The 56212-nt window shown below is 68.0% G+C and carries 48 protein-coding genes and 1 pseudogene; 25 read left to right on the forward strand and 24 right to left on the reverse strand.

The window, feature by feature from the left end; translation table 11 throughout:
- Positions 1 to 133 precede the first annotated feature (133 nt).
- Both GQ56_RS42255 and glmS read right to left on the reverse strand, forming a co-directional pair.
- Positions 134 to 2911: a P-loop NTPase fold protein gene (locus GQ56_RS42255; protein ID WP_081895002.1), complete on the reverse strand. Its 2778-nt coding sequence runs from the start codon at positions 2909 to 2911 to the stop codon at positions 134 to 136.
- 384 nt (positions 2912 to 3295) lie between these two features.
- Positions 3296 to 5125, reverse strand: coding sequence for a glutamine--fructose-6-phosphate transaminase (isomerizing) (gene glmS, locus GQ56_RS0131855; RefSeq protein ID WP_031402510.1), 1830 nt, complete (start codon positions 5123 to 5125; stop codon positions 3296 to 3298).
- A 156-nt stretch (positions 5126 to 5281) separates the two neighbouring features.
- Here glmS and GQ56_RS0131860 point away from each other — a divergent pair, with 156 nt between their 5' ends.
- Entirely contained in the window at positions 5282 to 5773 is a 492-nt protein-coding gene (locus GQ56_RS0131860) for an Lrp/AsnC family transcriptional regulator (protein ID WP_031402511.1), read from the forward strand.
- Between the two features lie 31 nt (positions 5774 to 5804).
- Here the strand turns inward: GQ56_RS0131860 and panB are convergent, their stop codons facing one another.
- Positions 5805 to 6671, reverse strand: a complete 867-nt coding sequence (gene panB / locus GQ56_RS0131865) for a 3-methyl-2-oxobutanoate hydroxymethyltransferase (RefSeq protein WP_031402512.1) — start codon at positions 6669 to 6671, stop codon at positions 5805 to 5807.
- A 77-nt stretch (positions 6672 to 6748) separates the two neighbouring features.
- On the opposite strand from panB, the gene GQ56_RS0131870 reads away from it, so the two are divergent.
- Positions 6749 to 7567: an AraC family transcriptional regulator gene (locus tag GQ56_RS0131870; RefSeq protein WP_031402513.1), complete on the forward strand. Its 819-nt coding sequence runs from the start codon at positions 6749 to 6751 to the stop codon at positions 7565 to 7567.
- Positions 7568 to 7586: 19 nt separating this feature from the next.
- Here GQ56_RS0131870 and GQ56_RS0131875 read toward each other — a convergent pair whose 3' ends face one another.
- Positions 7587 to 8120, reverse strand: coding sequence for a methylated-DNA--[protein]-cysteine S-methyltransferase (locus GQ56_RS0131875; protein ID WP_031402514.1), 534 nt, complete (start codon positions 8118 to 8120; stop codon positions 7587 to 7589).
- A gap of 460 nt (positions 8121 to 8580) precedes the next feature.
- Here GQ56_RS0131875 and GQ56_RS0131880 point away from each other — a divergent pair, with 460 nt between their 5' ends.
- Positions 8581 to 9873: an MFS transporter gene (locus GQ56_RS0131880; protein ID WP_031402515.1), complete on the forward strand. Its 1293-nt coding sequence runs from the start codon at positions 8581 to 8583 to the stop codon at positions 9871 to 9873.
- Positions 9874 to 9953: 80 nt separating this feature from the next.
- Here the strand turns inward: GQ56_RS0131880 and GQ56_RS0131885 are convergent.
- Positions 9954 to 11056 (reverse strand): annotated as a pseudogene (locus GQ56_RS0131885) (LacI family DNA-binding transcriptional regulator).
- Positions 11057 to 11138: 82 nt separating this feature from the next.
- On the opposite strand from GQ56_RS0131885, the gene GQ56_RS0131890 reads away from it, so the two are divergent.
- The 4 genes from GQ56_RS0131890 to GQ56_RS0131910 all read left to right on the forward strand — a co-directional run bounded on the left by GQ56_RS0131890 (position 11139) and on the right by GQ56_RS0131910 (position 16488).
- Positions 11139 to 11972 carry an NAD-dependent epimerase/dehydratase family protein gene (locus GQ56_RS0131890; RefSeq protein ID WP_031402517.1) on the forward strand — a complete coding sequence of 278 codons (834 nt, stop codon included), beginning with the start codon at positions 11139 to 11141 and terminating at the stop codon, positions 11970 to 11972.
- A 359-nt stretch (positions 11973 to 12331) separates the two neighbouring features.
- Positions 12332 to 14059 carry a sensor histidine kinase gene (locus tag GQ56_RS0131900; RefSeq protein ID WP_031402518.1) on the forward strand — a complete coding sequence of 576 codons (1728 nt, stop codon included), beginning with the start codon at positions 12332 to 12334 and terminating at the stop codon, positions 14057 to 14059.
- 3 nt (positions 14060 to 14062) lie between these two features.
- A complete protein-coding gene (locus GQ56_RS0131905; RefSeq protein WP_031402519.1) occupies positions 14063 to 14713 on the forward strand; it encodes a response regulator in 651 nt (216 codons plus the stop codon).
- A 335-nt stretch (positions 14714 to 15048) separates the two neighbouring features.
- Positions 15049 to 16488 (forward strand): carboxypeptidase-like regulatory domain-containing protein, encoded by a 1440-nt coding sequence (locus tag GQ56_RS0131910; RefSeq protein WP_031402520.1) that lies wholly within the window; start codon positions 15049 to 15051, stop codon positions 16486 to 16488.
- An 84-nt stretch (positions 16489 to 16572) separates the two neighbouring features.
- On the opposite strand, the gene GQ56_RS0131915 is transcribed toward GQ56_RS0131910, so the two are convergent.
- Positions 16573 to 17037 (reverse strand): MerR family transcriptional regulator, encoded by a 465-nt coding sequence (locus GQ56_RS0131915; RefSeq protein ID WP_031402521.1) that lies wholly within the window; start codon positions 17035 to 17037, stop codon positions 16573 to 16575.
- Positions 17038 to 17114: 77 nt separating this feature from the next.
- On the opposite strand from GQ56_RS0131915, the gene GQ56_RS0131920 reads away from it, so the two are divergent.
- From GQ56_RS0131920 to GQ56_RS0131960, 9 genes are all read left to right on the forward strand, one after another.
- Positions 17115 to 18359 carry an NADH:flavin oxidoreductase/NADH oxidase family protein gene (locus GQ56_RS0131920; protein ID WP_031402522.1) on the forward strand — a complete coding sequence of 415 codons (1245 nt, stop codon included), beginning with the start codon at positions 17115 to 17117 and terminating at the stop codon, positions 18357 to 18359.
- A 194-nt stretch (positions 18360 to 18553) separates the two neighbouring features.
- A complete protein-coding gene (locus GQ56_RS0131925) occupies positions 18554 to 18946 on the forward strand; it encodes a DUF2946 domain-containing protein (protein WP_031402523.1) in 393 nt (130 codons plus the stop codon).
- Between the two features lie 97 nt (positions 18947 to 19043).
- Complete coding sequence (locus tag GQ56_RS0131930) at positions 19044 to 19958, forward strand: hypothetical protein (protein ID WP_031402524.1); 915 nt, start codon at positions 19044 to 19046, stop codon at positions 19956 to 19958.
- A gap of 16 nt (positions 19959 to 19974) precedes the next feature.
- The gene (locus tag GQ56_RS0131935) at positions 19975 to 20343 is read left to right on the forward strand and encodes a copper resistance CopC family protein (protein ID WP_031402525.1); all 369 of its coding nucleotides are present in this window, start codon (positions 19975 to 19977) and stop codon (positions 20341 to 20343) included.
- 2 nt (positions 20344 to 20345) lie between these two features.
- On the forward strand, positions 20346 to 21257 hold the full coding sequence (locus tag GQ56_RS0131940; protein ID WP_052007376.1) for a CopD family protein: 912 nt from the start codon (positions 20346 to 20348) through the stop codon (positions 21255 to 21257).
- A 79-nt stretch (positions 21258 to 21336) separates the two neighbouring features.
- Positions 21337 to 21795, forward strand: a complete 459-nt coding sequence (locus GQ56_RS0131945; RefSeq protein WP_031402527.1) for a copper chaperone PCu(A)C — start codon at positions 21337 to 21339, stop codon at positions 21793 to 21795.
- Between the two features lie 273 nt (positions 21796 to 22068).
- Positions 22069 to 22320, forward strand: coding sequence for a FeoA family protein (locus tag GQ56_RS0131950; RefSeq protein WP_031402528.1), 252 nt, complete (start codon positions 22069 to 22071; stop codon positions 22318 to 22320).
- A complete protein-coding gene (feoB, locus tag GQ56_RS0131955; RefSeq protein ID WP_031402529.1) occupies positions 22317 to 24173 on the forward strand; it encodes a ferrous iron transporter B in 1857 nt (618 codons plus the stop codon). The genes GQ56_RS0131950 and feoB overlap by 4 nt, the downstream gene beginning before the upstream one ends.
- Positions 24170 to 24475, forward strand: a complete 306-nt coding sequence (locus tag GQ56_RS0131960; protein WP_031402530.1) for a DUF6587 family protein — start codon at positions 24170 to 24172, stop codon at positions 24473 to 24475. The genes feoB and GQ56_RS0131960 overlap by 4 nt, the downstream gene beginning before the upstream one ends.
- Positions 24476 to 24572: 97 nt before the next feature.
- Here the strand turns inward: GQ56_RS0131960 and GQ56_RS0131965 are convergent, their stop codons facing one another.
- The 9 genes from GQ56_RS0131965 to GQ56_RS0132010 form a co-directional block, all read right to left on the reverse strand.
- Entirely contained in the window at positions 24573 to 24968 is a 396-nt protein-coding gene (locus tag GQ56_RS0131965) for a hypothetical protein (RefSeq protein WP_152601923.1), read from the reverse strand.
- 282 nt (positions 24969 to 25250) lie between these two features.
- A complete protein-coding gene (locus GQ56_RS0131970) occupies positions 25251 to 25721 on the reverse strand; it encodes a hypothetical protein (RefSeq protein ID WP_031402532.1) in 471 nt (156 codons plus the stop codon).
- A gap of 93 nt (positions 25722 to 25814) precedes the next feature.
- Positions 25815 to 27932, reverse strand: coding sequence for a TonB-dependent receptor (locus tag GQ56_RS0131975; protein ID WP_031402533.1), 2118 nt, complete (start codon positions 27930 to 27932; stop codon positions 25815 to 25817).
- An 80-nt stretch (positions 27933 to 28012) separates the two neighbouring features.
- Positions 28013 to 30136, reverse strand: coding sequence for a TonB-dependent receptor family protein (locus tag GQ56_RS0131980; protein WP_031402534.1), 2124 nt, complete (start codon positions 30134 to 30136; stop codon positions 28013 to 28015).
- A gap of 162 nt (positions 30137 to 30298) precedes the next feature.
- The gene (locus tag GQ56_RS40260) at positions 30299 to 30718 is read right to left on the reverse strand and encodes a DUF2946 family protein (protein ID WP_052007377.1); all 420 of its coding nucleotides are present in this window, start codon (positions 30716 to 30718) and stop codon (positions 30299 to 30301) included.
- Positions 30696 to 32159 carry a PepSY-associated TM helix domain-containing protein gene (locus tag GQ56_RS0131990; protein ID WP_031402536.1) on the reverse strand — a complete coding sequence of 488 codons (1464 nt, stop codon included), beginning with the start codon at positions 32157 to 32159 and terminating at the stop codon, positions 30696 to 30698. Before GQ56_RS0131990 ends, GQ56_RS40260 begins: the two co-directional genes overlap by 23 nt.
- 243 nt (positions 32160 to 32402) lie before the next feature.
- Positions 32403 to 32888, reverse strand: a complete 486-nt coding sequence (locus GQ56_RS0131995; protein ID WP_031402537.1) for a hypothetical protein — start codon at positions 32886 to 32888, stop codon at positions 32403 to 32405.
- A gap of 105 nt (positions 32889 to 32993) precedes the next feature.
- The gene (locus tag GQ56_RS0132000; protein ID WP_152601924.1) at positions 32994 to 33539 is read right to left on the reverse strand and encodes a hypothetical protein; all 546 of its coding nucleotides are present in this window, start codon (positions 33537 to 33539) and stop codon (positions 32994 to 32996) included.
- 264 nt (positions 33540 to 33803) lie between these two features.
- Positions 33804 to 34127 (reverse strand): hypothetical protein, encoded by a 324-nt coding sequence (locus tag GQ56_RS0132010; protein WP_031402539.1) that lies wholly within the window; start codon positions 34125 to 34127, stop codon positions 33804 to 33806.
- 600 nt (positions 34128 to 34727) lie between these two features.
- Between GQ56_RS0132010 and GQ56_RS0132020 the strand changes: the two genes are divergently transcribed.
- Positions 34728 to 35360 (forward strand): LysE family translocator, encoded by a 633-nt coding sequence (locus GQ56_RS0132020; protein ID WP_031402540.1) that lies wholly within the window; start codon positions 34728 to 34730, stop codon positions 35358 to 35360.
- 35 nt (positions 35361 to 35395) lie between these two features.
- Here GQ56_RS0132020 and GQ56_RS0132025 read toward each other — a convergent pair whose 3' ends face one another.
- Positions 35396 to 36364: a LysR family transcriptional regulator gene (locus GQ56_RS0132025; protein WP_034198502.1), complete on the reverse strand. Its 969-nt coding sequence runs from the start codon at positions 36362 to 36364 to the stop codon at positions 35396 to 35398.
- 266 nt (positions 36365 to 36630) lie between these two features.
- On the opposite strand from GQ56_RS0132025, the gene GQ56_RS0132030 reads away from it, so the two are divergent.
- Positions 36631 to 37959: an MFS transporter gene (locus GQ56_RS0132030; protein ID WP_052007378.1), complete on the forward strand. Its 1329-nt coding sequence runs from the start codon at positions 36631 to 36633 to the stop codon at positions 37957 to 37959.
- Positions 37960 to 38091: 132 nt separating this feature from the next.
- Complete coding sequence (locus tag GQ56_RS0132035; RefSeq protein ID WP_031402543.1) at positions 38092 to 39258, forward strand: M24 family metallopeptidase; 1167 nt, start codon at positions 38092 to 38094, stop codon at positions 39256 to 39258.
- A 67-nt stretch (positions 39259 to 39325) separates the two neighbouring features.
- Here GQ56_RS0132035 and GQ56_RS0132040 read toward each other — a convergent pair whose 3' ends face one another.
- Positions 39326 to 40954, reverse strand: a complete 1629-nt coding sequence (locus GQ56_RS0132040) for an NADP-dependent glyceraldehyde-3-phosphate dehydrogenase (RefSeq protein ID WP_031402544.1) — start codon at positions 40952 to 40954, stop codon at positions 39326 to 39328.
- A 932-nt stretch (positions 40955 to 41886) separates the two neighbouring features.
- On the opposite strand from GQ56_RS0132040, the gene GQ56_RS0132045 reads away from it, so the two are divergent.
- Positions 41887 to 44016: a TonB-dependent receptor gene (locus GQ56_RS0132045; protein ID WP_043301711.1), complete on the forward strand. Its 2130-nt coding sequence runs from the start codon at positions 41887 to 41889 to the stop codon at positions 44014 to 44016.
- 302 nt (positions 44017 to 44318) lie between these two features.
- Here the strand turns inward: GQ56_RS0132045 and GQ56_RS0132055 are convergent, their stop codons facing one another.
- On the reverse strand, positions 44319 to 45266 hold the full coding sequence (locus tag GQ56_RS0132055) for a LysR family transcriptional regulator (RefSeq protein ID WP_031402546.1): 948 nt from the start codon (positions 45264 to 45266) through the stop codon (positions 44319 to 44321).
- A gap of 224 nt (positions 45267 to 45490) precedes the next feature.
- Here GQ56_RS0132055 and GQ56_RS0132060 point away from each other — a divergent pair, with 224 nt between their 5' ends.
- Positions 45491 to 46519 (forward strand): DUF1338 domain-containing protein, encoded by a 1029-nt coding sequence (locus tag GQ56_RS0132060; protein ID WP_031402547.1) that lies wholly within the window; start codon positions 45491 to 45493, stop codon positions 46517 to 46519.
- Positions 46520 to 46828: 309 nt separating this feature from the next.
- Here the strand turns inward: GQ56_RS0132060 and GQ56_RS0132070 are convergent, their stop codons facing one another.
- From GQ56_RS0132070 to GQ56_RS46130, 3 genes are all read right to left on the reverse strand, one after another.
- On the reverse strand, positions 46829 to 47026 hold the full coding sequence (locus GQ56_RS0132070; RefSeq protein WP_031402548.1) for a CsbD family protein: 198 nt from the start codon (positions 47024 to 47026) through the stop codon (positions 46829 to 46831).
- Between the two features lie 55 nt (positions 47027 to 47081).
- Positions 47082 to 47432, reverse strand: coding sequence for a BON domain-containing protein (locus GQ56_RS0132075; RefSeq protein WP_031402549.1), 351 nt, complete (start codon positions 47430 to 47432; stop codon positions 47082 to 47084).
- 67 nt (positions 47433 to 47499) lie between these two features.
- The gene (locus GQ56_RS46130; RefSeq protein ID WP_162836113.1) at positions 47500 to 47664 is read right to left on the reverse strand and encodes a hypothetical protein; all 165 of its coding nucleotides are present in this window, start codon (positions 47662 to 47664) and stop codon (positions 47500 to 47502) included.
- Between the two features lie 351 nt (positions 47665 to 48015).
- Between GQ56_RS46130 and GQ56_RS0132085 the strand changes: the two genes are divergently transcribed.
- Both GQ56_RS0132085 and GQ56_RS0132090 read left to right on the forward strand, forming a co-directional pair.
- Positions 48016 to 49548: a helix-turn-helix transcriptional regulator gene (locus GQ56_RS0132085; RefSeq protein ID WP_031402550.1), complete on the forward strand. Its 1533-nt coding sequence runs from the start codon at positions 48016 to 48018 to the stop codon at positions 49546 to 49548.
- Positions 49549 to 49688: 140 nt separating this feature from the next.
- Entirely contained in the window at positions 49689 to 49874 is a 186-nt protein-coding gene (locus GQ56_RS0132090; RefSeq protein WP_031402551.1) for a CsbD family protein, read from the forward strand.
- A 121-nt stretch (positions 49875 to 49995) separates the two neighbouring features.
- Here GQ56_RS0132090 and GQ56_RS0132095 read toward each other — a convergent pair whose 3' ends face one another.
- From GQ56_RS0132095 to GQ56_RS0132105, 3 genes are read right to left on the reverse strand one after another with little or no spacing between them, the layout of a single operon-like run.
- Complete coding sequence (locus tag GQ56_RS0132095) at positions 49996 to 52437, reverse strand: CHASE2 domain-containing protein (RefSeq protein ID WP_031402552.1); 2442 nt, start codon at positions 52435 to 52437, stop codon at positions 49996 to 49998.
- Positions 52438 to 52440: 3 nt separating this feature from the next.
- On the reverse strand, positions 52441 to 53847 hold the full coding sequence (locus GQ56_RS0132100) for a FecR domain-containing protein (RefSeq protein WP_031402553.1): 1407 nt from the start codon (positions 53845 to 53847) through the stop codon (positions 52441 to 52443).
- The gene (locus tag GQ56_RS0132105; protein ID WP_031402554.1) at positions 53844 to 54569 is read right to left on the reverse strand and encodes a response regulator transcription factor; all 726 of its coding nucleotides are present in this window, start codon (positions 54567 to 54569) and stop codon (positions 53844 to 53846) included. Before GQ56_RS0132105 ends, GQ56_RS0132100 begins: the two co-directional genes overlap by 4 nt.
- A gap of 431 nt (positions 54570 to 55000) precedes the next feature.
- Between GQ56_RS0132105 and GQ56_RS0132110 the strand changes: the two genes are divergently transcribed.
- Both GQ56_RS0132110 and GQ56_RS45945 read left to right on the forward strand, forming a co-directional pair.
- A complete protein-coding gene (locus GQ56_RS0132110) occupies positions 55001 to 55801 on the forward strand; it encodes an OmpA family protein (protein ID WP_031402555.1) in 801 nt (266 codons plus the stop codon).
- 151 nt (positions 55802 to 55952) lie between these two features.
- On the forward strand, positions 55953 to 56212 hold a 260-nt coding region (locus tag GQ56_RS45945), incomplete at its 3' end, for an ESPR domain-containing protein (RefSeq protein ID WP_031402556.1).

The following is a 56212-nucleotide window of genomic DNA, read 5'->3' on the forward strand; positions in this document are numbered from 1 at the left end:
CCTCCCACCCTCCCTCACGGTTAGCGGCACTGCGATTGCGGAGCACCGACTATCTACGGCAGCATAGGTTTCGGCGGAGCAAGTCTGTATCGCAATACTTGCTTGTTGCAAGAGCAGTGCGCTGACGAGTGCTTTAAAAAAATGGAATTGACGTATTCTGTAATCGTTCGATCAAGCTAGGGCGCTCGGCAAACGGGTCATTTGCGCTCATTGCTGCTTCTGTACGCAGTGCAACATCAACAAACTGCTCTTTCAACGCTAGGTCAAAAATTTGCTCGCTGGCAAAAGCTATCAAACTGGTTTTAAAGTCGCCGCGTGCACGAACGAAAGAAAGAAACCACTTGCTCTCCGCCAGCGCGAGCGCGGTCGAGCGCACCAACCCCTTGCTACCCCATCGATTTGCGATCAATCGCAACACTTCAAATACTTCGAGGTCTGCGAGGACCTCTGCATACATTTTGGCTTGCTGAGAATTTAACTCTATTTTGCCATTTGCCATCATGGTTAAGGCTTGAAGCCCCGACTTGGTCGCCTCGTCAAAAAACACGTTAGGAAGCTCGCCGTCCGTTGCGAAGATAATTAAATAGGTTAGGGTTGCGGATTTCCAATCATTTCTTGATCTGGAGGAGCTTATAAGCTTCGCTATCTCTTCGCTAATTAATGGTTTTTGGAGGAATGGTTTTAGTCTGGCTCGATCGAGCTTGAATAGGATCGTCAGAGACGGCAGCAAGCGGTCAAGGTTGGATAGAGTCGATATTGAAGGTGAGGCGGCCGCTCCGTTGCTGACTTTTTCCGCGATGACGTCGAAGAAGTCTTGATGGCCAGTTGTGAACTCATGTTTTAACAATGTGATTGCGTTATTTTCGGGGGAGCCCGACGAAAATTGTTCAATAAGCCATCCGAGCTTTGCATCGTCTCCATCTCTGCATGTGCATGAAGTCAATACCGTTGAGCGATCGGTTTCGGGTAAATCAAAAAATAATCTGGCCCAAAGCTCGGGTCCAATTGGCAGCACCACTTGCTCGAATCCCTGAGCGTTGATGACCGATCGCACTTCATCGAGTGAAAATACGCTCGCGAGAGCAGATGCCCAAGACTGCCATTCCTCGGAAATTTGCCTGTCCAACGCATCGGACTGGTCCACCGCTGACCGTGCAACATTTCTCAGTAATTCGATAATCAGTGTTGCCGTCTTGTCGCGTGTAACAGAGACGTCGAGCAACGCCTGTAATCCCGGCGTCAAATTTGCGTTTAAAAGCCGCAAGTTTTTGGTCGCTGTCATAGTGTCTAGCACCACTCGGCGGAAGTGTGACACTGTTCCCGGTGGTACTAGGTTTTGCTCGACTACAAGCGGTCGTAGAGCTCTCACCGCTTGCAGTAGGCGTTCCTGCTGTCCATCGAGGCCTGCGAGGTCTTGCCGAATGTATTTGTCGAGAACGTATGGGAAAGCAGGACTTTCTTTGAAGAGTTTACTTATGGCATCGCTATTGGCACGGTCCAGCGCATCTTCAAGCCGGGGCCGTACCGAAATGTAGGATGCTTCCTCCTTGCTTGATGCGCGATGGTGCAACATCGCAAACGTATCGGCCAAGGAGTCATCATGCAGAATGCTACTCACTGCTCTCGACGGCGAACAATTATCGTCAATGAGATCATGCTTCGAAAGAGTGTAGGCCGCTAACGTTGGGAGCCCCACTTTATCGCCCCATTCAAGCTTGAGTACCACGAGTTCGTTTACAAAGGATACGATTCTTCGTGGCGTCAGGTTGCCATGCGTGCCTAGCCCTCCATCTTCGTAGAGGCGCAAAATATCATCGTAGTCACCCAGCAGGTCTTCTCCGAACGCGGCGGTCAGCTTGGCATTAAAGTATTTTTTCCACGAATGCAGCATTGGTGGCGGTAAGGTGAAGTGGAGTTGGAAAAATTTTTCAAAAAATGACGATCGTACGTCTTTTTCATCTCCGTCAGCTGGCTTGCCCGGTATTGATGACTGTAGTACTTTGTGTTCGTCTGCTACAGGAACAATAACCCACAATCGACTAAACCAGTTTCGTGACTTGAATTGTGTGTTGTCCAGGAATGAACGCAGGAGTGCCCACACTGCTTTTGTGTCTGCCGAGTCGATACGGTCCAGATTATCCACGACGATGACAAGACGACGAGCATCGTTAATAAGTGCCGCTTGCAGTAGTTCGCCGAACGCGTCCTGGAATTCGATAGATGTCGGCTCGGGTTCGTCTCTGACTTCGACCATTTCCTCGTCGGAATTGCGCCTGACAATGAAGCCCATCGCTTCATTGGAGAGCAAGTGAATCAGCACGAAAGCTACGAGCCCTACGGTTACCATCAAGGCGAAAAGTGGGGCAGTGCCGAGAGAGCCGAGAAGGCGCTTCTCAAGATCAAAAATCAGCGGTGCTGTAATGCTCAGTGCGGCGAGGGCTGACAAAATAACCTTCGCTGAAGTAGAGAAAAAAGGTGTCGTTTTGCGAGATGTCGTTTTTAACCGTCGACTTAGCCCGTCCAGCTTTTTTTTCCAGAAGGGCGCACTCATCTGTCCATCGGATTCTCCGAGCCAGCCTTTATCAGAAACCTTTCCAACAAGTGCGGAGAGAAACGCGCGGCGAAGGGGATCTCCGACATGCACCCATGCGTCGTACTGAAATACAGCGACATCCGTCGGGCCAGATATGGTGTTGTCCTCTCGGGGCGGCAGGGGGGTGTCAAAGTGGTCTGCGACCATCTTTACGACCGTCGATTTTCCGGCTCCCCATGTGCCGTCAAGCCTTATAGTCTGACCTCCCGGCGAGGTTCGAATTAGGCTGATTATAGTTTCCGCAATCTTTGCGTGTGCTCCGCCCAACTCGTCAACATTTGACGGTTCGTCGGTAAGTAGTATCGGCATTGGACGCATCGCAAGTTCTCTCGCTCATGCTATTGTTGGCGGCAGAATTGACCAATTTTTATTGGTCCAAATTATGAACTCACGAATGTGTTCCCATTCTGCCTAGCTCTCCTCGCTGCTCCGTTTGAGCATGCGACCCGTTTGTCCAATATAACTGCGAGCACATTCTAACGTCTACCACCTCTGTGTATAGACTAATGACCGTGTACATTTCTAATTACAAAGAGCTGACGCCGCCAATCGCGCCAGCTCGAAGGCTCCACGCCGTTCATAACGAGCCAACGAGGGGCCGGATAGCGCCGCCATTCCTTGTTGTGTTCGTCGAATGGGTTAGATGTCGTCCGTCAACGTGCGCACTATCCCTCGGGGATTACTGCAAAGACAGACTTCCCCTCACTCCACCGTCACCGACTTAGCCAGATTCCTCGGCTTATCAATATCCGTCCCTCTGGCCAGTGCCGCGTGATAAGCCAGCAATTGCATCGGCACCGTATGCAGGATCGGCGAAAGCGGCCCGTAGTATTCATTGAGCCGAATCACCTCGATCCCTTCACCCGGCGCCAACCCGCAGTCCACATCCGCGAACACGAACAGCCTGCCGTTCCGCGCACTGACCTCATGCATGTTCGACCGGAGCTTTTCGAGCAGCATGTCGTTCGGCGCAACCGCGATCACCGGCATTTCATTGCTGACGAGCGCCAGCGGCCCATGCTTCAACTCCCCGGCCGGATACGCTTCCGCGTGAATATAGGAAATCTCCTTCATCTTCAGCGCCCCTTCCAGCGCGATCGGATAATGCATTCCGCGCCCGAGAAACAGCATGTTGTCGCGCCGTGCGAGCAGCTCCGACCAGGCCATGATCTGCGGCTCGAGCGCGAGGACCTTGGCCATCGCATCGGGCAGGTGCCGCAGCGCACGCAGATGTTCCTTCTCCGCATCGTCGCTCAACCGTCCGCGCACCTGCGCAAGCGATAGCGCCAGCAGAAACAGCGCAACGAGCTGCGTCGTAAACGCCTTGGTCGACGCCACTCCGATCTCGATCCCCGCCCGCGTGACGAACTGCAGCGCACACTCGCGCATCAACGCACTCGTCGCGACGTTGCAGATCGCGAGCGTATGCATCATCCCGCTTTGCTTGGCGACATGCACCGCACCGAGTACGTCCGCCGTCTCGCCGCTTTGCGACACCGCGACAACCAGCGTGCGCGGATTCGGCACGCTGTCGCGATACCGGAACTCGCTGGCAATCTCCACGCTGGCCGGCAGCTTCGCGATGCTCTCGATCCAGTACTTCGCGGTCAGCGCCGCGTGATAGCTGCCCCCGCACGCGAGCAGCAACACCGAATCGACGTCGTTGAACACCCGCCACGCACCGTCGCCGAACAGCTCGGGCATGATCGAGGAAACGTCGAGCAGCGTATCGGCCACCGCCTGCGGCTGCTCGAAGATCTCCTTCTGCATGTAGTAGCGGTACGACCCGAGTTCGGCCGCGCCGCCGTGCGCGGCGACCCGCTGCACCGTGCGCTCGACGCGCTGGCCGGCCGCGTCGACGATCCAGTAGCGATGCAGCTGGATATCGGCGACGTCGCCGTTCTCCAGATAGGCGATGCGATCGGTGATGCCCGACAACGCGATCGCATCCGACGCCAGAAAATTCTCGCCGTCGCCCACGCCGACCACGAGCGGCATGCCGTCGCGCGCGCCGACGATGCGGTGCGGCTCGTCGCGGCACATCACCGCGATCGCGTAGCTGCCGCGCAGTCGCGCAACCGCGCGCCGGACCGCATCGAACAGGTCGCCGTCGTACAGGTGGTCGATCAGGTGGGCGATCGCCTCGCTGTCGGTCTGGCTCGCGAACACGTAGCCGTGCGCCTGCAGCTCCGCACGCAACTGGTCGCAGTTCTCGATGATCCCGTTGTGCGACAGCGCGATGCGCGCATTGGCGTCGCTCGGCGAGAAGTGGGGATGCGCGTTGAGCGTGACGGGCGCGCCATGCGTGGCCCAGCGCGTGTGCGCGATGCCGGTGTAGCCGGACAGCGCCGCGTCGGCGATCTCGCGCTGAAGGTTCGCGACGCGATCGACGCTGCGGGCGCGCGCCAGCGCCCGGTCGCGGTAGACCACGACGCCGCACGAATCGTAGCCGCGGTATTCGAGCCGCTTCAGTCCGTCGACCAGGTTCGGCAGGATGTCCCGCTGGGCGACCGCTCCAACAATTCCACACATATCGCGCTCCGTAAATGTCCCGTCTGGACCAGTGAGAGCGATGGTAGGGCGCACTGAATGGAATTAAATTTCAAAATAAGACGATGAATGAAATGGATGGGATATCGTCTATCATGTTGAAATTAAATTTCACTTGCTGACCGGAAGGAGCCGCCGATGGCCGGCATCACCCTCGACGATCTCGATCTGCGCATCCTCGCAATCCTGCAGGACGACGCGTCGGTGTCGAATCTGCAACTGGCGGAGCGCGCGCTGTCGTCGCCGCCCACCTGCATGCGCCGGGTGCGCCGGCTGACGGAGGCCGGCGTGATACGCCGGCAGGTCGCGGTGCTCGATCCGGCGGCGATCGGCACGACGGTCACGGCGCTGATCGAGATCAGCCTCGACCGGCAGACCGCCGAAGACTACGACGCGTTCGAAGCGTACGTGTGCGCGGAGCCGGCCGTCACGCAGTGCTACCGCGTGTCGCCGGGGCCGGATTTCGTGGTGGTGGCCGATCTGGCCGACGTCGCCGAATACGACGAATTCGCGCGGCGGCTGTTCACCGGCGCGTCGAACGTCCGCAACGTGCGGACGTTCTTCTCGACGCATCGCGCGAAGTTCGAGGCGAACGCGCGGGTCGCGCATGCGATGCGCAAGCGCGCGTGAGCACGATGTCCGCGTCGGCTGCGCGGCGGCGTCACGCAGTGGCGGCGCCCGTCTCCGCGTTCGCCGCGAGTTGCAGCGGCTTGCCGTATCCGAAGCAATGCGCGGGTTCCGGAAACGCGCGTTGTCGCACGTCGTGCGCGTATTGCCGGATCGCGTCGCGCATCACCGCGTTGGCGTCGGCGTAGCGCTTCACGAAACGCGGCGTGTAGGCGTCGAAGGCGCCGATCATGTCCTCGGTCACGAGCACCTGGCCGTCGCACGCGGGCGATGCGCCGATGCCGATCGTCGGGATCGTGAGCGTTTCGGTCAGGTGGCGCGCGAGCGCTTCGGCGGTGCCTTCGACGACGACGCTGAACGCGCCGGCGCGTTCGGCCGAGCAGGCGGCGTCGAATACCTGGGCGGCCGAGCGCGGGTCCATGCCCTGGGCGCGGAAGCCGCCGGTCGCGTTGGCCTGCTGCGGCATGAGGCCGATGTGCGCCATCACCGGGATGCCGCGCTCGGTCAGGAAGCGGATCGTGTCGGCCATCTCGCTGCCGCCTTCGAGCTTCACGGCCTGCGCGCCGGTTTCGGCGAGCAGGCGCGCGGCGGAACGATACGCCTGGGCGGGCGATTCCTGGTACGTGGAGAACGGCAGGTCGACGACGACGCACGCCTGCGCGGCGCCGCGTACGACGGCCGCACCGTGTGCAATCATCATGTCGAGCGTGACGCGCAGCGTGTCGGGCATCCCGTACAGCACCATGCCGACGGAGTCGCCGACGATGATCACGTCGGCGACCTCGTCGACCAGTTTCGCCATCGGCGCGGAGTAGGCGGTCAGCGACACGAGGCTGCCGATGCCTTTGGTCGAACGGATCGCGGTGACGGTCTTGCGGGTGGTGCGGGTATGAGCGCTCATGGGCGGAAGCCGTGTGAAAGAAGAGCCGCCACGGTAGCATCGCGCTCGTGCATGCAATGACCTTCGGAGGACGTCTTATGTTGCTGGCGGGACAATCGAGTGACCCTTACGCGGTGCCGCCGATGGCGCGCCTGCCGAGGCCGCTGTACGTGCGCGCATTCGAGATTCCCGGCAACGCGAGCGTCGACGCGCACAGCCATCCGTGGGCGCAGCTGATGTACGCGACGAGCGGGGTGCTGGAGGTGTCGACGCCGTCGGGCCGGCACCTGCTGCCGCCGCACTATGCGATGTGGATTCCGCCGCGGGTGCCGCATGCGGTGTCGACGCGCGATTGCGTGGCGTTTCACAGCCTGTATCTCGACGCGGCGATTGCGCGGGACGACGCGCACGACGATTGCGCGATCCTCTGCATGACGCCGTTGCTGCGCGAGCTGGTGATCGCCACGGCGGAGTTGCCGGTGAACTACGACGAGACGGGGCCGGACGGCGCGCTCGTGTGCCTGATCGCCGACCGGATCGCGCGGATGCGGCGCGCGCCGTTGACGGTGCCGCTGCCGCGCGATCCGCGCCTGCTGAAAATCGCGCGCGCGTTGCATGCGGACCCGGGCGACCCGCGCGGGCTCGATGAATGGGGCCATCAGGTCGGTGCGACGCGGCGCACGCTGTCGCGGCTGTTCCGGCAGGATACGGGGCTGTCGTTTACGGAATGGCGGCAGGCCGTGCGGCTGCTGGCGGCGTTGCCGCTGCTCGACGCGGGCGAGCCGATCGGCACGGTGGCCGCGCGACTGGGCTACGACTCGACGTCGTCGTTCATCGCGCTGTTTCAGGCGAAATTCCGCGTGACGCCGGGCGCGTATGCGAAGCGTGAAGCGCGCCGGCCCGTACTGAGCGCGTGACGCGGCCGTACGCTGCCGCTCAGAACGCGAGCACCTGCTGCGCCGGATCGTGCGCGCCGCGCCCGATTCCCGCGCCTTCGAGCGACAGCAGCGCGCGCTTGCGGTCGATGCCGCCCGCATAGCCGGTCAGGCTGCCCGACGCGCCGATCACGCGATGGCACGGCACCATGATCGACACCGGGTTCCGGCCGACCGCGCCGCCCACCGCGCGCGCGCCGCTCATCGGCAACCCGACGCGCTCGGTGATGTCGCCGTACGTCACCAATTCGCCGAACGGGATCGCGAGCAGTTCCTTCCACACACGTCGTTGAAACGCGGTGCCGCGCAGGTGGATCGGCACCGAGAACGTGTCGCGCGCGCCGCTGAAATAGTCGGCGATTTCTTCGGCGACTTGCCGCGCGAGCGGCGACGCGGTGTGCGCATCCGCGTCGCGTGCGATCGCCAGCGGCGGGAAATACTTCTGGCCGACGAAGTACAGGCCGGTCAGTGCATCGTCTTCAATGCGTACGGCGATGTCGCCCAGCGGGCTCGGAATCAGGTGGGCGGACGTCATCGCCAGGCATCTCCATGAAAGCGCCGCACATGCCGTGCGGCCAATACGCACCCGTCGACGCAATGCCGTCAAGGCGGTGGTTCCGCGAGCGCGGGGCGTCGCGGCAGGCGTCGGGGTCGGGGCGCATGAGGCGACTGTAAACCATCCCGGCCCCCCGGTTCCGGCGGGACTCGGGCGCGTGTCTCGGCGGCCGCGCTCGCGCGTCGGGAAACTCCGGGAAAAACGGTTAATGCCGCGTCGCGAAACAGTCGTCTCTTTTGCGAGAGCAATTTTGAGATGACTCATCGAAATCCCCGACTGACAGCGGGCCGGCAGACGCCCTATCCTTTGAAAAACGTTTTCCAGACTGATTGGCGGAAGCGGCCCTGCGCGACGGTGTGCCACCGCCCGCCCCGGCGCCGGTCGCCGGTCGACGAACATCGTGCGGCGCGACGGGCGCGGCCGCGCAACGGAGACATTCATGCAATCTGCCGTCGTGGGCGCCGTGCGCGCTGCTGCCAGCCGCTACCGCTGGACCGTCTGTGCGCTGCTGTTTTTCGCGACGGTCATCAACTACATGGACCGGCAGATCCTCGGCCTGCTCGCGCCGATGCTCCAGCACGACATCGGCTGGAGCCAGGTGCAGTACGGCCGCATCGTGATGGCGTTTTCCGCGTTCTATGCGCTGGGCCTGCTCGGCTTCGGGCGCATCGTCGACTGGCTCGGCACGCGCGTCTCGTATGCGCTGGCGATGCTGGTGTGGAGCATCGCCGCGATGCTGCATGCGGCGGTCGGCTCGGTGACGGGTTTCGCGTTCGTGCGCGCGCTGCTCGGGATCGGCGAGGGCGGCAACTTCCCGGCCGCGATCAAGACGACGGCCGAATGGTTCCCGCGCCGCGAGCGCGCGCTCGCCACCGGCATCTTCAACTCGGGCGCGAACATCGGCGCGGTGTTCGCGCCGGCGATCATCCCGGCGGTCGCGGTGGCCTACGGCTGGCGCGCGGCGTTCGTGATCATCGGCGCGATCGGCATCGTGTGGCTCGCGGTGTGGCTCGTGCTCTATCGCCAGGCCGACACGCGCGCGCTTGCCGCGGAGTACGACGAGCCGCGCGACGAAGCCGAGGCGATGGATGCGGCGAACGCGAACGCCGGCGCGCCGCGCTGGGGCGAACTGATCCGCAAGCGCGAGACGTGGGCGTTCCTGATCGGCAAGTTCCTGACCGACCCGGTGTGGTGGTTCTACCTGTTCTGGCTGCCGAAGTGGCTCAACGAGTCGCGCGGGATGGACATGCAGCACATCGGCCTGCCGCTCGTCTGCATCTATGCGCTGACGACGGTCGGCAGCATCGGCGGGGGCTGGCTGTCGTCGATGCTGCTGCGCGCGGGCTGGAGCGTGAACGGCGCGCGCAAGACGGCGATGCTGATCTGCGCCTGCTGCGTGTTGCCGATCGCGTTCGTGTCGCAGGTGCAGAACCTGTGGGTCGCGGTGCTGATCGTCGGCCTCGCGGCCGCCGCGCACCAGGGCTGGTCGGCCAACCTGTTCACGACGGCGTCCGACCTGTTTCCGCGCCGCGCAGTCGCGTCGGTGGTCGGCATCGGCGGGATGGCCGGTTCGATCGGCGGCGTGCTGTTCTCGGAAGTGATCGGCCAGGTGCTGCAGCGCACGGGCCATTACTGGGTGCTGTTCGCGATCGGCGCGTCGGCCTACCTGATCGCGCTGGCCGTGATGCACACGCTCACGCCGAAGATGAAGCCCGTGCGACTCGACGCGTGATCGCGCGACAGCGCGAGCGCGTGCCGGCAAGCGAACGCGCCGCCCTCGGGCGGCGCGTTTTCCATTGAGGCGGCGGGAATTCAGCCGGCCGCGGCCGTCGATGCGCGCATGATCAGCCGCGGCTCGAACGTCGAGTAGCTGGCGTCGGTGCGCCCCGCGAGCGCGTCGATCAGCTTCTGCATCGCAAGCTCGCCCATGTTCTCGCTCTGGATGTCGACGGTCGTCAGCGCGGGCGCCGCGTATTCGCCGTACGGCACGTTGTCGATGCCGGCGACCGAGACGTCCTGCGGCAGCCGGAAGCCGAGCGATGCGGCCTCCTTCATGAAGCCGAGCGCGATCAGGTCGTTGTAGCAGATCACCGCCTGCGGACGCTGCGGCCCGAGCATCACGCGCGAACACGCGCGCTCGCCGGCTTCGGCGGTCGGCGCGTGCGCGTCGTGCACGTCGAGCGTGAGCCCGGCCTCGGCGAGGCAGTCGCGTGCGCCCTGGATGCGTTCGTCGTTCACGCGCGCGGTGCCGAAGCCGAGATACGCGATGCGCGTGTGGCCGAGATTGAGCAGGTGGCGCGCGAGCATGTAGGTGGACAGCCGGTTGTCGATGCCGACGCTCGGGATCGGCAGGCCGGGGCTGCGGCGCAGCAGCACCAGCGGCTTGTTGAGATCGAGCATCCAGCCGGCCTCGTCGTCGGGCATCCGCGTGCTGACGATCAGCCCGTCGACGCGTTGCGCGAGCGCCTCGATCAGCGAGCGTTCGCGCGCCTGGCTCTCTTCGGTGTCGACGAGCAGCAGCGTGTAGTCGTGCTGGAGCGCGACGCGGTTGGCCCCCTTCACCACGTTCGTGAAGTGCGGGTTGCTGATGTCGAGGATCACGAGGCCGATGGTGCGCGTGCGGCCGGTGATCATCGAGCGCGCGAGCGGGTTCGACCGGTAGCCGAGCCGGTCGATCGCCTCCTTGAGCCGCGCCTCGACGGTCGGCGAAAAGCGCTGCGTGCCGTTCACGTACTTCGATACCGTCGCGACCGACACGCCGGCTTCCGCCGCCACGTCGCGGATCGTCGGGGAAACTTTTTTCATCGGAGGGTAACGTTTTCGTTCGATAACGCCGGATTGTGGCAGAAAAAGGCGACACGCGGCCACCCGCGGATATCGGGAAAGTGCGGATGGCTGCGGCCGGGTTCGACCATTGACGTTCGGCGCCGCTCCCGCGTATAGTTGGAAAACGTTTTCCGATTCAGTCAGATTTCAGGTCAGATTCAAGGAGATTCGATGAACGCCTCATCCACCGCGGCACGCAAGCCGTTCGGGCGCCTGCTGCTGACGGGCGCGGCCGGCAACCTCGGCCGCCAGCTGCGCGGCGCACTCGCCGACTGGGCCGATGTCGTGCGCGTCAGCGACATCGCGGCGCTGGGCGATGCGGCCGCGCATGAAGAAACCCGCATGGTCGATCTGGCCGACCGGGCCGCCGTGATGCAGCTGGTCGACGGCGTGGACGCGATCGTCCACCTCGGCGGCATTTCGGTCGATGCGCCGTTCGACGATCTCGTCGGGGCGAACATCACGGGCACGTACAACCTGTACGAAGCCGCGCGCAAGCATGGCGTGAAGCGCGTCGTGTTCGCGAGCTCGAACCATGCGATCGGCTTCCATCCGGTCACGGAAGTGCTCGACGCCGATTCGCCGCTGCGTCCCGACAGCCTGTACGGCGTGACGAAGTGCTTCGGCGAATCGCTGTCGCGCTATTACTTCGACCGCTTCGGGATCGAGACCGTGTGCCTGCGGATCGGTTCGTCGTTCGAGGTGCCGAAGAACCCGCGCATGCTCGTCACGTTCCTCAGCTATCGCGACTTCATCGAGCTGGTGCGCTGTTCGCTGCTGACGAATCGCGTCGGGCACGCGATCGTCTACGGCGCGTCGGACAACCCGGTGAAGTGGTGGGACAACACGAAGGCCGGCTTCCTCGGCTTCCGTCCGCGCGACAGTTCCGAGCAGTTCGCGGAGCTGTTCCCGGTGACGGCGCCGACCGCCGACCACGACGATCCCGCGCAGCGGTTCCAGGGCGGCGGCTTCGTCGTCGGCGAGCCGATGGAGCGGAAGGCGTAGGCGGCAGCGCGCGCCGGGCGAACGCTTCATCGACGAAGGGCCGGCGGGTGCGGCAAAGGGCAGGGCATCCGGTCTGACGGGTTCCGCCAAGCGGGGCCGCCAAGCGACGAACACGCCGGACGGCCGCATGCGCCGCATGACGATCGGGCGCGCGACGTCGATCGGGATCGACGAGACGCGCGCGGCGATGACGCGCGACGTCGGCCACGCGCGCCGACGTCCGCCTTGCCAGCGGGCCGCGCGTCGGTAAGAATGCGGCGAGACCACGCGCGGCCGATCCGCGGTACGCGTGACGACCATCGACCCGCACGGCGGCCGCCCCGGCGCGTTCGCCCGATCACCACGCCACGCTATCCGCCATGATCCGGCGCGCTTCCCGCCATCCGCTCGCGATCGCCGCGATCGTCCTGATGCTGCTGCTCGGCGTCACGCACCTGGTCGTGGTCCAGCTCGACGCGCGCGCCCGCGCGGCGGCGGACCTGAAGTTCGGCGAGTTCGTCACGGATACGGCCAACAAGATCCAGGTGCAACTGCTGCGCTACGTGGACGTGCTGTCCGGCGTGCGCGGGCTGTGGTCGGTGGTCGGGGATCCGAGCCCCCGGCAGTTTCACGAATACGTCGCGTCGCTGCACGTCGCGCAGCGTTTTCCGGCGCTCGAATCCGTCAATTACTGCGACTATGTCGCGACCGGCGATACGGCGCGCTACCAGCAGTCGATCCGCACGCTGCTGAACGATCCGTCGTTCACGGTGTTCCCGGCGACCACGCCGCATTCGTACCGTGCGGTGCTGCGCTACAACGAGCCGCCCGAACCGATCTACCGCGGCCGCGACATCGCGACGAACTTCAACTGGAACATCGGGGGCGACACGAGCCGCTCGGGCGAGCCCTATACGTCGGGTATCGGCGTCGCGCAGCTCGACGGGCATCGCGAGCCCGGGCTCGGCGTGCGCCTGACGGTGTATCGCGGCGGCACGGTGCCGCCGCCGGCCGAGCGCGTGGCGCGTGCGATCGGGTCGGCCGGCATCTTCGTGGATATCCAGCCGTTGATTCGCGAGGCGATGCCCGAGGACGACTGGCGGTTCGTATCGTTGCGGCTGCATTCGGTCGCGAAACCCGGCGAGAGCGCCGACGTCCGGCGGCGCATGCTGTTCGCCTACGACAACGCCGCGTTGGCCGGCGCGGCGACGATGGCCCAGCGCCGCACGTTCGTCGTTGCCGGCCGCCAGTTCGTGCTCGACATCGCCGTGCCGGCCGGCCACTTCCAGGACACGATCGGCCGCCATATCCGTACGATCGGCTATGCGCTCGGCGGCGCGATCGGCTTCGCCGCCGCGACCATCATCTACCTGCTGCTGGTTGCGCAGCGCCGCCTCGCCGACACCGTCACGCAGCAGTCCGTGTCGCTCAAGAGCACGCAGCACCAGGTGTCGACGCTGCTCGACGCGCAACTGCGCGCCGAGCGCGAGCTCACGCGGCAGGGCGAGCGCGAGCGCCAGCAGATCGGCCGCGAGCTGCACGACGATCTCGGCCAGAAGCTCACCGGGGCGTCGCTGATGCTGAGCACGCTCGCGCAGTCGCGCCGCGACGGCGCGGACGATCAGCAGCAGGTGATCGACAAGGTATCGGCGATCGTCGAGGACGGCATTCATACGATCCGCACGCTGTCGCGCGGGCTGTCGCCGTTCGACGGTTCGCCGCACGATCTCGCGGCCGCGCTGCGCGAACTGTGCGGCGACGTCGACCGCATCGCCGCCGCCGGCTGCCACCTGAGTGTCGAGTACGATACCGAACTGCTGTCGCCGGACGCGTCGCTGCACCTGTACCGGATCGTGCAGGAATCGATCTCGAACGCGTTGCGGCACGGGCGCGCGACGCGCATCGACGTGGCGCTGCGCGACATCGACGGCCGCGTCGGGCTGTCGATCCACGACAACGGCACGGGCTTCGCGCCGGGCGTCGATCCGGCCGCGCAGCCGGCGTCGCGCCTCGGGCTGCGCAGCATCCGTTCGCGCGCGCAACTGCTCGGCCTGCAGGCGCGCTTCCTGACCAACGAAACCGGCGGCACGACCGTCGAAGTGGACTGACCGATGAACCAGACCATCGTGCTCGTCGACGATCACCCGATCGTCCGCGAGGGCCTCGCGACGCTGCTGCATTCGGTGCCCGGCTACCGGGTCGTCGCGCAGGCCGGCAACGCGCGCGACGGCCTCGACGCCGTGCGCACGCACCGGCCCGGCATCGCGGTGATCGACCTGATGCTCGGCGACACGCTCGCGCTGCGGCTGATCGAGACGATCGCGCAGACGTGCCCCGACACGGCCGTGGTCTGCATCTCGATGCACTCGGATGCCGCGTATGCGGAACCGGCCGCGCTGGCCGGCGCGCTCGGCTACGTGAACAAGGCGAACGTGAGCCGCGTGATCCTCGATGCGATCGATTCGGTGCTGCGCGGCGTGCCGTATTTCCCGGCGGAAGTGCAGCAGAACCTGCTGCGCCGCGCGCGCGGCCAGGTGGCGAAGCCGACCACGCCGCTCGCCGCGCTGTCGCCGCGCGAGATCGAGATCCTGCGGATGATCGGCGAAGGGCTGACGAAGCAGCAGATCGCCGAGCGGATCGGGCGCAGCGCGAACACGGTCGAGGCGCACCGCACCAACATCAAGCGCAAGCTCGGCCTCGACAACAATGCCGAACTGATCCGTTTCTCCGCGCTGAACCTGGCGCCCGCGCCCGCGCGCTGAATCGCGAAGCGAGCGCCCCTCGCTCACGGGTTGATGGCCGCATCGGCCCGTCGAGCGATTGTCCGGCCCGCGCGTCGGCCCTACGATCCCGCTCAATACGACAACAACACCGCGGGGTCTTCATGCCATTCCGACTTTTGCCCGACGGGCCCGGCACGGCCGGCCCGCAGCCCGACCCACGCAGCCTGACGGCCTGAACGCCAGGGCCGCGCGCACGGCAAGTGCCTGCCGCCGCGCGCGCCTGCGTTCGCGCACCGCCATCGCTTGCCGGCGGCGACGTCGTCGCACCCGGTTCGCCGTTCACAACCCTTCACAACCACAAGAGCGAGACCACGATGAAACAACAGACCCTGGCCGGCCTGCTGGCCGGCACGACCCTGCTCGGCGCGCTGGCCGGATGCGGCGGCGGCGACGGCAGCACGCCGTCGTCGTCGAACGGCGGCAACGGCAACGTGACGACGACGCTGAGCGGCACCGTCGCGACCGGCGCACCGCTCGGCAACGTGACCGTCACGGCCTACGACGCGAGCGGCAGCCAGTGCGGCTCGGCCGTGTCCGCGGCGGACGGCACCTACGTGATGCGCAACATCCACTGCTCGTCGCCGTTCCTGATCGAGGCGCAGACGGCCGACGGCCTGCTCGTGTCGCCGTACGTCGGCTCGGGCATCGCGGCGAACATGAACGTGACGCCGCTGACGACGGGCATCTTCTTCGGCACGATCGCCGCGAGCGGCGTCACGAAGACGCTGACCGATTCGCTGCAGACGCTCGACGCGGCGCAGCTCAAGGGCTACTACGCGAACATCACCGCCGACCTGAACACGATGTTCCCGCCGTCCGCGTACGGCGTCGACTGGTCGAGCATCGATCCGGTCGCGACGCCGTTCCAGGCGAACCACCAGCTCGTCGACGCGGTGCTCGACAACCTCGGGCTGATCCGCCCGACGGCGGCCAATCCGTCCGTCACCTACGTGAACACGCGCACCAGCCAGACGTTCTCGACGACGCCGTCGGGCAGCGGCGGCGCCGCGTCCGTCGGCAGCGTGGGCGCCCAGGCGCCGCTCGCATCGTCGGTGGCGGCGGCGAACACGACGGTCGGCTATCTCGACTTCAACTACCAGCAGCCGCTCGCGTCGACGACGAACCTGAGCGGCTCGATCCTCGATTCCGGCGCGTCGGGCGGCGGGATCGCGGGCACGGTGTCGTTCGGCAGTCCGCAGGTTTCGTCGGCGTTCACGAGCGTCGGCGGCAACTACACGTGGGGCGCGAAAATCGCGGCGGCGAGCGGGTTCGATGCGAGCGCAACCGATTTCAACCTGCCGGCCGTCGCGATGCTGTGCCAGTCGCTGCCGGGGCAGGGCACGGGGCCGTCGAACCTGAAGTCGACCGACGTGCTGGTGCCCGCCAACGCGGTGCCGGTGACGCAGGCGTCCGACCTGATCGGCGTGTCGTTCACGCGCTACTACGAGGATTGCCTGCAGGGCGGCACGAGCCCCGCGACGACGACCGGCAACTACCTGTCGTTCGACGGGCAGGGCGGCGCGACCTTCGTCGTCGCGAACGGCGGCTCGGCGTCGCAGACGGTCACGGTGCCGGCCGCGCAGGTGACGGGCGCGCTGACGGGCACGCCGCTCGTGTCGCTCGGCGGGCAGCCGGGCAGTACCGTGCTGTCGGCGTACCGTTACCAGACCGCGTACGGGCTGACGCGCTACGTGCTGGTCGAGCGCGGCGGCGCGGGGGCGTCGTCGGCGTATGTGGGGATCTGGTTGCAGTAACGGGGGGCGGGGCCGGCCGGGCCCGTCTCGGCCCGTCTCGCCGCAGTGCGGCCCGGTCGGGAGAGCGGGCCGCGACGTCGCCGGTTACGCGCGCTTGCGCGCCGGTCGCGGGGCGGGCACGGGCAGCGGCGGCGGCGCTTCGTCGGCCTGCGCACACAGCCGGTCGAGCATCCGTTGCGCGGTGCCCGCGCAATCCTCGCTCGGCGGCTTGTTCACGATTTCGTCGATCAGTGCCTCGAGATGCTGCCGGTTCTGCGCGAGGCGTTGTTCGAGCAGCGCGATTTCGTCGACCTTGTGCCGCAGCGAGGCCAGCAGTTCGTCGCGCGGCCACGCGCCGAGATCGGGCGGCAGCACCGCGCGGATTTCGTCGAGCGCGAAGCCCGCGCGCTGCGCGCGGTCGATGATCGCGAGCCGCGTCAGCGCTTCCGATCCGTATTCGCGGTAGCCGTTTGCCTGCCGGCGGGCCGGTTCGAGCAGGCCGCTCGCTTCGTAGAAGCGGATGCGCGACGCCGCGATGCCGCTGGCGCGGGCCAGTTCGCCGATTTTCATGGGGGACTCCAAAGGGGCTTGACCTTGAAGTTGACTTTAAAGTTATCGTGGGCCATCGTCAATCGAGGGAGCCCACCATGCACCTGTTTACGCCTCTGACACTGCCCAACGGGGCGGTGATCCCGAACCGTCTGGCCAAGGCCGCGATGGAAGAAAACATGGCCGATGCGGATCATGCGCCGTCCGACACGCTGCTGCGCCTCTACCAGGCGTGGGCCGACGGCCAGGTCGGGCTGATCCTGACCGGCAACGTGATGGTGGACGGCCGCGCGATGACGGGGCCGAACGGCGTCGTGCTCGAGAGCGACGCGCATCTCGACCGCTTCCGCCGCTGGGCGGAGGTCGCCCGCTCGGGCGGCGCGCACGTGTGGATGCAGATCAATCACCCGGGGCGCCAGATGCAGGCCGCGCTCGGCCAGACGACGCTCGCGCCGTCGGCCGTGCCGCTCGCGCTCGGGGCGCTGTCGAAGCAATTCCCGGTGCCCAGGGAGATGTCGGAAGCCGATATCGCCGACGTGCGGGAACGCTTCGTGCGCGCCGCGCAGCTCGCGGAACGCAGCGGCTTCACCGGCGTGGAGATCCACGCGGCGCACGGCTATCTGCTGAGCCAGTTCCTGTCGCCGTTGACGAACCGCCGGCTGGACCGCTGGGGCGGCAGCATCGAGAATCGCGCGCGCCTGCTGCTCGACATCGTGAAGGCGGTGCGCGCGACGGTGTCGCCGGCGTTCGCCGTCGCGGTCAAGCTGAACTCGGCCGATTTCCAGCGCGGCGGCTTCAGCGCGGACGATGCGAAGCGCGTGGTCGAGCTGCTGAATCCGCTCGGCGTCGATCTCGTCGAACTGTCGGGCGGCAGCTATGAAGTGCCGGCGATGCAGGGCGAGGCGCGCGACGGGCGCACGCTGGCGCGCGAAGCGTACTTCCTCGAATTCGCGCGCGACATCGCGGCCGTTGCGCGGATGCCGCTGATGGTCACGGGCGGCATCCGCCGCCGCGCGGTTGCCGAGCAGGTGGTCGACAGCGGCGTGGCGATGGTCGGTATCGCGACCGCGCTGTCGATCGAGCCGAACCTGCCGCGCGACTGGCGGGCCGGCAAGGACAGCGCGCCGACGCTGGTGCCGATCCGCTGGAAGAACAAGGCGCTGGGCGCGCTGGCGAACATGGCCGTCGTCAAGTTCCAGCTCGCGCGGCTCGGCGAGGGCCGGCGCACCCATCCCGAGGTGTCGCCGCTGCGCGCGCTGGTCGCGCAGCAACTGGCCGCGCAGTGCCAGACGCGCCGCTACCGCAAATGGATGGCGGCCCGCGCCGCGGGCCCGCGCGCCTGACGCGCGCAGGTGGGGCCGCATCGACCGCTGAGCACGGAGCGTGCCCGTCACCCGGCGGGCCGCTCCGAAGTTCAATTCTTTCGTATTACTTTCTGAAATATCCGGTCTGTTTACTGCATGATTCAGGCGCCTGAGCGCGATTTCAGCGTGGCATAATCTTCCACCTCCATCGCACTCCATCCTCGTCGCGCGTCATGCACGTCGCCCGTTTCCGCAAGCCCGGCAGCCTCATCGGATTGATCGCAATCCTGATGATGGCGCTCGCCCCCGCGGTCTCGCAGATGATGGCGTCGCGTCACCGGCTCGTCGATGCGCTGGCCGTCTACTGCACGGCGAGCGTCGACGAGGCGGTGGTCGCGCACGGCGACGGCAAGCCCGCGCATGGCGCGAAGGCGCACTGGCAAGCGTGTCCCTATTGCAGCTTCGTGGCCCACGCCGCCGCGCTGCCGGGCCATCCCGTCGCGTTCGCCGTGCCGCGCCCGGACGCGCAGCGGCCGGTCGTGTCGGCTTCGATCCCGGCGCGCTTCCGCGTCGTCCATACCGTCGCGCAATCGCGCGCGCCCCCGCGTTCTCCCGCGTTCGTCTGAGCTTTCAGCCTGACTCGCCGCCGCTTCGCCACCGAAGCGGGCGGCCGTTCGTCGCACACCTGCGCGACGACATCGAACGACAACCGGAGAACACAACATGCCCCGTATTACCGATCGGCGTGCGCTTCGCGCATGCGCCGCGCTGCTGGCCGTCACCAGCCTGTCCCACGCTTCCTTCGCGAACGCGCACGCCGTGGTCGGCGACCGCGTGTTTCCCGCCACGCTGACCGTCGACGATCCCGGCGTCGGCGACGAATTCGACACGCAGTTCGGGCACATCAAGTCGCCGGACGACAACGGCAACAACATGAACGTCAATACCGTGTCGTACGAGTGGGACAAGCTGATCACGAAGAACCTCGCGTTCAGCGTCGCCAGCCAGTACGTGTCGCAGAACGACCCGAACGGCGGCTCCGCGAAGGGGTGGGACAACGTCACGCTCGGCGTGAAGTACCTCGTCTACACCAACGCCGCGCACGAGTTCATGGCGTCGGTCGGCCTCGAAACCGAGATCGGCGGCACCGGCGCGAAATCGATCGCGAATGCGTACTCGACCTTCACGCCGACGGTTTATTTCGGCAAGGGCTTCGGCGATCTGCCCACGTCGCTCGGCTACCTGCGTCCGTTCGCGATCACCGCGGAACTCGGCCCGAACCTGACCACCGCGTCGTCCGACCAGGGCCCGAACTCGTTCGGCTGGGGCCTGACGCTGCAGTACAGCATCCCGTACCTGCAACAGCAGGTGAAGAACCTCGGGCTGCCGCAACCGTTCAGCAACATGATCTTCGTCGTCGAGGCGCCGATGAGCACCTGCACGGCGGGCGCCTGCTCGGGCCAGACGACCGGCACGATCAATCCCGGTGTACTGTGGCTCAACCGCTACGGACAATTCGGCGTCGAGGCGCAGATTCCGGTCAACCGCGCGACGGGCAACCATGTCGGCGTGATCTTCGACGCGCACTTGTATTTCGACGACCTCTTCCCGGGTTCGCTCGGCAAGCCGCTGTTCTGATCCAAGGAGACTCCGCATGACCATCAACACCACCGCGCTGCGCGCCGCCGCCGCCGCGCTGCTGCTCGCCGGCGCGCAGCTCGCCCACGCACACGCGTATCCGACCCACCAGGCGCCGTCCGCGGGCGAAACCGTGTCCGGGTCGCCGAAGACCGTCGCGATCGATTTCGACGACGGGCTCGAGCCCGCGTTCAGCTCGATCGCCGTGACCGACGCGCAGGGCCATGCCGTCACGAGCGGCAAGGCCGAAGTCGACGCGTCGAACAAGAAGCACATGTCCGTCGCGCTGAACCCGCTGACGCCGGGTGTCTACACGGTCGCGTGGGTTGCCGTCGCGGCCGACGGCCATCGCACCCAGGGCCACTACGCATTCACGGTGAAGTGACGGTGGACGCGCTCGTCGACGCGCAGATCGCGCTGGCGGCCGTGCAGGACATCCTGTTCGCCGTCGCCACCGGCCTGTTCGCATGCGGCGCGATCGACCGGCGCACCGGGTTGTTCGACCAGCGCGCGCTGCGCATCGCGCGCACGGCGCTCGCCGCCGCGCTCGCGCTGTCGGCGTTCGGCTACCTGTGGCTGCAGGCCGCCGTGATGAGCGGCTCGACGCTCGGCGAAGCCGGGCCCGCCGTCGCGGCCGTGCTCACGCAATCGCACTTCGGCCTTGCGTGGAGCATCGGCTGTGCCGGCGCGCTGCTCGTCGCGGCCAGCGCGGCCGCGCGCGGGCGCGATCTCGTGCCGTGCGTCGCGGGGCTGCTGCTGTGGGCCGCCGGCAAGGCCGCCGCGAGCCACGCCGCCGATTCCGGCGACTTCTCGTGGCGCGAGGCCGTCCACCTGACGCACGTGCTCGCGACGGCGCTGTGGGCCGGCAGCGTGATCGCGGCCGCGGCCCTGCTGCTGCGCGCGGTGCGCGGCGCGCACGGCCCGGACGAACAGCGCGCCGCGTTCTGCTCGGCGCTCTCGTACGTCGCGACCGGCGCGCTCGTCGTCGTGCTCGCCACCGGCGGCTACAACGTGCTGCAGGATACGGCGCACACCGGCGCGCCGCTGCTCGGGCTGGCCTGGGGCCGCGTGCTCGCGGTCAAGCTCGCATGCGTCGCGTTCGCGACGCTGCTCGGCGGCTGGAACCGGCTGGTCGTGCTGCCCGCGCTGCACATGCGGGCCGAACGGCACGATCCCGGCTATCCCGCCGCGCAGCGCCGCTTCGACGCGGCGCTCTGCATCGAGGCCGTCGTCATGCTCGCGATACTCGCGCTCGCCGCGGTGCTCGGCCATACCGCGCCGACGGTCGGCCCGTCCTGATGCCGCCTCCGCCGCCTCAACCATCGAGGGCCCGCGTGCGGGCCCGCTTCATCCCCCCCAGTCCGATCGAGGATCGACGATGAACATCACGAAATACACTTTCTCCGCGCTCGCCGTGCTGACCGCCGGCGCGCTGTCTTCGCTCGCACATGCCGCGCCGGCCCAGTCGGTTACCGTCTCCGACTGCTGGATTCGCAGCATGCCCGGCAAGCTGCCGTCCGGCGGCTACTTCAACCTGAAGAACAGCAGCGCCAACCCGATCGACCTGACGGACGTCGACAGCGACGCGTTCGGCATGGCGATGCTGCACCAGACGCAATCGAACGGCAGCACGTCGAACATGGTGATGGTCGACAAGGCGACCGTGCCGGCCAACGGCACGCTGTCGTTCGCGCCGGGCGGCTATCACGTGATGCTCGAGCAGCCGAAGCATCCGCTGAAGGTCGGCACGACCGTGCCGCTCACGCTGACGTTCGGCGACGGCGAGAAGATCACCGCGCAGTGCGCGGTGAAGGCGCCGGGCACGATGGCGAAGTAAGCGCGGCAGGGCAGGCGTGCGGGCCCGCACGCCGCCGCGCCTGCGTGTCGCCGCCTGCTTCCCGCCTGCCTGCCTCATGTCCACCCTTCGTCCTCCTCCCGCCCGCTGCGCGCCTCGACGCTCATCCCCAAAATACGCATAGCCACTCGCGACCCAATCCCCGCTTCGATCGATCCGTCGCCGGGCCGTCGGCGCCGGCTTTCACGCCGCAGCTGCCCTCGGGGCACATATAATGAGAACGATTGTCATTTTGTTCCTGTCGTGTCCCCCGCCATGCGTCTCTCGAATCTCACCCAACACACACCGGCCCTGGTCGACCATGTCGACGACGCCCGGCCCGACGACCCCATCGCCCAGCGCCTGCGCGATCTCGGCTTCGTGCGCGGCGAGCCGGTGCGCGTCGTGGCGCGCGGGCCGTGGGGCGCCGATCCGCTGCTGATCCAGGTCGGCTCGACCCGCTTCGCGCTGCGCCGCGCCGAGGCGGAACGCGTCAGCGTGAGCGTGCAGGAGGGCGGCCAGTCATGAGCGTCACGGCACTGCGCATCGCGCTGGTAGGCAACCCCAACTGCGGCAAGACCGCGCTGTTCAACCAGTTGACCGGCGGCCGCCAGAAGGTCGCGAACTACGCCGGCGTCACCGTCGAGCGCAAGGTGGGGCGTTTTGTCGCACCGTCGGGCCGGCAGGTGCAGGTGCTCGACCTGCCCGGCGCGTACAGCTTCGATTCGGCGAGCCCCGACGAGCGCATCACGCGCGACGTGCTGCTCGGCCGTCATCCGGGCGAGGCGCCGCCCGACCTCGTGGTGTGCGTGGCGGATGCGACCAACCTGCGCCTGCACCTGCGTTTCGTGCTGGAAGTGCAGCGTCTCGGCCGCCCGGTCGTGCTGGCGCTGAACATGATGGATGCGGCCGAACGCCGCGGCATCCGGATCGACGTCGACGTGCTGGCGCGCGAGCTGGGCGTGCAGATCGTGCAGACGGTGGCCGTGCGGCGCGGCGGCGCGAGCAGCCTCGTCGAGGTGCTCGACCGCGCGGTCGCGCCGCCGGCCGGTCAGGCCGAAGCCGCCGCGCAGGCGCCCGCGGACGATCCCGACGCGATCCACGCCCGCGTGCGCGCGCTGCTCGCCGCGGCCGTCGTGATGCCGCGCGCCACCGACGTGCGCGACGACCGGATCGACCGCTGGGCGCTGCACCCGGTGCTCGGGCTCGTGATCCTCGCCGGCGTGATGTTCCTGGTGTTCCAGGCCGTGTATTCGATCGGCAAGCCGATCACCGACGCGATCGGCGACGGCTTCGGGTGGCTCGGCGCGCTGGCCGGCGCCCATCTGCCGGACGGGCCGCTGCGCGGCCTCGTCACCGACGGGCTGATCGGCGGGCTCGGCACCGTGCTCGGCTTCCTGCCGGAAATCCTGGTGCTGTTCCTGTTCATCCTGGTGCTGGAAGAGTCGGGCTACCTGCCGCGCGCGGCGTTCCTGCTCGACCGGATGATGGTGTCGGTCGGGCTCACCGGGCGCTCGTTCATTCCGCTGCTGTCGAGCTTCGCGTGCGCGATTCCCGGCGTGCTCGGCACCCGCAGCATCACCGACCCGCGCGACCGGCTGGCGACCATCCTCGTCGCGCCGCTGATGACGTGCTCGGCGCGCCTGCCGGTGTACGCGCTGCTGATCGGCGCGTTCATTCCGTCGCAGCGCGTGCTCGGCGTCTTCAACCTGCAGGGCGTCGTGCTGTTCGTGCTGTACGCGGCGGGCATCGGCGGCGCGATGCTGGTGGGCTGGATCATGAAGAAGCTGCGCGGACCGCAGGGCGAGCACGCGCTGCTGATGGAGCTGCCGTCGTATCGCCTGCCGCGCCTGCGCGACGTGGCGATCGGCCTGTGGGAGCGCGGCTCGATCTTCATGAAGCGGCTGACCGGCGTGATTCTCGCGCTCACCGTGCTGATGTGGTTCATCTCGACGTTCCCGTCGCCGCCGGCCGGCGCGGTCGGCCCCGCGATCGACTACACGTTCGCCGGCTACATGGGGCGCGGCCTGCAGTACGTGTTCGCGCCGCTCGGCTTCAACTGGCAGATCAGCCTGTCGCTGATCCCCGCGTTCGCCGCGCGCGAAACGGCCGTCGCGGCGCTCGCGACGGTCTACGCGGTGAGCGGCGGCGACGCCGACATCGCGAGCGTCGGCCACGCGCTCGCCGCCAACTTCTCGCTCGCGAGCGCACTGTCGCTGCTGGCCTGGTTCGTGTTCGCGCCGCAATGCATGTCGACGCTCGCGGTGATCCGCCGCGAGACGGGCTCCTGGCGCAACGTCGCGATCTCGTTCTGCTACATGTTCGCGATGGCGTACGCCGCGTCGTTCGTCACCTACCAGATCGCGCGGGCGCTGACGTGAGCGCGGCCCTGGTCTGGCAATACGCGGCGATCGCGCTGCTGGTCGCCGCCAGCGTGCTCTTCATGTTCCGCAAGCTCGCGCCGGCACTCGCGGCGCGCGGCCAGCTCGCCGCCGCGCTCGCGTTGTCGCGGCCGGGCCGGCCGCGCGCGCTGCGCTGGCTCGGCGCGCGCCTGATGCCGGGCGCGGCCGCGGGCGCCGGCTGCGGCGACGGCTGCAGCACCTGCGGCGCGTGCGGCACCGACGGCGCGCCCGCGCCGTCGGACGAACAGCCGCTCAGGTTTCATTCGCGCGCCGGAGACTGACCGGCGCGACGACGGGCGCGATATCCCGGCCGGTTTGCGGCCCGATCGCGGCCGGGCCATCGCAGGCGTCGCCGCGCGCCGGCGGCACGGCCCGCGTCTACCATTTGAAGGTCTGCCACCGGTACGAATCGTCGAGCGACTCGATGACGAGGCGCTCGACCGGCACGGGCTTGACCGACCCGCACCACTCGGACGGGTCCGCGCCGTGCCGCACGCCTTCCGCGACCAGCGACTCGCGCGCATCGTCCTCGATCCGCGCCCGGCGCCAGAGCACCTGGTCCTGCAGCAGTTTCGTCGCGTCGATGCCGAACCGCACGAGGCCGCCGCCGGCCTGGCGCGTCTCCCACATCGTCAGTGCGATGCGATCGCCGTTCTTCGGATCGATCGCGCGTCGGTTCGCCGATTTCTCCCAGTAGGGATTGCGCGAGAACCACGCGACGGGTTTTGCGTCGGGCGCCACGTCGAGCGCCTTCGGCTGGATGATTTCACTCATGATGATCGACTCGAAATGCATCATGACGGTGTAATGCCACGCCATCGTAGCCATGCTGGATCTACCTCTTCGATCGGATGCGGGCCGATGCCCATGACGCGGACGGCTGCGTCCTTGCGCGCCGGCCTGCGGGCATCGGCTGCCGGAACCCGGCATTCATGAAACCGCGGCCCTGACGGGGCGCGGGATGCGATGCGGCGGGCGCGTCCGGTGCCGGTCGCGGACGACGATGCGCGGGCGTGCGGATCGCCCGGCTCGCGACGCGGCGCCGGATGCGCGGCGTCAGGCCGGCGGCGCGCGCGCGTGCCGGCAGGCACGGATCGAAGGGAGGACGGGCGTTGCGGCCGGCGCTGGCGTCGCGCCGGCGGGACGCACGAGCCGACGGACGAGTACGAGCGACGCGGCCGCGCCGACGAGCGCGATCGACAGCACCGCGCTGAACGGGCAGACGGGCGGGGCCGACGGCGCATCGTGTCGCGGCGTGCCGCGGGTATCGGGCCGCGCGGCGGCGGGCGCGGCGCGCGCGCCGGCGCGGGAGGCGTCGCCGGTAGCCGGGTGGCCGGTCAGCGTCAGCACGGACACGACGAGCGGGCCGTGCCCGCTGCACAGCGTCAGGACGAACGGGTCCGCGTCCGGTCGCGGATCCGCCATGAACCCCGCCGGAATCAGCGCGCGCAGCGCGAACGCGAGCGCCAGCAGGAGCGTGACGCCCGCCGGGACGCCGCGCCGTGCGTGTGCCGTTCCGCGCTTCATGACGGCGCGATCACGGCCGGCGAACGCGCCCGCCGCGCGCAGCGCGCGGCGGAGCCGGGATGACGGGATGCCCGTTCATCGTGCCTGCCCCGTTCAGAAGCGGTAGTTCAGCAGCAGTTCGAGCCGACGGTCGTTGCCGAGCAGGTACTGCGTCTGGTTGTAGTACGCCGATTCCACGAAGCGGCGATTGAACACGTTGTAGGCCCGCGCGGTGACCGTCGTGTCCTTGCGCGGCTTCCACTTGAGCCCGAGGTCGACCGTCGTATACGCCGGCATCGTGAGCTGGTTCGCCGTATCGGCGAAGCGCTTGCCGACGTACTTCACGCCCACGATGCCCGTCCAGTCCGGCGCGAAGCGCCAGCTCACCCACAGGTTCGCGAGCCGCTGCGGCACCGACACCGGCACGTTGCCCGCGCGCGAGACCGTCGCGCCGCCGGACGCCTGCTGGAAGTCGTCGTATTTCGCGCGCAGCACCGACACGTTCGCGTCGACGCGCCAGTCCCTCGCGATCTCCGCGCCGACCGTCGCCTCGAGCCCGCGCGACGATTGCTGGCCGACCTGGATCGACTGGTTCGGGTTCGCGGGGTCGGCCGTCAGCAGGTTGTCCTTCACGATCCGGTACGCGGCCAGCGTCCACTCGGCCTTGCCGTCGAGGAACGACTGCTTCACGCCGATCTCGATCTGCCGGCCGGTCGCGAGCGTGAAGTTCGCCTTCGACGCGTTCAGCGACAGCAGCGAGCTGATCGGGTCGGCTGCGACCGAATACTGGCCGTACACGGCGAGGCCCGGCTGCACGTCGTACACGGTGCCGATGCGCCAGCTCGTGTTCGCGAACACCTTCGTGAACGCGCCGCCGTTGACGAGATCGTCGCGGTTCACGCTCGCGTGGTCGTAGCGCAGCCCGCCGATCACCGACCAGCGCGGCGTGATCGCGAGCCGGTTCTCGGCGAACACCGCGTACTGGTTCGACTGGCTGCGGTACTTCGGGTAGGTGCCGGCCGCGTTGATGAAGCTGCCCGGATCGAAGTCGATCGGATCGACGACCGAGGTGCCCGAGTACGGCGAGTTGTTGTCGTGCTGGAACGTCGTATGGTTGAACTCGAAGCCCGCCGAGAACGTGTTGCGCATCCCGAGCAGCGCGCTGCTCACGGTGGCGGTGGTCACGTTGCCGTACTGTTCCTGGTCGTGAAAGATCTCCGTGTAGCTGCTGCGCTGGATCTGCCCGCTCGACGGCAGGTACGTGTAGTACTCGGCGTCCTTCCAGTGGCGGTTGCTCTTCATCCGGTACAGCGTGCTCGTCACGTTCAGGCTGTCGCTCGGCTGCCAGTTCGCCGACACCGTCGTCCAGCTGTCGCGGAACGCGATGTCGCTGTCGCCGACGTTGTAGTTCTTCTTGTACAGCGCCGGATCGAGCGCGCCGTTCACGAGCGGCACGCCGAAATACTGCATCGGATGCTGGAAGCCCTGGGCGTACGACGCCGTCACGTACAGGTCGGGCGTCACGTCGTAGCGCAGCGCGCCGGAAATCGACAGGTCGCGCGAATTGCCGCGGTCGACCCAGTTCGACGAGCGGTTGCCGCTGACGTCGAAGCGGTACGACAGCTTGTCGTTGATCGCGCCGCCGCTGCCGAACGCGATGCGCGCCGTGCGCTCCGTGCCGCCGCCGACCTGCAGCTCGTTCTCGATCGGGCCGCGCGTCGGCTTCTTCGGCACGATGTTCACGACGCCGCCGATCGCGCCTTCGCCGTAGATCACCGACGCCGGGCCGCGCAGCACGTCGATGTGGTCGACCGACCACGTGTCGAACGGAAACGTCACGCCGATCGCGCCGTACGGGCGCACGCCGTCGTAGAGCTGGGTGACCGACGACGCGCCGACGAAGCCGCGCGCGCCGAGCTCCGAGCCGCCGTTGCCGGGATGCGGCGATTCGCTGATGCCGGCGGCGCGGCTCACCGCGTCGACGATCGAGCTGTCGCCGCGCGTGTCGAGTGTCCGGCGGTCGATCTGCTCGACGCTGGCGGGCGTTTCGAGCGACGACATCCCGAGCCGGCTGCCGGTGTCGAGCGGCTGCGTGAGCGGCGACGCTTTCTGGGCGTTGACGCGGATCGGCGCCAGCGTGGCGCCGGTACTGCCCGCGTCGCTTTCCTGTGCCTGCCCGGCCGGTGCGAAGGCGGCGAGAACGGCGGCGGGCAGTATCAATCTGAACTTCATGTTTCGGTTTCCTTGGAATCGGTGTAAATGGCCGGTCGGCCTGGCGGCCGCGCGCCGCGCGCCGCGCGCCGGCCGCCGCATCAGAACGCGTACCGCATGCCGGCGAAGACGCTGCGCCCTTCGCCCGGGTAGAAGATCGCGGTGTTCGCGGTGCGCGCATTCGCGACCGTGCTGATGTCGCTGACGTAGCGCTTGTTGGTCAGGTTGCGCGCGTCGACGAACAGCGACAGCCCGTTGTGGAAGTCGTAGCCGGCCTGCAGCCCGAGCAGCGCGTAGCTCGGCACGCGCAGCGTGTTCGCGTCGTCGGCCCACGCGCCCGACGGCACCCAGTCGAGCGTCGCCGCGATGTGGAAGCCGCTCGGGCGTGCATAGCCGAGCGTCGCGCGCAGCACGTTGAGCGGCACGCCCGCGATCCGGTTGTTGCCGTACTGCGGATCGTTCTTGAAGCGGAAGTCGTTCAGGTTCCAGATGCCCGACAGCGTGATCTTGTCGCCCACGCCGCGCCCGGTGACGTTGCGCAGCAGCTCGACCGTCGCGCCGGCCTCGATCCCCTGCAGCACCGTCTTGTTCGCGTTGAACGTCGACGCCGGGACGTCCGGGTTGGTCGTGTACTGCAGCAGCTGGTCGCGCACGAGCGAGCGGTACGCGGTCACGTCCCAGCTCACGCGCTCGCGCGAGCCGCGCGTGCCGAACTCGAGCGTCCACGCGTGCTGCGCCGCGAGCGGCGTGAAGCGCGTCGTGCCCGAGAAGGTCTGCGTGAGGTCGGTGAAGTCGGGCACGTCCTGGCTGCGCGTGATGTCGACATAGGCCTGCGTGTTCGCGTCCGGCTGCCACAGCAGCCCGAGCTTCGGGTTGACGCCGCTGTAGCTCGCGTTCGTCGACTTGTAGTTCGCGTCGCCCGGCAGCCCGCCGTAGTCGATGTACTCGCGCACCGAGTGCAGCGCCTTCACGCCGGTCATCAGCGCGACGGTCGGCAGGAAGAACAGCCGGTTCTCGACGTATGCCTCGTAGTTGAACGCCGTCTGCGTCGAGTCGAGCGTTTGCGCGCCCTTGTCGCCGTTGACGTTGACGTACTGGTTCGCCTGCGTGCGCCCGCCGAAGAAGCGCGCGCCGACGATCAGGTCGTTGCGCATCCCGCCGAGCGTGAGGTGCCCCGTGTAGCGCGGCGCGAAGCCGTAGGTCCAGCCGTCCTGGTCGAGCGCCTGGAAGATCGGGTGATACAGGCTCTTGTGGATCGCCCACGTGTCGAACTGCAGCTCGCCCGAATCGAGCTTCACCGTCGTGCGGTTCGCGATCCGCTCGGTGCGTGTGTTGCGCGCCTGGTCGCCCGACACCGCGCTCGGCGCGGCCTTGGTCGGATTGTTCAGCGCGTCGGACAGTGACAGCGTGCCCGGTAGCAGCTGGTCGACCACGTACACGCCGACGTAGAAGCGCGTCTCGACCGTCGGGCTGAACCGGTAGCCGACGTTCGCGTTGAACTGCTCGTACTGGCCTTTCTCGTGATCGCGATAGCCGTCCGCGTGGTTCACGCTGAAATTCGCGAGGAAGTCGAGCGGGCCGAGCACGCGCGAGACCTGCGCGCTCGTGCGCACCGTGCCGTAGCTGCCGCCTTCCACGCGCACGATGTTAGGCGCGTCGGCCGTATAGGCCGTCGGCGTGATGAAGTCGATCGCGCCGCCGAGCGTCGACGAGCCGTACGCGAGGCCGTTGCCGCCCTTGTAGACCTGCACGGCCTGCAGCGCGAGCGGATCGATCTGGTAGTAGTCGCCGCTGCCGTCGGCGAGGTTGGTCGGGATGCCGTCCTGCAGGATCTCCAGGCCGCGCGTGTGGTAGGCGCGCGCAATGCCCGAGCCGCGGATCGAGAGCCGCAGTTCCTGGCCGTAGCGGTTCTCGACGAACACGCCGGGCACGTCCTTCAGCACGTCGCGCAGCGTGAACGCGTAGGTATTCCGGTAGCTGTCGGCGTCGACGAAGCCGACCGAGCCGACCGTCTGCTCGAGCGTGCGCTTCAGGTCGCCGGTCGATTTCGACGTCAGCGAGTCGGTCGTGCGGGTTGCGTTGACCGTGATCGCGGGCAGCGCCGATGCCGGCGTGGCAGCGGGCGTGTCGGCCGGCGCGGCGGCGGCTTGCGCGCAGGCGGCCGATGCGAACAGGACGGAGATCGCGCCGGACAGTGCGGCGGCAATGCGAGTCGAGGGAAACATGTCGTTGTACGTATGGTTATGGTGAGTGTGAAACGGCGACGATGTGCGCCGCGCACGGCCTCGGCCGCGCGTGGTCATGCGCGCGGGTTCGGTATCGGGCAGGGCGGGCAGGCGGGGCGAACGAAGCCGGCGCGGCGTGCGGCGGTTCGGTCGCGACGTGCGTCAGGCGTGCTCGGAGGGCGGCCCGCGCGCGGCGAGCGCGTAGCGCTTCGACGGGTGGCAGGCAAGGAGGCGGGGCGGCTCCGGCAGCGCGTGCCGCACGGCCGGGGGGGATGACAGGCGTACCGCGTACTGCAGCGGCGGGTGGCCGGCAAGCAGGCCGCAATAGCCGCAGCGGTCCACATGCGGATCGGACGGCGCATGGGAGGCCGTATGTGCGACGAGCGTGTCGCCGGTCGCCGAGCAGATCGGCGCGGTCGGTATGCCGTCGGCGGCCGCGGCCGCGCGCAGTTGCGAGATCAGCGGCGCGACCAGCGCGAGGACGAGCGCGACCAGCCCGAGCCACGCGGTGGCCCGGGCTTGCGGCGTCGGCGCACGGCGTGCGCCGGCGCGCGGCGGTTCAGGCTGCCGCGCGCGCCGCACGGCCGAACAGCAGGCGGTCGATCAGCCAGACCGCGACGAGCGTCGCGCCCATCAGCGGGAACACGACGCCGAGCAGCACGAGGCCCGCGATCCAGCCGCGCATCGGCGGCGTGCCGCGTTCGCGCGACGGCGCACCCAGCGTGCCGGCCGGGCGGCGCTTCCACCACATCACGGCGCCCGTCACGGCCATCGCGGCCAGGCCGAGCGACAGCACGGCGCACAGGAGCTGGTTCGCGAGCCCGAAGTAGCGGCCCATGTGCAGCGACGTGCCGTACGACACGGCCTGCGATACCGCGCCGTAGTCGTCGTAGCGGATGTCCTTGAGCACCGCGCCGCTGTACTGGTCGATGTAGATCGTGCGTTCCGCTTTCGGATCGGCGGGGAAATACGATGCGGTGAATACGCCGTCCGGGCCGGCCGGCAGCGCGAGCGTGTAGCCGCTCGTCACGCCGCGCGCCGCGACGATCGCGATCGCGCGATCGAGCGACAGCGGCGCGGCCGTCGGCGCCGACGGCGAATGCGGCACCGGCACGTTGCCGACCGCCCACGGCGTTTGCGGCAGCGGCAGGTCGTCCATCACCATCCCCGGCATCGACTCGCCGGATTCGTGATGATGGCCGGCCGGCGCGGCGGCCTGGGCCGGTGCGGGCGCGGATGCCGCGCCGGGGCGCGTCGAACGCACCGACGCGCCGCCCCATGCGCCTTCCGGCGCACCGAGGTTCACGGTCGCGGCCAGCGCCTTGAAGTTCTTGCCCCACGAGCCCGACCACGGCAGCCCCGTCAGGATGAACGCGATCGTGCCGGCCGCGAGCCAGATGCCGGCCGACGCGTGGACGCTTTTCCACAGCGGCCGGCCGCGCAGCGACAGGTCGGGCCGCAGTGCCTGCCCGACGCGTGTCGCGCCGCGCGGCCACCACAGGGCGATGCCGGTGCCGATCATCACGAAGGTCCAGCAGGCGGCCAGCTCCATCAGCAGCTCGCCCGTCTTGCCGAGCAGCAGCTTGCGATGCAGCATCCGGTCGACCTGCATGAAGCGGTTCTCGACGCTCAGCGTGCCGAGCACGCTGCCGTCGTACGGGTTCACGTACACGCTCTCGCGGCTGCCGTCGCGCAGCCGGAACACGTACTCGGCGCTGCGGTCCGGCGCGGTGGAGACCTGGACGGAAACCGGCGTCGCGCCGGCCGGCATCGCGGTGCGAGCGTTCGCGAGCAGCGTGTCGGGGGCGAGCCGCGGCGTGGCGCGCGGCTCGACGACCAGCCGGTGCGGGTACAGCAGCGGCTCGATCTGCGGCTGGAAGCAGTAGAGCGTTCCCGTGATCGCGAGGACCACCAGGAACGGCATGACGAACAGGCCGGCGTAGAAGTGCCAGCGCCAGAGCGTGCGGTAGCCGGCGTGGGCGGAACGGGCGGGCGAGATCGTCCGCTCGACGGTGGTCGACATGGTGTCAGCTCCTCGGGTTCGTTGAACGGCCGGGCCGGCGCGGGCCGGTGGCCGTCAACGCGCGTCACGCCCGTATGGCGCGCATCGAGGGAGCAGGCGGCGCGGCGCCCTGCGCGAACGGTGCGCAGGGCGGCGTCGCCCGCGCGACGCGGGCATTCGGGTGAACGCTTGAATCAGGTCGTATGAGACGAACGGCGTGCGGCCGCGCGCACGTCGACGTGCGCGGACCGCCGGGCGAAACCGTCAGCAGGACAGCGGCGGCGCGCGCGAGGGCGGGCGGGCGTCGAGGATCGAGCGCCCGAAGGGAATGCAGTCGAAATGAAGCCGGAAACGCCGCGGCGCGGCGGCGGGAAACAGCAGCACCAGCAGCGCGACCGACGCCAGCGCCGTGAACAGCGCGGCGCCGAATGCGCACAGGCCGTCGCCGCTCCCGGAGGACGGCGCCGGCTCGCCATGTGCGTCATGCCTGAGCGTGTCGGCGAGCGCCAGCGCGTCGTTGGCGGGCGTGATCGGCGCGCCGGCGTCGAAGCGGGCCGCCAGCGCGGCCACGTTGACGATCAGCGGGCCGCGGCCCGAACACAGCACCACCGAGCCCGCATCCGGACCGTCCGGATCGAGCATCACGGCGCCCGATATCAGCGCGCGGGACAGCACCGTCACGAGGAGGAAACTCCACAGAAGCTGTCGCGCGGCGCCCGATCCGAGCAGGAAGCGGCGAAGTGCGTTCATGGCGCGCGATTGTACATCCGTTTGCCGGGACGGGCGGGCCTCCGCGCTGATGCCGGGGATCAGCGCGGCATGCGGCGGCACGCGCAACGGGCCCGCGCGCGACGGCTACGCCGCGCCGAGCGACCCGCTGCCGGGCGGCGCGTGGGCCGGGCCGTACGACCAGCTGCCGTCCGCGCGCGCGGTCAGCACGTTGCCGGAGCGGCGATCGTAGAGATGCCACTGTTCGTCGGCCGGATCGCCCCCGTACGGCCAGGTCGTCAGCGTTCCGCCGAGGTCGAAGTCGAACGCCCACGACCCCGGCTGCGCGCGCGGTGCGACCGATCGCAGGATCTGGCCGTCGAGCCGCTGCGCGGCGGCCGCGATGTCGCCGGAGCGGGATTCGCTGTGCGCGAGCGCGTGGCCGTCGAGCGCGATCGACCAGTGGCAGTAGCAGATCCACAGGTGCCCGTTGCCGGCGACCGTCACGCGCCGCGACGCGAGCCGGTCGCGCGCCGCCGCGGACAGGCCGGGCGAGCCCGCGAGCGGCTCCCTGACCTGCAGCGCAGGCGGCCCGAACTCGAACGTGAGAAAGCTGCCCTGGCCTTTCGTCACCGACCAGGCGGGCGTGTCGCAGATGGCCGACCAGAGCCGGTCGAAGTCGACGGCGGTCACGGCGTGCGTCCCGGGCCGGCGCAACCGGCCGATGTGTGGTCGGCGCCGGCCGGCGGTGGCCTCGTCGTCCGTTCGACGTCGTGGCCGTCGCGGCGATCGTCTGCCGCCGCATGCCGGCGCGCGTCGCGCCCGTGGCGTTGCACGGACGCGCCGGGTTCGCCGGCCCGCCGGGACTTCCGGTTCCGGGCGCTCATGCGGTGCGGTCACCGGGCATGGGCGTCGATCGGGGCGGGCCGCCCTGGGCAGCCGATGCGTCGGGCCGGCTCAGGCCGGATACGCATCGTCGACCTTCAGGTTCGCGAGCCGGAACAGCGTGCGCAGCGTCTGCGGATGAATGTCGCGACGCGCGGCGAGCGACGTCAGCATGAAGTCCAGCACCTTCGCGTAGCGGAGCAGCACGAGGCAGCGCGCGAGATCCGGCGTGCCGCCGCGCATGTCCTCGGCGAGGTGAACCATTTCCGTGGACAGTGTTCGCGCCATCTCGAGTTCCATCTGCTGTTTTTCGGTCCAGTCGGGCAGCGGCTTTTCGAGCAGCTTCGCGAGAAAAAGCTGGAATGACGTGTCGGACGAATTGGGCAGCGCATCCATGAAGAGCCTCGTTGCTTGCGCGGATCGTTCGGGCGAATCCGGTGGACGCGCCCGGGGGTGGGTTCATGTCCGCGCGGAGGGCCGCGCGGCTTTCTCCCGAACGGAATGCAGGTTCCGTACCAGCCCCGCGCAACGATTGTTGAGCACTGTTGAGCCGCGACGCGGCGCGGGCCGGCGCGTCCCGCCGGGACTGGGTTGCGGCCGCGATCGAGGCGTGCGTCCGGAGGCGCGGCGCGACGCCTGCCGGCCACGCGGCGCGGTTCGGCGAGGCGAAATGCTTCATGGATGTAACGTAACGCGGTGATCGGCCGGGTGACGCGTCTGCCCGCCGCAGGGCCGAAAGACGGCGGCGAGCGGGGCTCGTCTGCGCCCGCATGGCGTTCGGCCGGCCGGATGCGGCGTGGCCGGACTGCCGTTGGGAGCAGCGCAAACCGTCGGCGCACGTGACAGGTGTTTCAAAACCGAGACGGTTTCGCGCGCGATGCGACGAGGCGCGATCCGCGATCCGTTCAACTGGCCCAGCGAATCGGCGGCCAACTGTCCATGGGCAGGCGGCGCGCGTTTGCGAACAATCTCCGGATCATCCCTGCGAGGTTCGACATGAGCATGCACGCCTTCTTCTCGGCCAACCTGCTGCTGGCCTACACGGCCTATTTCATCGGTACGGCCAGCCCCGGGCCGAGCAATCTCGCGATCATGTCGGTCGCCGCGAACCAGGGCCGCAAGGCGGCGCTCGTGTTCGCGCTCGGCGTCGTGTCGGGGTCGATGTTCTGGGCGGCGGTGGCGGCGCTCGGCGTGTCGGCCGCGCTGCTCGCGTGGTCGAAGCTGCTCGTCGCGATCAAGGTGTTCGGCGGGCTGTACCTGCTGTGGCTCGCGTTCAAGTCGGGGCGCACGGCGCTGTCGCGCAAGGCGGCGGCGTCGCTGAACGCCACGGGCGAGCAGCGGCTGTCGCGCTTCTACGTGCGCGGCGCGATGCTGCACCTGACCAATCCGAAGGCGATCCTCGTGTGGGTGTCGATCGTCGCGCTGTCGTCGAACGGCGCGGGCGCGTCGCACGGCGCCGTCGTTCCCGGCTGCCTCGCGATCGGCTGCTTCGTGTTCGGCGGCTATGCGCTCGTGTTCTCGATGAACGGCGCGCGCCGGCTGTACGTGCGCGGGCGGCGCGCGATGGAGGCGTGTCTCGCCGTCGTGTTCGGCGTGGCCGGGGTGCGGCTGCTGGTGTCGAACGTCTAGCGCGCGCGTCATGCGGCGGCGGCGCGCTCCCGTATCTATCGGGCCGCGCGCCGGGCCCGCGGGCGGGCGGTAGCGCCCGGGTGATCCGCCGTGCGCGTAAACAGCGACACGATCGTCTGCCGCAGCCAGCGGTGCGCGGGATGGCTGTCCCGGCGCTGATGCCAGATCACGCAGTAGGGCCGCGCGGGCATGCGCACCGGCGGTTGCCGCGACACCAGTTCCTGTCGATGGGGCGACAGGTCGAGCAGCGTGGTCGGCAGCACGCCGATGAAATCCGATTCGCAGAGAATCGCGAGCGCCGGCGAGTACGCGTTCAGCGTGAGCGCGAGATTGCGCCGCAGCCCGTGCGCGGCGAGCAGGCTGTCGTACACCGGCACGCGCATGCCGGAGAACCCGACGTCGAGATGCCGCGCCGCGAGAAAGCGCTTCAGCGTGAGCGGCCCTTTCGCGAGCGGGTGATCCTTGCGCATCAGGCAGCTCCAGTGGATCGGCCACATCTCGTGCGTGCGCACGCCGCTGCTGGGGCTCGCGTCGTTCAGATAGCCGCCGATCGCGAGATCGACGCCGCCGCGATCGAACATGCCCGGCAGGTCGGCGACGCTGAACTGCGTGACCTCGATCCGCATCGCCGGCGCGTGCGTGCTCATGTACTGCGCGAGACGCGGCATGATGCGCTCGACCGTGTAGTCCGACATCGCGATCGTGAACGTGCCGCGATAGTCCTGCGGGTCGAACTGGTCGGGCGAGATCGCCTGCTTCAGCGCGTCGTAGTGCGGCTGGATCGTCACCCACAGCTCGCGCGCCCGCGCGGTCGGGCGCACGCCCGATACGGTCTTTTCGAACAGCGTGTCGCCGAGCGATTCGCGCAGCCGGCGCAGCGCATTGCTGACCGCCGACTGCGACAGCGCCAGCCGCTCGGCGGCGCGCGTGACGTTGCCTTCGGCCATCAATGCGGCGAACACGCGCAACAGGTTGAGGTCGAGCAGGCGGAACACGTCCTTCATCGCAGATCTCCGTGTCGGGGGCCGGCATGCCGCGCGTGATTCCGGCGGCCGGCCCATGAGGGCTGCCAGTTTCCGCACGACGGGCCTGTCGGGCAAGGGCGCGTTTGCCCTGAGAGTCGTGCCTGCCGCATCCCCGGCCGTGCGCCGGCGCGCAGCGTCATTCACGCCGGTGATGATCATATTCCGGAAATCCGTTGGACGCGGTAACGGTGCGCATCGAACATGAGCACCGCACCACTGCGACCGACAGGTGGAGGAGACAGACGATGAAGGAAGATGCCGTGAATCCGGCCGGCGCGCTGGCGCTCGACGGCCATGCCGCCGCGTCGCGGCGGCCCGCGCGGTCCGGCGCGCTGCGCGATGTCGCGGCCGCCGCGGCCGGCAACGCGCTCGAATGGTTCGACTTCGTGATCTACGGCTACTTCGCCGGCGTGATCGCGAAGCTGTTCTTCCCTGTGGCCGGCCCGGTCGGGTCGCTGCTGCTCGCCACCGCGACCTTCGGCGTGGGGTTCGTCGTGCGGCCGCTCGGCAGCGTCGTCATGGGGCTCTACGGCGACCGCTACGGCCGCAAGGCGGCGATGACGCTGACGATCTGGTTGATGCTGGCCGGCACCGCGGCGATCGCGCTGGCCCCGCCGTTTGCGCAGGCGGGCTGGGGCGGCGCGACGATCCTGGTGCTGGCGCGGCTGGTGCAGGGCTTCGCGGCGTCGGGCGAATTCGGCAGCACCGTGGCGTTTCTCGCGGAGAAGGCGCCGCCGCATCGCCGCCACTTGTTCGTGAGCCTGCAGATGGCCAGCACGATGCTGGCGATCGTGCTGGGCGGCACGATCGGCACGATCCTGACGACGTCGCTCAGCCCGCATCAGCTCGAAAGCTGGGGCTGGCGCGTGCCGTTCGCGGTCGGGCTGCTGATCGGCCCGGTCGGCTATTTCATCCGCCGCAACGTATCGGAAACCGACGCGTTCGTGCAGGCCGACGCGCTGCCGGTCGCGCAGGTGCTCGGACGCCTGTTCGGCGAGCATCGCGCGTCGTTTGTCGCGGCGATCGGCGTGACGATCGTCGGCACGGCTTCGTTCTACATGAACCTCGTCTACATGCCGACGTTCGCGGTGAAGCAACTCGGCCTGCCGATGTCCGCGCCGTTCATGAGCACGACGGTGGCCGGCGTCGTGATGGTCGCGGCGGCGCCGCTCGCGGGGCTGGCCGGCGACGTCGGGCGGCGGCCGGTCGCGCTGGTGGCGGCCGCGATCGTGGCGCTGGCCGCGCTGACGCTGCCGCTCTACACGTGGGTCATCGCGCATCCGTCGCTCGGCAACCTGCTGATCATGCAGGCGCTCGCCGCGGTGCCGATGGGCGTGCTGGTGGGGCTGGTGCCCGCGATCACCGCGCGCGTGTTCCCGGCCGAGGTGCGCAGCACCGGGCTCGCCGTGTCGTACAACATCCCGACGACGGTGTTTGGCGGGTTCTCGCCGTTGATCATCACATGGCTGATCGCGACGACGCACAACAAGGCGTCGCCCGCGCTGTACATCGTCGCGGCCTCGGTCGTGAGCCTCGTCGCGCTGCTCGGCTTCCGGCGCTTGCCGCGCGCATAGCAGGCCGGGCGTTCGCCGGCAGGAAAGCGGCATATTCATCAAGGATAACGAATCGAATTGCCGGCCGATACGGCGTGGCGAAGCACGTCCGGATCGGCTGGTTGTCACCGTTCCCCACAGGAGAAATCACGCATGAAACTCGAACCCACGTTCGCGCCGCCCGGCGCCGCCGAACTCAAGGCGCGCCTCGACCGCGTGCGCGCGCGCATGGCGGAAGCCGGCCTCGATCGCTATGTCGCGTTCTCGCCGGACAATATCTACTACCTGACGAACTTCGCGAACATCGTCCACGAGCGGCCGTTCGTGCTGGTCATCTCGCGCAGCGGGCCGCCGCAGTTCGTCGTGCCGCAGCTCGAACAGCCGCACGTGCGGTCGCGCTCGATCGGCGAGCTCGAGCTGGTGCCGTATTTCGAATTCCCGGCGCCGGCCGGCCGGGAATGGAGCGACCGCTTCAAGGCGCTGTTCGGGCCGGGCGAGCGCGTGGGTGTCGAGTCGGTGTGTCCGTTGCAGATCTATGCGCAGACGCCGGGCGAGCGCGTGTGCATCGACATCGTCGACGACGTGCGGATGATCAAGTCCGAATACGAGATCGCCCGCCACGTGTATGCGTGCGGGATCGCCACCGACGCACACGACCTGCTGCTGAGCGAAGCGCGTCCGGGCCTCGGGATGGCGGAGATGTCGTCGCGCATCCGCGGCTTCATCATGCAGCGGCTGCTGGCCGACGATCCGTCGCTGAACCCGTCGGCCACGCGGATCGTCGCGGTGTTCCAGCCCGGCAGCGTGTCGCACGATCCGCACAATTTCAGCAACATCGACATGCGGATGGAGGAAGGCGGCCCGCACGTGTCGATCGTGAACGCGGTGATGAACGGCTACGGCGCGGAAGTCGAGCGGACCTTCTTCCTCGGCCACGTGCCCGACGCGGCCAGGCGTGCATTCGACGTGATGTCGGAAGGGCGCCGGCTCGCGTTCGACGCCGCGATGCCCGGCGCGCTGCTGAGCGAGGTCGACCGCAAGGTCAACGACTATTTCCGCCGCGCGGGGATGGGCGACCGGCTGCTGCACCGGACCGGGCACGGGATGGGCGTGACCGCGCACGAGGCGCCGTTCTTCGCGGAAGGCTACGACCGGCCGATCGAGAAGGGGATGTGCCTGACGATCGAGCCGGGCCTCTACATCGAGGGCGTCGGCGGCTTCCGGCATTCGGATACCGTGCTGATCGGCGACGAAGGCCCGATTCAGCTGACCGGCGGGCCGCTGGCGCTCGATGCGCTGACCTTCCCGGTTCAGGCGTAGCCGCGCGCGGGCGCAAAAAAAGCCGCCGCACGCGCGGGTGCGGCGGCCTTCGTCGTCCGGCCCCGCGTCAGAAAATGAAGCCCGTGTTGATGAACTTCGAGTAGTGGTCCGACACGATCGAATCGAGCAGCTGCTTGCTGCCGTCGGTCTGCTTCGCCGCGACCATCGAGCGGATCGAGAACGCGCGCAGCGCGTCGCTTACCGACAGCGTGCCTTCCGCCGAATCCTTGCGGCCGGCGAACGGGAACACGTCGGGCCCGCGCTGGCACTGGCAGTTGATGTTCACGCGGCACACCTGGTTCACGAGCGGATCGACGAGCGCGCCGATCTGCGCCGGATCGGAACCGAAGATGCTGACCTGCTGGCCGTGCTCCGACGTCGTCACGTAGTCGAGCGCGGTGTCGACGTCGTCGAACGGCGCGACCGGAATGATCGGCCCGAACTGTTCCTCGCGGTACAGCTTCATCCCTTCGGACACCGGGTACACGACGGCCGGATAGAACAGCGTCTTGCTGAACGTGCCGCCCGAATGGTTGACGACCTGCGCGCCCTTCGCCTTCGCGTCGTCGATCGCGTCCGTCATGTAGGCCGTGCGATGCATGCCCGGCAGCGGCGTGATGCTGACGCCCGGCTCCCACGGCATGCCGATCTTCAGTTGCTCGAGCGCGGCGGTGAAGCGCTCGAGAAACTCGTCGACGATCGAGCGGTGCACGAGCAGCATCTTCAGCGCGGTGCAGCGCTGGCCGTTGAACGACAGCGCGCCGAGCAGGCATTCCTTCACGGTGAGGTCGAGATCGGCGTCGGGCAGCACGATCGCCGCGTTCTTTGCGTCGAGGCCGAGAATCGCGCGCAGCCGGTGCGACTTCGGGTGCTGCTTCTTCAGGTGGTCGGCCACCTTGCTCGATCCGATCAGCGCGAGCACGTTGATCTTGCCGGACGCGAGCATGTGCGGCACGACCACCGCGCCCGGTGCGTAGATCGTGTTGATCACGCCTTTCGGGAATGCGTCGCGGAACGCGTCGAGCAGCGGCTCGAACAGCAGCGTGCCGTATTGCGGCGGCTTGAACACCACGGTGTTGCCCATCAGCAGCGCGGGGATCAGCGTCGCGAAGGTCTCGTTCAGCGGATAGTTGTACGGGCCCATGCACAGCACCACGCCGAGCGGCGTGCGGCGGATCTGGCCGATCGTGCCTTCCGCGATCACGAAGCGCGAGTTCGCGTTGTCGAGCTCCTTCAGCGCGTCGATCGTCTGCGTCATGTACGTGACGGTGCGATCGAACTCCTTGCGCGAATCGGCGAGGCTCTTGCCGATTTCCCACATGATCAGGTTCACGACCAGTTCGCGCTGCGCGACCATCCGCCGGATGAAGTCCTGCATGCACGCGATGCGCTGCTCGACCTTCATCGTCGGCCACTCGCCGCGGCCGGCGTCGTACGCGCGCACCGCGGCGTCGAGCGCCGCGTCGCTTTCCGGCTCGCCCATCACGGGGTAGCTGCCGATCTCGACCTGCTCGACGCTGCCGTCCGCCTGCCGCACGCACACGGGCGACAGCACGGTTTTGGTCGCGCCGTCCCACGGCCGCAGTTCGCCGTCGACGAGCGACACGCGCTGGTGAATCGGCGAAGCGAGCCGGTACTCGGCAGGAATGTCCTGAAAGGCGGGAAACAACTGCTGCAGGGAGGCGGAATCGGGCATGACGGTCTCGTTTGACGGGGTGTCCGGGAGGGACGGGCGATGCGAATCCTGAGCGAAGCGATCCTCGATCCTGAATCGGCATGATGACGCGCACGCGACGACGCGTCACGCGCGAACATGGCCGAATCGGCGCATGGAACCAGTTCCATTAAAAAGGAACGCCGTCGCGAATGCAAGATCGGCACGAACCGTGCGACAGGTATCGTAAGGATTCGGAAAGAATGTTGCGAAATGATGGGCATCATGTGTTTCGGGTGTACGCAAACGTTTCCCGTCGGCCGAATTGCGCGGATAATGACTCGGCGCGGCGAAGAAAAAAATGAAGCGAGCCTGAGAGAGCAAACGTAGTGAAGAACCATGAAAGATCCGCCGCATCGCCGATGCGAGGTCGGCTACCCGGAGCGCCGGGTCGGGGTTGCCCGGTCCGGCGCAAACCGGCCGCCTGAACGTTTTCTGCCTGTCTTGATGGATCCTTCGCGATCCTGTCCTGCTCCTCCGCTGTCGTGTCCCGATTGTCGTCCGGCATTCATCGCCCGGTGACGACCGCCAAATTCTTTCGATTAAATTACGAACTGCGCGTATTTGAACGCGAAACAGAAAGGCATTCGTCAGGAATGCAGAGCGCCACGCGCTTGCACGTTGCTGACAGGCGACATATCGAGAATTAACTAAAAATACGAATCATTCTCGTTTAATATTTCGCTCCGTTACGATTCGTGACACGATGTCACGGATTGTTTCGCGTCGGTGGCGCCGGCCGGTATTCAACCCGCGCCGGCCGTTTGCCGGCAGGCCCGCGCCGGGGAGCGATCCTCCGCGTGCGCCGTCTTCTTCACGGAAAGGGCGTCATCGGCCGGTTCGCCGCGTGCTGCGCGCGTTGGCCGGATGCGCTTCGTTCCGTTCGCCACTTTTCTTCAGCCTTTACGTTCACGATGAAACTCAACAAGCGCGCGTGTCACGCGCTTCTGATCGCCACGTCGCTGGCCGGCGCCCGTACTGCATCCGCGCAGGCGAGCGACGCCGCCGCGACCTTGCCCGCGATTTCCGTCAACGCGGCCGCCGAGCATGCGTCCTACGATGCGGGCCATTCGCGCGCGGCGACCAAGACCGACATGTCGCTGATGGACGTGCCGCAGACGGTGAACGTCGTCCCGCACGCGGTGATCGAGGACCAGAACGCGACGTCGATGCAGGACGCGCTGCGCAACGTGCCGGGCGTCGGCTTTTCGGTCGGCGACGGCCAGCGCGACCAGATCACGATCCGCGGCTTCAACAGCATCACGGACCAGTACGTCGACGGCATTCGCGACGACGCGCTCTACTACCGCGACCTGTCGAACGTCGAGCGCGTCGAGGTGCTGAAGGGGCCGGCGGCCGTGCTGTACGGGCGCGGCTCGGCGGGCGGCATCGTGAATCGCGTGCTGAAGCGGCCGGACGCGAACCCGGTGAACGACGTGGGCGTGACGCTCGGCACGCGCGGCGAACGGCGCGGCGAATTCGACCTCGGCTGGAACGCGAACGATGCGGCGCGCTTTCGCCTTACCGGCGCGACCGAGAACTCGAACAGCTTCCGCGACCAGTTCCGGCTCAACCGCCAGGCGATCGCGCCGTCCGCGCAGTTCAAACTCGACGGCGACACGGTGCTGAACGTCGAGTTCGACTACCTGCACGACCGCCGCACGTCCGACCAGGGCCTGCCCGCGTATCTCGGCCGGCCGGTGGCCGTGCCGATCGACACGTATTACGGCTCGGCCGACGCGGCGAACAGCTCGTACAACGACATCTCCGCGAAGAGCGCGACGGTGTCGCTCGACCATCGCTTCAGCGATTCGCTGTCGTTCCACGGTGCGATCCGCGCGTACGACTTCTCGCTCGAGCGCAAGAACTACATCACGTACGAGCCGATCAAGACCGCCGCGCACCCGGTCGTGACGCTCGACCAGTCGACGCGCCAGCGCACCGACCACGGCATCGACGGCCTGTTCGAACTCACGCAGAAGACCTCGCTGTTCGGCATGCGCCACGAGCTGCTGTACGGGCTCGAACTCTCGCAGCAGCAGAAGTTCGACACGATCTACAGCGTGTCGAAGGTCGCGACCTACGATCTGTTCAATCCGCAGCCGGTGATCCTGCCGGGCGTGCCGTCCGGCGCGCGGGCGAAGACGAACGCGTCGACCGCCATCGGGCTCGCGGGCGTCTACGCGCAAGACCTGATCTCGCTGACCGAGCACTGGAAAGTGCTCGCGGGGCTGCGCTTCGACTACCTGAACCAGATCCGCCACGACTACACGTCGTCGAACGTCAATCTCGACCGCACCGATCACGCGTGGAGCCCGCGCGTCGGGCTGATCTACGAGCCGCTCGACTGGCTGACGCTGTACGGTTCGTTCAGCCAGTCGTTCTCGCCGCTCGCCGATACGCTGATCAGCTCCGGCGCGTACGCGAACGGCGCCGCGCTTGCGCCGCAAAAGACCACCGCGTACGAAGTCGGGTCGCGCTTCGATCTCGGCGGCAAGGCGACGGCCAGCGTCGCGCTGTTCGACATGCGCCAGACCAACCAGCAGATCGGCGATCCGGCGAATCCCGGCTATGCGCTGCCGATCGGCACGCAGCACGTGCACGGGATGGAGCTGGGCTTCACCGGCGAGATCGCGCCGAAGTGGTCGGTGTACGCGGGCTACGCGTACCTGAACGGCACGGTCGACGGCTCGGCGCAATCGACGGCGGCCGGCCTCGCGCTGTCGAACAACACGCCGGGGCTGATGCCGCGCCACAGCGCGAACCTGTGGCTGAAGCGCGAGCTGCCGTACGGCTTCTATGCGGCGGCCGGCATGCAGTTCCAGTCGGCGCGCTACACGTCGGCGAGCGATCTCGTCACGCTGCCGTCGTTCACGGTGTTCAACCTGGGCGCCGGCTATCGCAGCAAGAAGGTCGACGTGACGCTCACGCTCGACAACCTGTTCGATCGCCGCTACTTCATCGCCGCGCACGGCAACGCGGACCTGTACAACATGCCCGGCGATCCGCGCACGCTGACCGCCACGGTGAAGTGGCACATGTAACGCACGCGACGCACGCGCTGCGCGACCTGCGGCTTTCCTCCGCACCGCCCGACGGGGTGTGCCGGCTCGAAGGGCGCGCGACGATCGTGATTCGCGACCTCGAAACGGTTTGCCCGGGGCAAGAGGCGGCGGATCGCGCGTTCCTGGTGAAGGTGGTGTCCGCAGGCTCGCCGACGCGAAGCCGTTGCGGCGCGGCGACGCGATGAACGCCGCCCGCGCGATGCCCGGTCGCGCCGGATGAGCGGCGATCGCGCTGCCGCCGCCGACCGGATCGGGGGCGGCAGCATGCCGCCCCGGTTCCGCTACTCGACGTCCTCGTCATCCACCTCGCCTGCATCGTCCGCATCGCGCTCCGGCGCCGCGTACGCGCTCGCCTGTTCGAGCAGCCAGCCGCGGAACGATTCGAGCGGCTTGCTGTGGCTGAACTCCGTCGGGTACACGAGGTAGTACGCCGAATCGCCTACCGTCGCCGCGTCGCACGGCACGACGAGGCCGAGTTGCTGCAACTGCTCCTCGACGAAGAACTTCGGCACGAGCGCGATCCCGAGCCCGGCCGCGGCCGCGCTGATCAGCATCGTGTGCAGTTCGTAGCGCACGCCCTGCATCGTGCGGATGTCCTCGACGCCGTGCGTCTCGAACCACTGCGCCCACGCGCCGGGGCGCGTCGTCGAGTGCAGCAGCGGGTATCCGAGCAGATCCTCGACGCGCTCGACGGGCCTGTCGAGCAGCGCGGGCGAGCAGATCGGCACGACCTCCTCGCCGAACAGGTAGTCGGACGACGTGCCGGGCCAGGTCGGCTTGCCGTAGTGGATCGCGGCTTCGAAGTGCGTGTCCTCGAACGAGAACAGGTCGGTGCGGCTGCCCATGTTCACGCGCACGTCGGGCGTGCGGTCGTAGAAGCTCTTGATGCGCGGGATCAGCCAGTGCGACGCGAAGGTCGGCAGCACCGCGAGTTCCAGGTAGCCGCCGCCGCTGCCGTGCGCGATGATCGACAGCGTGTCGCGGTCGAGCGCCTCCAGCGCGCGGCGCACCTGCGTGCCGTACAGCTTGCCGGCGCGCGTCAGCACGACGCGCTGCTTCACGCGCGCGAACAGCCGCACGCCGAGGCTGGCCTCGAGCGTCGCGATCTGCCGCGATACCGCGCTCTCGGTCAGGAACAGCTCCTTGGCGGCGTGCGTGAAGCTCTCGTGGCGGGCGGCGGCCTCGAAGGCCACGAGCGCGCCCATGTTGGGGATCTTGAATTTGCGCATGATGTTCGATCTGTCTGACGAACGGGGCCGCACCACACGGGGGCGGAGGACGGCCGAGGGACGGTCAATAATTCCAAAAACTCATCACGTGTCAATTTAATCTCGCTTTACGCCCGGCTGCAACCCTTTGAATAATGCTCCCCACGCAAGGTCAGGCTCCCGTTGGGCGGCCGGCCGACAAGTTGCCGGCACGTTTGCCGGCGGTCCCCCAGACGAGAATCCTGATGCGCAATCCGAATATCGAGAGCTTGCTGACGAAGCTGCTGGGACAGGCGAAGACCGACGCCCTGTTCTCGACCCTGAACATGCCGGCCATCCTCGAGGAATGGGAAGACGGCGTCGTGACGCGCGCGGAAATCGCGCAGGCGATGAACATGGCGCTGTTCGAAGGGCTGCTCGAACGTTCGGCGAACGGCCGCGCGTACACGGCCGACGCGATCGCGAACGGCGGCTCGGTCTATTTCGACCACGGCGCGCTGCGCACGGTGCGCTGGCCGCACACGGGCGCGCTGCCGCCGGGCGAAGCCGCGTTCACGCGCATCCTGCGCCCGCTCGGCTTCCGCCTGAACGGCCGCTACCCGCTCGACAAGCTCGGCATGACGGGCCGCGCGTATGCCCATGAAGACGCACCGGACGAAATCGCGCAGTTCTTCGTCAGCGAACTGCACCCGGAGCGTTTCTCGAAGGAATTCCAGCAGGCCGTGACGAACGTCGTGAGCACGTCGCGCGACCCGCTGTCACCGGCGGCCGTCGCGCTGCTGTGGGAAGTCGAACGCGAAGGCTGGCTGTCGCTCGACGCCGCGCACGCGCTGCTGCCGGAGATCGTCGGCGCGTTCGAGCGGCAGCACGACCTGCCGAACGAACTCGACTACGAGACGCTGCTGCTGGAATCGGCCGAAATGGCGTGGATCTCGACCGAAGGCAACGCGTTCAACCATGCGACCGACCGCGTTGCCGACGTGTTCAGGCTGTCCGACGACGAGAAGGCGAAAGGCCGGCCGATGAAACCGGAAGTCGAGCGCTCGCGCTCGGGCCGCGTGTTCCAGACCGCCTATCGCGCGGATACCGTCGAGCGCGAATTCCGCACGCGCGACGGCGGCACGGTGAAGCGCGACGTGCCGGGCTCGTTCTACGAGTTCATCACGCGCAAGCGCACGTTCGACCAGGCCGAGCGCCGCTGGGTGACCGACCTGCGTTTCGATGCGGGCAACGCGCAGGGCATCTTCAAGATGACGGCGAACGCCGCGAAGTAATGCAGCGACGGCGGGGCGCGACGCGCGCCGCCGCCGAAGCGGCAAGCCGAACGGGCAGGGCGCTCACGCGTCCTGCCCGTTCGGCGTTTGGCGGCCCGCGATGCGGCGGCCTGCACGGCTGATTGCCGCGTCCGGGGATGAGCAGGCGCGCGCGCCGTCAGGTCAGAAGAGGTGCGTGATCAGGTAGAACAGCACCAGCAGCCCGGCCGGCACGCCCAGCAGCCATGCGATCAGGTATTTGCCCATGTCGTGTCGTCCCGATGGCCGCGACGCCGGCGGCGCCGCGGCGGGTGGAGGGGGCCGGTGGCGTTACAGGTCGCGGTCGAAGTCCTTCAGCTGCTTCTCGGCTTCCTCGCGGGCGATCCCGTACCGTTCCTGGATCTTTCCGGCCAGATACTCGCGATTGCCGTCGGCCACCGTCAGGTCGTCGTCGGTCAGCTTGCCCCACTTGGCCTTCAGCTTGCCGGTGAGCTGCTTCCACTGGCCCTTGATCTTGTCTTCGTTCATGGTGTGCTCCTTGTCGTGCAGGGATTGAAGGCGCGGCCGCCGCCGCGCCGGGAGGTCAGGCCTTCGCCTTCAGGCCGGATGCGTCGACGTGCTTCACGCCCCTGACCGCGCGCGACACGGCGATCGCCTTCTTCACGGCGATCCGGCTCGGCAGCACGCCGGTGAGCGTGACGACGCCGTCGACCGTCTTCACGCCGATGTCGAGACTCTTCACGCCGTCGGTGGCGGCCAGTTGGCTTTTCACCTTGGTCGTGATCCACGTGTCGGTGATGGGCTGGTTCGATTCGGCCTTCATGCCGTTGTCGGCCGATGCGTCCTGCGCGACCGCGTTCGCGAGCGGCGCGGCACTCAGCAGGAAAGCCGTGCTGACGGCGAGCAGCGTCGAAAGATGCCGGTTCTGGTTCATGTGTGTTCTCCCTCGTTTGGCAGGTTGAATGAATGGATTCGAGCGACGTGTTCCGCGATCCGGCTGGCTAGCGCACGATCGGCGTGTCGTAGCCGGGCTCGCGCGGCGGGATGTCCGGGCGCGGCACGTCGGGCGGCAGCGGAACCGGCGGCTCGGTGCCGGGCGGCGGTTCGGGCGGACCATCCGGAGGCGGCCCGGGCCGCGTCGGATCGGGTGTCTGATGCAGCTTCATCGTGCTTCTCCTCTGCGGTTGGAAAGGCAGCGCATGAGCGCCGATGCAGGACCAGCGTACCGGGGCGAACGCGTGCCGACATCGCGCAAATTCACCGGGCCGGCTAGTGCGTTTGCACGGGGCGGCGGGAGGGGACGGGCGGGGGCGCGGCGCGCATTTGCCGCCCGCGCGGCGGGCAGCGGCGCGCCCGGCGGACGCATGGCGGGATCGGCGGGGTGCCGAACGATGGGGGGGGCCGTGCGAATGTACTATGGCGGCTGGTGCATTCGCGCCTGTCGTGCCCCCGCACGACAAGCGATCATCGCCCTGCGCGCCATCCGGCGCGCCAGGTTGATCACGCGGAACGATTCGATGGACGAACAGGTAAACGAACAGGCGCTCAAGTCGCATACCGACCGGCGTCAACTGCACCAGATCATCGCCGGGCTGACCGAGGGCGTGATCCTGGTCGAGCCCGACCAGCGGATCGTCTGGGCCAACGAAGCCGCGCTCGCGATGCACGGCGTGACCGAGCTGCAGGCGCTCGGCGCGACCGTCACCGATTACCGCGCGCGATTCCGGCTGCGCTACCGGAACAACCATCCGGTGCGCGATGGCCACTACCCGATGGATCGCGTGATCGCCGGCGAGGCGTTCAGCGACGTGACGGTCGAGGTCGAATCGGCCGCCGACGAGACCGTGAGCTGGGTGCACCGGATCCGCAGCCTGGTGCTGACGAACGCGGCCGGCGAGCCCGACTGCCTCGCGCTCGTGCTGCACGATGCGACCGAATGGGCGAGCGCCGAGGAGCGCTTCGAGCGCACCTTCAACGCGAACCCGGCGCCGGCCGCGATCTGCCGGCTCGACGACCTGCGCTACGTGAAGGTCAACCAGGGCTTTCTCGACATGACCGGCCACGCGCGCGACGACGTGCTCGGCCGCTCGGTGTACGAGGTCGACGTGCTCGACCAGGCCGAGCGGCGCGAACTCGCGATCGAGCGGCTCGGCGAGGGCGCGACGATTCCGCAGATGGAGGCCGTGCTGAAGCTCGCGGACGGCGGCACCAAGGCCGTGGTCGTCGCCGGGCAACCGATCGACATGAACGGCGAGGCCTGCATGCTGTTCACGTTCATGGATCTCGAGCCGCGCAAGCAGGCCGAGCGCGCGCTGCGGCAGAGCGAGGAGCGGTTCGCGACGGCGTTCCGGATGGCGCCGGTCGCGACCGCGATCGTCACGGCCGACCGCTTCGAGCTGCTCGACGTCAACGGCGCGTTCGCCGCGATGATCGGCCATGCGCAGGACGACCTGCTCGGCAAATCCGCGGACGAGATCGGGCTGTGGGCCGAGCGCGACGCGTGGCGGCACATCGAGGGCCGGCTCGCGCGCGACGGCAGCGTGCGCAACGCCGACGTGCAGATCCGCACGCGCGACGGCGACGTACGCGATTGCGTCGTGTCGGCCGACCCGGTCGCGATTCACGGGCGGGACTGCGTGCTGGTCGCGCTGCTCGACATCAGCGATCGCAAGCGCACCGAGATGGAGCTCGTCTATGCGATCGAGACGGCGATGCAGGATGCCTCGTGGTTCAGCCGCACGCTGATCGAGAAGCTCGCGAACGTGCGGCGCGCGAATGCGCCGGACGCGGGCGCGCAGCTGTCGGACCTGACCGCGCGCGAGCGCGACGTGTTCGACCTGCTGTGCCACGGCCTGGCCGACAAGGAGATCGCCGGCCGCCTCGGGCTCGCGCCGAACACCGTGCGCAATCACGTCGCGACGATCTACGCGAAGCTCGACGTGCACAGCCGCGCCGAGGCGATCGTGTGGGCGCGCGAGCGCGGCATCGTCGGCGCGGTCGATGCGAACGGCGCGCGCGGCGAGAAGGGCGGCGCGAAGGGCAAGGACTGACGCCGGCGGTACGAATGCACCCCGCGCGCTGATGCATCCGCATCTGCCGCGCGCGGCGCGTGCTTGCGATCCTGTCCGCAGCGGCGATGCGGCGCGGGCAGCCATGTCGTCGCCCTCTCCCACGCTCGCAGGAGGCGACCATGGACAGGAATCGCATCGAAGGCAAGCTGAAGCAGGTCAGGGGCTCGCTCAAGGAAGCGCTCGGCAAGGTGACGGGCGACCGCAGGACGGAAGCGGAAGGTGTCGCCGAACAGCGGGCCGGCAAGCGTCAGGAACAGGCCGGCGAGGCGGCCGATGCGGGGCGTGGGCGGGCGGAGAAGCAATGACGCCGGTTCTCGCCCACGAGCGACGACGACAGGCCCGGCGCGCGCGGCGACGCGCGGCCCGTGCGCATGACGCTGCCTCGTGAGGTCCGCCGTTCGTGCGTCCCGGCTTCGGCCGTGACGGTCAGCGCGCCGGGGCGCCGGGTAGCGGAAAGGCGAGCAGGAAGGTTGCCCCGTGGCCCGGCCGGCTGAACGCCGTGATGCAGCCGCCGTGGCGTGCGACGACTTCGGCCACGATCGCCAATCCCATGCCGTGCGAGCGGATCTCGTGGCGCGTGAGCGGCCCGTCCTCCTGCGTACGCGCGGCGAACCGCCCGGCCGGGCCGTCGAACAGCCCGGCCGCCCGTTCCGGCGCCATGCCCTCGCCTTCGTCGCGCACAGCAACGTGCAGGCGCGGCGGCGATGCGTCTTCGTCGACCGCCGCACAGAGATCGATCGTGGTGCCCGGTGCGCTGTGCCGGATCGCGTTGTGCAGCAGGTTGACGAACGCCCGCGTGAGCAGCGCGCCGTCGGCATGCAGCGCGGTGTCATCGTCGGCGATATGCAGGTCGATCGCGACGCCGCGGGCCGATGCGGTTGCCCATACCTGGTCGACCGCGTCCAGCATGATCGACGCAACGGGTGCGAGCTCGAAGCGATACCGGCTCGAGCGCGCGGTGACGAGATCGAGAATGCTGTCGGCGAGCCGGATCGAGCGCTCCGTTTCGCGCCGCACGCCGTCGACGAGCCCACGCGCGTCGGGCGGCGCGGCACCGGCCGCATGCAGGTTCAGCAGGCTGATGATGTTGATCTGCGGCGTGCGCAGGTCGTGCGAGATATAGCCGATCCACTGTTCGCGCTCGCGCTCGAGGCGGTGCTCGTTCGTCACGTCGTGCAACGCGACCATCCAGCGCCTCGGCTCGCCGCCGTGACCGTCCAGCGCGGCGATGCGCGGGCTGAACGCGTGATCGCGACGCGTGACGTACTCGTGCTGCAGCGTGTCGAACCATCGCACGCCGGCGCTGCTGGCATGCGGCGCCGGCGCGTCGAACCCGCGCAGCACCGACGACAGGTTGCGGCCGTCCAGCGGTGCGCCGGGCTCGCCGGGCGATTCGAGCAAGCGGCGTGCCGCGTCGTTGCTCTGCGTGATCGTGCCGTCGTCGAGGCAAACGAGGACGGCGACCGGCATCTGCGAGATGCTGACGTCGAGCATCGTCTTGATGCGGGCGATCCGGTCGATGGCGGCGTCCAGCTCGGCCATCCGCGACGCGACGTGATCCCACGCGTGCGTCGGCGGCCGGTCGGCCGGTTCGAATGCGCCTGCCGGCAGCGCGTTCAGCAGCGCGATGCGCCGGCCGAAGAAATGGAAGAACGCCGACAGGCGACGCCAGCTCCACAGAAAATACGCGACGGCGATCCCGAGCAGCGTCGGCAGGGGCGGGACCCACACGTACGCCCAGATGACGAGCGTCAGGCACACGACGAGCCACAGGCCCGACATCGTGAGCACGACGGCCCAGCCGTAGCGCGCAGCCGGCAGGAACAGCAGGAGTGCGATCCAGACGGGCAGCGAGGCCCACCCGGCAAACGCGGCACGCGACAGCGGGCGCACGGTGCGATCGTGTCGCAGCGCGTCGATCGCGGCGGCCTGCAACTCGATGCCCGACAGCGACGCGACGCCGTGCGGCGTGCCGATGGAAACGGGGCGTTCGAGGCGTGCATCCTCGAGTGCGCCGACGAGCACCAGCTTGCCGCGCACGAATGCCGCCGGTACCTGCCCGCGCAGCAGGCTGAGATACGACACCGTGCGCCATCCATGCAGCGGCTGCGCGAGCGGAAAGCCGAACGGTGCCTGGCGGATCCACGCATCGCCGCTTGCCGTCGGGTCGCCGTGATCCGCGGACACGGCGAGCGCGGCCGGCGCGACGGGGGGCGTTGGCACAGCGAGCCCGGCAAAGGTGACAAGGGCGGCAGGTGCGGCGGGTGCTGCCGCAGCAGCAGGCGGGGTCGGCTCGGCATCGGCGCGATCCACGAGCCGCGCGCCGACGTACGGCTCGAGCCGGCCCGGCGGGCCTTCGCGCATGAACATCCAGCGCGACAACCCGTTTCCGTCGACTGCCACGTTGGCGTGACCGGTGCCGGCGGCGCTGCGCGCGAAGAGCGGCAGCGGCGGCACGAAGGTCGGTGTGCCGTCCGCGATGGCGGAAGGCCCGGTCGCGACGCGCATCGGGAGATAGACGGGAAGCCGTGCCATCGATGACGCGAGCTGGCGGTCGTCGTCCTCGTCGGACGCGCTGTCGAGGAATGTGCCGAGCAGCACGCGGGCCGCGCCGTCGCGCGCGAGCGTGTCGAGCAGGCGCGCATGCACGCTGCGCGGCCACGGCCACGGCCCGATTGCCGCGAGGCTGCGCGCGTCGATGCCGACGATCAGGATGTCGGGCGACGGTGCCACCTGCCGGCGGCTCATGATCCGGTCGTACAGCATCGCGTCGACGATCCTCACGCCCGGCGCGCCGTGCAGCCACCACAGCAACGGCGGGATCAACAGCGCGATCAGCAGGCACTCGACGACGAAGCGGCGGCCCACGGGTCAGTCACGCGCGGCGGCGGGTTGCGGTACGTCGAATGAGCCGGACGCGAGCGTGCGGTCGTCGCCGACCGTGACGAGCCGCGCGCGCCAGTAGTATCGCCCCGGTACCGTAAGCGGGCCGACGACGGCGCCGGCGCCGTATACCGCCGGATCGGTGACGACCGGCGACGCGAAATCCGGCGAGCGCGCGAGTTCGAAGAGGCAGCGTTGTCCGTCCGGCGCCGGCCAGCGGATCTCGTAGCGTCCGTCGCGTGTCTGGACGACCGTGTCCGTTTGCCGGTCGTCTTGTACGTGCACGATGCTTTCGCCGGGCATGCCTTCGATGTTGCGCGCATCGAACGCGCTCGCCCGCGCATGGTAGAAGCCGCCCGGCAGATCGTCGGGCAGCGTGAACCGGCCATCCGGCGCGGTGGCTTCGTACGCGCCGTGAATGAAGGATGGGTCGGTGGCGAGCAGCAGGCGATAGCCTTGTGCGCCCTGCACCGCCGACGCGATCAGTACGCGCTTGCCGTCCGCGCTTTCGGCGAGCGTCGGCGGTGCCAGCAGGGCCCGGGATTCGAGCGCGCCGGCGCCCGCGAGCGCGGCGCCTTGCCGTGCGTCGAGCACCAGTTCCGGTTTGCCTTGTGTCGACACCGCCACGACCCCGGACAGCACCTCGGCGGTCACCGCGCCGTGTTCGTCGCGCACGCGGAAATGCGTGCCGCGCACGCCGAGCGTCGCCATCCGGGTCCGGATCTCGAACGTGCGACCGTGCTGCTTTGCGACGAGCGCCTCGATGCGTCCGTCGAGCAGTTGCAGCTGCGTCGCCTGCCCGTTGGCGACGACGACCCGCACCGTGCTGCTGGACGGCATCACGAGCGTGCTGCCGTCGCGCAGACGGAAACTGAGGTACGTGCGTTCGTCGGTTTCGAGAATGTCGCCGGCGCGAACCGGCGTACCCGCGTCGAGCGGGCGCGGCGCGGCATCGCCACGCTTCATGCGCGCCGCGCCCGACAGCTCCGCGACGCCGGCCACCGCGAGCGGATCCTGCGTCCAGGTCGCCCGTGCCGGCGCTGCGCTCCTGCCACGGCCGGCCGGGCGCGATGCGTCGTCGTCGTTCACCGCTGTGTCCGGCGTCCCGCGCGTATCCGCCGCGCGCCGGAAGAACGCCGGATCGAGGTGCAACGCCGTGCCGGGGTGCAGCCGCTTCGGATCGCCGACGCCGTTGCGCTGCTGCACGTCGGGCCAGTGCAACGGCGAGTGCAGGTATTCACCCGCGATGTCCCACAGCGTGTCGCCTTGCCGAACGACGTGGACGCGCTCCTGCGCGAACGGTTGCATCGAGCCGAGCGCGGCGACAAGCGGCAGGACGAGCCGAAGCAGGCTGCGCCGGACGGTCGGCCGGCGCCGTGCGAATGACGGGTTCATGATGCGTGTTCGTTGACGGCTTCCAGCCGGTAGCCTTGTCCATAGATCGTCTGCAGCCGCACGCCGTGCACGGGGCGCAGGCCCAGCTTCGTACGCAGCCGGTAGATCTGGCTGTCGAGCGAGCGGCTCGGCGATTCGCCGTTGATGCCCATGCGCTCCATCAGGTAGCTGCGCGACACCGTTTGTCCCAGATTGCCGAACAGCGCGAGCGCAAGCCGGAACTCGCGCTCGGTAAGCTCGATATCGGAGACGTTCGACGCATGCGTGAGCCGTGCGATGGAACTCGTGCGATCGAATTCCCAGTGGCCGAAGCGTTCGACCGGCCGTTGCTGGGCTTGCGGCTGAAGCTGGTGCAACTGGTTGCGGATGCGGGCCGCCAGTTCGAGCGGCCGCAACGGCTTGACCAGATAGTCGTTGGCGCCCGCGGCGAGCGCCTGCACGACGTCGCATTCCGAGCCGCGCGAACTCAGCATGATGATCGGCACGCTGCTTTCGCGAAATTTGCGTACCCACTGCAGCAGGTCGAGCCCGTCGAGATCGGGCACGTTCCAGTCGAGCACCAGCAGGTCGAAGGTATCCGAGCGCAGTGCGCGACGCAGCGTTTCGCCCATTCCGAAGCGCACGCAGGTGAGGGGGGGCGAACACGACGCGAGCTGTTGCTCGAGCGCGTGAACCAGATATTCCATCTGGGTCGGTTCGTCTTCGAGGATGGCGATACGCATCGCATCGTTTCCAGCTGACAACACAGAGTCGCAAATCGTAGCAGCGGGTTAATTCGATAATTGCCAATGATTGTTAATTTGGAATGCACTTCCTATAAATTGGCGATTGCCGCGCTTCTTTATTTGTATTACGAAATTGCATTCGAGCATTGGTGAGAGTTTTTGATTTTGTTAAATGTGGTCGAGATTCTGACAAATTCTCGCGTCGTCAATGGCTGGTCGGGAAACGTCTGTATCTTCCGTCGGGCTGGGTTCTCCGGCCGGAGCGGGTCCGGGCTGAGGGTGCCGATCCGGCGGCATCGCGGGAGCTGGAAAAACCTGAATGACAAGCGGGATGCGCCGAATTCGAATTAATCGATATCGGGTCCTGGAATATAAAAAGTCCGAGTTGACGAACCGTGCAATTCAGTATATTCGGGCAGGGAGTGATCATGAAAATAAAGCTGATGATTGCCTTAATCGCGTCGGGATGCCTGCTGGCGGGTTGCGGCGCGGCCGGCCCGGGCGCGAACGGCACGCCGACGTTTCCGGCGCGCGATTCGTCGTGGATGAAGGAAGGGGCGTTCGTCAACGTTGCCAACCTGCGGCAGATCGGGCCGGGCATGAGCAAGGATCAGATCTATGCGCTGATCGGGCCGCCGCATTTCGACGAAGGCGTGTTCTTCGTGCGTACCTGGAATTACGTCTTCGACTTTCGCATCGGGCACGACAACGAGGTCGCGACCTGCCAGTACCAGATCCGCTTCGATGACCACTCGCGCGTGGCGGCGACCTACTGGAAGGAGCCCGATTGCGCGCTGCGTGCGAATCCGCCCGAGGTTCGTCCGATGCCGCAGGACGCAGCCGCGCGGCATGGCGACGCGGTCACGCTCGGCTCCGACGGCCTGTTTCGTTTCGATGGCGCGGACGAGGCGGACATGCTGCCTGCCGGGCGCGAACAGATCGTGCAGGTTGCCGGAGCGATCAAGCGTGATTTCCCGGGCTACCGGGAGATCGTCGTCACGGGGTACACGGACCGGCTGGGTACCGACGCGTACAACGCCGCCCTGTCGCTGGCGCGTGCGCGTACCGTTCGCGCGCTGCTGATCCGGCAGGACCTCGACGGCTCGAAGATCAGGACTGCAGGCGAAGGTGCGGCGCGGCCGGTCGTGACGTGCGATCGCGTCGAGCCGCACGACGTGCTCGAGAAATGCCTGCAACCGAACCGTCGTGTCGAGATCGAGATCCTCTGACGGCGCGATGCACGGCCGCTCTCGCGCGGAGCGAGCACCGAGATAGTGAAGATGGCGCACGTAACCGAAGCAGCGGGTATATACCTGATCCCGGTCGATTCGGTGTGCTGATGAATGAGTTGATGTCGAGGAATCTAGTAGGGGAGTAGGCATGAACAAGGTATACAACGTTGTGTGGAACCGGGCGCGGGGCAAGCTTGTCGTGGCATCGGAGTTGACGAGGGCCGGCGGAAAGGGCGGGGCGAAGCCGGTGACGATCTGCGCGCTGGCGATCGCGGTGGCGGCCGCGGCGCTGCCCGCACATGCTCAGTATTACAGCGTGAACGACAGCGGCACGCAGCAGGGCAACTACAACAACGATGGCGCGACCGGCGGCAGTGCGCTGGCGGCGGGCATCGGTGCATCGGCGGC

The sequence above is a fragment of the Burkholderia paludis genome, assembly GCF_000732615.1.
GTDB lineage: Bacteria > Pseudomonadota > Gammaproteobacteria > Burkholderiales > Burkholderiaceae > Burkholderia > Burkholderia paludis.

Excerpts from the sequence above, each read along its gene's own strand:
- GQ56_RS42255 (WP_081895002.1), bottom strand. The coding sequence starts at position 2,911 with ATGCGTCCAATGCCGATACTACTTACCGACGAACCGTCAAATGTTGAC.
- glmS (WP_031402510.1), bottom strand. The coding sequence starts at position 5,125 with ATGTGTGGAATTGTTGGAGCGGTCGCCCAGCGGGACATCCTGCCGAAC.
- GQ56_RS0131860 (WP_031402511.1), top strand. The coding sequence starts at position 5,282 with ATGGCCGGCATCACCCTCGACGATCTCGATCTGCGCATCCTCGCAATC.
- panB (WP_031402512.1), bottom strand. The coding sequence starts at position 6,671 with ATGAGCGCTCATACCCGCACCACCCGCAAGACCGTCACCGCGATCCGT.
- GQ56_RS0131870 (WP_031402513.1), top strand. The coding sequence starts at position 6,749 with ATGTTGCTGGCGGGACAATCGAGTGACCCTTACGCGGTGCCGCCGATG.
- GQ56_RS0131875 (WP_031402514.1), bottom strand. The coding sequence starts at position 8,120 with ATGACGTCCGCCCACCTGATTCCGAGCCCGCTGGGCGACATCGCCGTA.
- GQ56_RS0131880 (WP_031402515.1), top strand. The coding sequence starts at position 8,581 with ATGCAATCTGCCGTCGTGGGCGCCGTGCGCGCTGCTGCCAGCCGCTAC.
- GQ56_RS0131890 (WP_031402517.1), top strand. The coding sequence starts at position 11,139 with ATGAACGCCTCATCCACCGCGGCACGCAAGCCGTTCGGGCGCCTGCTG.
- GQ56_RS0131900 (WP_031402518.1), top strand. The coding sequence starts at position 12,332 with ATGATCCGGCGCGCTTCCCGCCATCCGCTCGCGATCGCCGCGATCGTC.
- GQ56_RS0131905 (WP_031402519.1), top strand. The coding sequence starts at position 14,063 with ATGAACCAGACCATCGTGCTCGTCGACGATCACCCGATCGTCCGCGAG.
- GQ56_RS0131910 (WP_031402520.1), top strand. The coding sequence starts at position 15,049 with ATGAAACAACAGACCCTGGCCGGCCTGCTGGCCGGCACGACCCTGCTC.
- GQ56_RS0131915 (WP_031402521.1), bottom strand. The coding sequence starts at position 17,037 with ATGAAAATCGGCGAACTGGCCCGCGCCAGCGGCATCGCGGCGTCGCGC.
- GQ56_RS0131920 (WP_031402522.1), top strand. The coding sequence starts at position 17,115 with ATGCACCTGTTTACGCCTCTGACACTGCCCAACGGGGCGGTGATCCCG.
- GQ56_RS0131925 (WP_031402523.1), top strand. The coding sequence starts at position 18,554 with ATGCACGTCGCCCGTTTCCGCAAGCCCGGCAGCCTCATCGGATTGATC.
- GQ56_RS0131930 (WP_031402524.1), top strand. The coding sequence starts at position 19,044 with ATGCCCCGTATTACCGATCGGCGTGCGCTTCGCGCATGCGCCGCGCTG.
- GQ56_RS0131935 (WP_031402525.1), top strand. The coding sequence starts at position 19,975 with ATGACCATCAACACCACCGCGCTGCGCGCCGCCGCCGCCGCGCTGCTG.
- GQ56_RS0131945 (WP_031402527.1), top strand. The coding sequence starts at position 21,337 with ATGAACATCACGAAATACACTTTCTCCGCGCTCGCCGTGCTGACCGCC.
- GQ56_RS0131950 (WP_031402528.1), top strand. The coding sequence starts at position 22,069 with ATGCGTCTCTCGAATCTCACCCAACACACACCGGCCCTGGTCGACCAT.
- feoB (WP_031402529.1), top strand. The coding sequence starts at position 22,317 with ATGAGCGTCACGGCACTGCGCATCGCGCTGGTAGGCAACCCCAACTGC.
- GQ56_RS0131965 (WP_152601923.1), bottom strand. The coding sequence starts at position 24,968 with ATGAGTGAAATCATCCAGCCGAAGGCGCTCGACGTGGCGCCCGACGCA.
- GQ56_RS0131970 (WP_031402532.1), bottom strand. The coding sequence starts at position 25,721 with ATGAAGCGCGGAACGGCACACGCACGGCGCGGCGTCCCGGCGGGCGTC.
- GQ56_RS0131975 (WP_031402533.1), bottom strand. The coding sequence starts at position 27,932 with ATGAAGTTCAGATTGATACTGCCCGCCGCCGTTCTCGCCGCCTTCGCA.
- GQ56_RS0131980 (WP_031402534.1), bottom strand. The coding sequence starts at position 30,136 with ATGTTTCCCTCGACTCGCATTGCCGCCGCACTGTCCGGCGCGATCTCC.
- GQ56_RS0131990 (WP_031402536.1), bottom strand. The coding sequence starts at position 32,159 with ATGTCGACCACCGTCGAGCGGACGATCTCGCCCGCCCGTTCCGCCCAC.
- GQ56_RS0131995 (WP_031402537.1), bottom strand. The coding sequence starts at position 32,888 with ATGAACGCACTTCGCCGCTTCCTGCTCGGATCGGGCGCCGCGCGACAG.
- GQ56_RS0132010 (WP_031402539.1), bottom strand. The coding sequence starts at position 34,127 with ATGGATGCGCTGCCCAATTCGTCCGACACGTCATTCCAGCTTTTTCTC.
- GQ56_RS0132020 (WP_031402540.1), top strand. The coding sequence starts at position 34,728 with ATGAGCATGCACGCCTTCTTCTCGGCCAACCTGCTGCTGGCCTACACG.
- GQ56_RS0132025 (WP_034198502.1), bottom strand. The coding sequence starts at position 36,364 with ATGAAGGACGTGTTCCGCCTGCTCGACCTCAACCTGTTGCGCGTGTTC.
- GQ56_RS0132030 (WP_052007378.1), top strand. The coding sequence starts at position 36,631 with ATGAAGGAAGATGCCGTGAATCCGGCCGGCGCGCTGGCGCTCGACGGC.
- GQ56_RS0132035 (WP_031402543.1), top strand. The coding sequence starts at position 38,092 with ATGAAACTCGAACCCACGTTCGCGCCGCCCGGCGCCGCCGAACTCAAG.
- GQ56_RS0132040 (WP_031402544.1), bottom strand. The coding sequence starts at position 40,954 with ATGCCCGATTCCGCCTCCCTGCAGCAGTTGTTTCCCGCCTTTCAGGAC.
- GQ56_RS0132045 (WP_043301711.1), top strand. The coding sequence starts at position 41,887 with ATGAAACTCAACAAGCGCGCGTGTCACGCGCTTCTGATCGCCACGTCG.
- GQ56_RS0132055 (WP_031402546.1), bottom strand. The coding sequence starts at position 45,266 with ATGCGCAAATTCAAGATCCCCAACATGGGCGCGCTCGTGGCCTTCGAG.
- GQ56_RS0132060 (WP_031402547.1), top strand. The coding sequence starts at position 45,491 with ATGCGCAATCCGAATATCGAGAGCTTGCTGACGAAGCTGCTGGGACAG.
- GQ56_RS0132070 (WP_031402548.1), bottom strand. The coding sequence starts at position 47,026 with ATGAACGAAGACAAGATCAAGGGCCAGTGGAAGCAGCTCACCGGCAAG.
- GQ56_RS0132075 (WP_031402549.1), bottom strand. The coding sequence starts at position 47,432 with ATGAACCAGAACCGGCATCTTTCGACGCTGCTCGCCGTCAGCACGGCT.
- GQ56_RS46130 (WP_162836113.1), bottom strand. The coding sequence starts at position 47,664 with ATGAAGCTGCATCAGACACCCGATCCGACGCGGCCCGGGCCGCCTCCG.
- GQ56_RS0132085 (WP_031402550.1), top strand. The coding sequence starts at position 48,016 with ATGGACGAACAGGTAAACGAACAGGCGCTCAAGTCGCATACCGACCGG.
- GQ56_RS0132090 (WP_031402551.1), top strand. The coding sequence starts at position 49,689 with ATGGACAGGAATCGCATCGAAGGCAAGCTGAAGCAGGTCAGGGGCTCG.
- GQ56_RS0132100 (WP_031402553.1), bottom strand. The coding sequence starts at position 53,847 with ATGAACCCGTCATTCGCACGGCGCCGGCCGACCGTCCGGCGCAGCCTG.
- GQ56_RS0132105 (WP_031402554.1), bottom strand. The coding sequence starts at position 54,569 with ATGCGTATCGCCATCCTCGAAGACGAACCGACCCAGATGGAATATCTG.
- GQ56_RS0132110 (WP_031402555.1), top strand. The coding sequence starts at position 55,001 with ATGAAAATAAAGCTGATGATTGCCTTAATCGCGTCGGGATGCCTGCTG.